At 66.2% G+C, this 56,651-nt stretch carries 51 protein-coding genes and 1 tRNA gene (1 of these 52 running past the window's edge); 26 read left to right on the top strand and 26 right to left on the bottom strand.

What is annotated here, in order from left to right:
- On the bottom strand, positions 1–74 hold the 5' portion of the coding sequence (locus AB7O82_RS05055; protein WP_428540166.1) for an ABC transporter substrate-binding protein. It extends 1,039 nt beyond the left edge of the window; 74 of the gene's 1,113 nt are visible here — the first part of the coding sequence; its start codon is at positions 72–74; its stop codon lies off the left edge, out of view.
- A 226-nt stretch (positions 75–300) separates the two neighbouring features.
- Entirely contained in the window at positions 301–1,857 is a 1,557-nt protein-coding gene (locus AB7O82_RS05050; RefSeq protein WP_428540163.1) for a gamma-glutamyltransferase family protein, read from the bottom strand.
- 97 nt (positions 1,858–1,954) lie between these two features.
- On the opposite strand from AB7O82_RS05050, the gene AB7O82_RS05045 reads away from it, so the two are divergent.
- Genes AB7O82_RS05045 through AB7O82_RS05025 form a run of 5 tightly spaced genes read left to right on the top strand, consistent with a single transcriptional unit; the run spans position 1,955 to position 6,267 of the window.
- A complete protein-coding gene (locus tag AB7O82_RS05045; protein ID WP_428540160.1) occupies positions 1,955–2,500 on the top strand; it encodes an RNA polymerase sigma factor in 546 nt (181 codons plus the stop codon).
- Between the two features lie 50 nt (positions 2,501–2,550).
- On the top strand, positions 2,551–3,069 hold the full coding sequence (locus AB7O82_RS05040) for a hypothetical protein (protein WP_428540157.1): 519 nt from the start codon (positions 2,551–2,553) through the stop codon (positions 3,067–3,069).
- 1 nt (position 3,070) lies between these two features.
- Positions 3,071–3,619 carry a Spy/CpxP family protein refolding chaperone gene (locus AB7O82_RS05035; protein WP_428540154.1) on the top strand — a complete coding sequence of 183 codons (549 nt, stop codon included), beginning with the start codon at positions 3,071–3,073 and terminating at the stop codon, positions 3,617–3,619.
- A 10-nt stretch (positions 3,620–3,629) separates the two neighbouring features.
- Positions 3,630–5,177, top strand: a complete 1,548-nt coding sequence (locus AB7O82_RS05030) for a DUF1800 domain-containing protein (protein WP_428540151.1) — start codon at positions 3,630–3,632, stop codon at positions 5,175–5,177.
- Positions 5,178–5,187: 10 nt separating this feature from the next.
- Positions 5,188–6,267, top strand: a complete 1,080-nt coding sequence (locus AB7O82_RS05025; protein WP_428540148.1) for a DUF1501 domain-containing protein — start codon at positions 5,188–5,190, stop codon at positions 6,265–6,267.
- A gap of 27 nt (positions 6,268–6,294) precedes the next feature.
- On the opposite strand, the gene AB7O82_RS05020 is transcribed toward AB7O82_RS05025, so the two are convergent.
- From AB7O82_RS05020 to AB7O82_RS05000, 5 genes are all read right to left on the bottom strand, one after another.
- Positions 6,295–7,659, bottom strand: coding sequence for an MFS transporter (locus AB7O82_RS05020; RefSeq protein WP_428540145.1), 1,365 nt, complete (start codon positions 7,657–7,659; stop codon positions 6,295–6,297).
- A gap of 51 nt (positions 7,660–7,710) precedes the next feature.
- Positions 7,711–8,883 carry a class I SAM-dependent methyltransferase gene (locus tag AB7O82_RS05015; RefSeq protein ID WP_428540142.1) on the bottom strand — a complete coding sequence of 391 codons (1,173 nt, stop codon included), beginning with the start codon at positions 8,881–8,883 and terminating at the stop codon, positions 7,711–7,713.
- Positions 8,884–8,896: 13 nt separating this feature from the next.
- A complete protein-coding gene (locus AB7O82_RS05010) occupies positions 8,897–9,667 on the bottom strand; it encodes a DUF1365 domain-containing protein (RefSeq protein ID WP_428540139.1) in 771 nt (256 codons plus the stop codon).
- On the bottom strand, positions 9,664–11,031 hold the full coding sequence (locus tag AB7O82_RS05005; RefSeq protein WP_428540136.1) for an NAD(P)/FAD-dependent oxidoreductase: 1,368 nt from the start codon (positions 11,029–11,031) through the stop codon (positions 9,664–9,666). Before AB7O82_RS05005 ends, AB7O82_RS05010 begins: the two co-directional genes overlap by 4 nt.
- Positions 11,032–11,275: 244 nt before the next feature.
- Positions 11,276–12,076 carry an EipB family protein gene (locus tag AB7O82_RS05000; RefSeq protein ID WP_428540133.1) on the bottom strand — a complete coding sequence of 267 codons (801 nt, stop codon included), beginning with the start codon at positions 12,074–12,076 and terminating at the stop codon, positions 11,276–11,278.
- Between the two features lie 290 nt (positions 12,077–12,366).
- Here AB7O82_RS05000 and pdeM point away from each other — a divergent pair, with 290 nt between their 5' ends.
- Complete coding sequence (pdeM, locus tag AB7O82_RS04995; protein WP_428540130.1) at positions 12,367–13,062, top strand: ligase-associated DNA damage response endonuclease PdeM; 696 nt, start codon at positions 12,367–12,369, stop codon at positions 13,060–13,062.
- Between the two features lie 115 nt (positions 13,063–13,177).
- Here the strand turns inward: pdeM and AB7O82_RS04990 are convergent, their stop codons facing one another.
- Positions 13,178–13,978 (bottom strand): 2-keto-4-pentenoate hydratase, encoded by an 801-nt coding sequence (locus AB7O82_RS04990; RefSeq protein ID WP_428540127.1) that lies wholly within the window; start codon positions 13,976–13,978, stop codon positions 13,178–13,180.
- Positions 13,979–14,026: 48 nt separating this feature from the next.
- On the opposite strand from AB7O82_RS04990, the gene mobA reads away from it, so the two are divergent.
- From mobA to dksA, 5 genes are all read left to right on the top strand, one after another.
- Positions 14,027–14,722 carry a molybdenum cofactor guanylyltransferase gene (gene mobA / locus AB7O82_RS04985; RefSeq protein ID WP_428540124.1) on the top strand — a complete coding sequence of 232 codons (696 nt, stop codon included), beginning with the start codon at positions 14,027–14,029 and terminating at the stop codon, positions 14,720–14,722.
- Between the two features lie 96 nt (positions 14,723–14,818).
- Complete coding sequence (locus AB7O82_RS04980) at positions 14,819–15,064, top strand: DUF2282 domain-containing protein (protein WP_428540121.1); 246 nt, start codon at positions 14,819–14,821, stop codon at positions 15,062–15,064.
- Between the two features lie 150 nt (positions 15,065–15,214).
- Positions 15,215–16,066, top strand: coding sequence for a DUF692 domain-containing protein (locus AB7O82_RS04975; protein ID WP_428540118.1), 852 nt, complete (start codon positions 15,215–15,217; stop codon positions 16,064–16,066).
- Entirely contained in the window at positions 16,047–16,814 is a 768-nt protein-coding gene (locus AB7O82_RS04970) for a putative DNA-binding domain-containing protein (protein WP_428540115.1), read from the top strand. The genes AB7O82_RS04975 and AB7O82_RS04970 overlap by 20 nt, the downstream gene beginning before the upstream one ends.
- Before the next feature lie 199 nt (positions 16,815–17,013).
- On the top strand, positions 17,014–17,439 hold the full coding sequence (gene dksA / locus AB7O82_RS04965; protein ID WP_395713187.1) for an RNA polymerase-binding protein DksA: 426 nt from the start codon (positions 17,014–17,016) through the stop codon (positions 17,437–17,439).
- A gap of 193 nt (positions 17,440–17,632) precedes the next feature.
- Here the strand turns inward: dksA and AB7O82_RS04960 are convergent, their stop codons facing one another.
- The 3 genes from AB7O82_RS04960 to AB7O82_RS04950 all read right to left on the bottom strand — a co-directional run bounded on the left by AB7O82_RS04960 (position 17,633) and on the right by AB7O82_RS04950 (position 21,878).
- Positions 17,633–19,096, bottom strand: coding sequence for an N-acyl-D-amino-acid deacylase family protein (locus AB7O82_RS04960; protein WP_428540112.1), 1,464 nt, complete (start codon positions 19,094–19,096; stop codon positions 17,633–17,635).
- A gap of 10 nt (positions 19,097–19,106) precedes the next feature.
- Positions 19,107–20,606, bottom strand: a complete 1,500-nt coding sequence (locus AB7O82_RS04955) for a M81 family metallopeptidase (RefSeq protein ID WP_428540109.1) — start codon at positions 20,604–20,606, stop codon at positions 19,107–19,109.
- A gap of 372 nt (positions 20,607–20,978) precedes the next feature.
- Entirely contained in the window at positions 20,979–21,878 is a 900-nt protein-coding gene (locus AB7O82_RS04950) for an N-formylglutamate amidohydrolase (protein ID WP_428618753.1), read from the bottom strand.
- A 196-nt stretch (positions 21,879–22,074) separates the two neighbouring features.
- Here AB7O82_RS04950 and AB7O82_RS04945 point away from each other — a divergent pair.
- Positions 22,075–22,149 (top strand) — tRNA-Val (locus AB7O82_RS04945).
- Positions 22,150–22,425: 276 nt separating this feature from the next.
- Here the strand turns inward: AB7O82_RS04945 and AB7O82_RS04940 are convergent.
- A complete protein-coding gene (locus AB7O82_RS04940; protein WP_428540103.1) occupies positions 22,426–22,683 on the bottom strand; it encodes a type II toxin-antitoxin system HicB family antitoxin in 258 nt (85 codons plus the stop codon).
- Positions 22,684–22,871: 188 nt separating this feature from the next.
- On the opposite strand from AB7O82_RS04940, the gene AB7O82_RS04935 reads away from it, so the two are divergent.
- From AB7O82_RS04935 to AB7O82_RS04920, 4 genes are all read left to right on the top strand, one after another.
- Positions 22,872–24,917, top strand: a complete 2,046-nt coding sequence (locus tag AB7O82_RS04935; RefSeq protein ID WP_428540100.1) for an NAD(+) synthase — start codon at positions 22,872–22,874, stop codon at positions 24,915–24,917.
- 222 nt (positions 24,918–25,139) lie between these two features.
- Positions 25,140–25,547: a rhodanese-like domain-containing protein gene (locus tag AB7O82_RS04930; protein ID WP_428540097.1), complete on the top strand. Its 408-nt coding sequence runs from the start codon at positions 25,140–25,142 to the stop codon at positions 25,545–25,547.
- Between the two features lie 10 nt (positions 25,548–25,557).
- Positions 25,558–27,159: a class I adenylate-forming enzyme family protein gene (locus AB7O82_RS04925; RefSeq protein ID WP_428540094.1), complete on the top strand. Its 1,602-nt coding sequence runs from the start codon at positions 25,558–25,560 to the stop codon at positions 27,157–27,159.
- Between the two features lie 7 nt (positions 27,160–27,166).
- Positions 27,167–27,637 carry a DUF3237 domain-containing protein gene (locus AB7O82_RS04920; RefSeq protein ID WP_428540091.1) on the top strand — a complete coding sequence of 157 codons (471 nt, stop codon included), beginning with the start codon at positions 27,167–27,169 and terminating at the stop codon, positions 27,635–27,637.
- 96 nt (positions 27,638–27,733) lie between these two features.
- Here AB7O82_RS04920 and AB7O82_RS04915 read toward each other — a convergent pair whose 3' ends face one another.
- From AB7O82_RS04915 to AB7O82_RS04870, 10 genes are all read right to left on the bottom strand, one after another.
- Complete coding sequence (locus tag AB7O82_RS04915; RefSeq protein WP_428540088.1) at positions 27,734–28,585, bottom strand: alpha/beta fold hydrolase; 852 nt, start codon at positions 28,583–28,585, stop codon at positions 27,734–27,736.
- Positions 28,586–28,588: 3 nt separating this feature from the next.
- Entirely contained in the window at positions 28,589–28,972 is a 384-nt protein-coding gene (locus AB7O82_RS04910; protein ID WP_428543717.1) for a hypothetical protein, read from the bottom strand.
- Entirely contained in the window at positions 28,969–29,679 is a 711-nt protein-coding gene (locus tag AB7O82_RS04905) for a DUF6134 family protein (protein ID WP_428543715.1), read from the bottom strand. The genes AB7O82_RS04910 and AB7O82_RS04905 overlap by 4 nt, the downstream gene beginning before the upstream one ends.
- Before the next feature lie 67 nt (positions 29,680–29,746).
- Positions 29,747–30,931 (bottom strand): CaiB/BaiF CoA transferase family protein, encoded by a 1,185-nt coding sequence (locus AB7O82_RS04900; RefSeq protein WP_428543713.1) that lies wholly within the window; start codon positions 30,929–30,931, stop codon positions 29,747–29,749.
- A 196-nt stretch (positions 30,932–31,127) separates the two neighbouring features.
- A complete protein-coding gene (locus AB7O82_RS04895) occupies positions 31,128–32,288 on the bottom strand; it encodes a TAXI family TRAP transporter solute-binding subunit (RefSeq protein ID WP_428543719.1) in 1,161 nt (386 codons plus the stop codon).
- 262 nt (positions 32,289–32,550) lie between these two features.
- On the bottom strand, positions 32,551–34,794 hold the full coding sequence (locus AB7O82_RS04890) for a TRAP transporter permease (RefSeq protein ID WP_428543711.1): 2,244 nt from the start codon (positions 34,792–34,794) through the stop codon (positions 32,551–32,553).
- Positions 34,795–34,830: 36 nt separating this feature from the next.
- Complete coding sequence (locus AB7O82_RS04885; protein ID WP_428543709.1) at positions 34,831–35,976, bottom strand: TAXI family TRAP transporter solute-binding subunit; 1,146 nt, start codon at positions 35,974–35,976, stop codon at positions 34,831–34,833.
- A 137-nt stretch (positions 35,977–36,113) separates the two neighbouring features.
- Complete coding sequence (locus AB7O82_RS04880; protein WP_428543707.1) at positions 36,114–37,070, bottom strand: hydroxymethylglutaryl-CoA lyase; 957 nt, start codon at positions 37,068–37,070, stop codon at positions 36,114–36,116.
- A gap of 14 nt (positions 37,071–37,084) precedes the next feature.
- A complete protein-coding gene (locus AB7O82_RS04875; protein ID WP_428543705.1) occupies positions 37,085–38,590 on the bottom strand; it encodes a tripartite tricarboxylate transporter permease in 1,506 nt (501 codons plus the stop codon).
- A 1-nt stretch (position 38,591) separates the two neighbouring features.
- Positions 38,592–39,041, bottom strand: a complete 450-nt coding sequence (locus AB7O82_RS04870) for a tripartite tricarboxylate transporter TctB family protein (protein ID WP_428543703.1) — start codon at positions 39,039–39,041, stop codon at positions 38,592–38,594.
- A gap of 315 nt (positions 39,042–39,356) precedes the next feature.
- On the opposite strand from AB7O82_RS04870, the gene AB7O82_RS04865 reads away from it, so the two are divergent.
- The 5 genes from AB7O82_RS04865 (at position 39,357) to AB7O82_RS04845 (ending at position 44,175) form a co-directional block, all read left to right on the top strand.
- Positions 39,357–40,472: a phosphotransferase gene (locus AB7O82_RS04865; RefSeq protein WP_428543701.1), complete on the top strand. Its 1,116-nt coding sequence runs from the start codon at positions 39,357–39,359 to the stop codon at positions 40,470–40,472.
- A complete protein-coding gene (locus AB7O82_RS04860; protein WP_428543699.1) occupies positions 40,469–41,128 on the top strand; it encodes a TetR/AcrR family transcriptional regulator in 660 nt (219 codons plus the stop codon). Before AB7O82_RS04865 ends, AB7O82_RS04860 begins: the two co-directional genes overlap by 4 nt.
- 34 nt (positions 41,129–41,162) lie before the next feature.
- Positions 41,163–41,936, top strand: coding sequence for a C13 family peptidase (locus tag AB7O82_RS04855; RefSeq protein ID WP_428543697.1), 774 nt, complete (start codon positions 41,163–41,165; stop codon positions 41,934–41,936).
- A gap of 239 nt (positions 41,937–42,175) precedes the next feature.
- A complete protein-coding gene (locus AB7O82_RS04850) occupies positions 42,176–42,961 on the top strand; it encodes an enoyl-CoA hydratase/isomerase family protein (protein WP_428543695.1) in 786 nt (261 codons plus the stop codon).
- A 2-nt stretch (positions 42,962–42,963) separates the two neighbouring features.
- A complete protein-coding gene (locus AB7O82_RS04845) occupies positions 42,964–44,175 on the top strand; it encodes a cobalamin-independent methionine synthase II family protein (RefSeq protein WP_428543693.1) in 1,212 nt (403 codons plus the stop codon).
- A 114-nt stretch (positions 44,176–44,289) separates the two neighbouring features.
- On the opposite strand, the gene AB7O82_RS04840 is transcribed toward AB7O82_RS04845, so the two are convergent.
- Genes AB7O82_RS04840 through AB7O82_RS04825 form a run of 4 tightly spaced genes read right to left on the bottom strand, consistent with a single transcriptional unit; the run spans position 44,290 to position 48,762 of the window.
- Positions 44,290–45,909 carry an AMP-binding protein gene (locus AB7O82_RS04840; protein WP_428618750.1) on the bottom strand — a complete coding sequence of 540 codons (1,620 nt, stop codon included), beginning with the start codon at positions 45,907–45,909 and terminating at the stop codon, positions 44,290–44,292.
- 46 nt (positions 45,910–45,955) lie between these two features.
- The gene (locus tag AB7O82_RS04835; protein ID WP_428543689.1) at positions 45,956–47,242 is read right to left on the bottom strand and encodes a TRAP transporter large permease; all 1,287 of its coding nucleotides are present in this window, start codon (positions 47,240–47,242) and stop codon (positions 45,956–45,958) included.
- Positions 47,224–47,745, bottom strand: coding sequence for a TRAP transporter small permease (locus tag AB7O82_RS04830; RefSeq protein WP_428543687.1), 522 nt, complete (start codon positions 47,743–47,745; stop codon positions 47,224–47,226). Before AB7O82_RS04830 ends, AB7O82_RS04835 begins: the two co-directional genes overlap by 19 nt.
- Before the next feature lie 15 nt (positions 47,746–47,760).
- Positions 47,761–48,762 carry a TRAP transporter substrate-binding protein gene (locus AB7O82_RS04825; RefSeq protein ID WP_428543685.1) on the bottom strand — a complete coding sequence of 334 codons (1,002 nt, stop codon included), beginning with the start codon at positions 48,760–48,762 and terminating at the stop codon, positions 47,761–47,763.
- Between the two features lie 215 nt (positions 48,763–48,977).
- On the opposite strand from AB7O82_RS04825, the gene AB7O82_RS04820 reads away from it, so the two are divergent.
- The 5 genes from AB7O82_RS04820 to AB7O82_RS04800 all read left to right on the top strand — a co-directional run bounded on the left by AB7O82_RS04820 (position 48,978) and on the right by AB7O82_RS04800 (position 56,644).
- Positions 48,978–49,943: a Bug family tripartite tricarboxylate transporter substrate binding protein gene (locus AB7O82_RS04820; RefSeq protein WP_428618747.1), complete on the top strand. Its 966-nt coding sequence runs from the start codon at positions 48,978–48,980 to the stop codon at positions 49,941–49,943.
- A complete protein-coding gene (locus AB7O82_RS04815; protein ID WP_428618745.1) occupies positions 49,940–52,012 on the top strand; it encodes a hydantoinase/oxoprolinase family protein in 2,073 nt (690 codons plus the stop codon). The genes AB7O82_RS04820 and AB7O82_RS04815 overlap by 4 nt, the downstream gene beginning before the upstream one ends.
- Positions 52,012–53,652, top strand: coding sequence for a hydantoinase B/oxoprolinase family protein (locus AB7O82_RS04810; RefSeq protein WP_428618743.1), 1,641 nt, complete (start codon positions 52,012–52,014; stop codon positions 53,650–53,652). The genes AB7O82_RS04815 and AB7O82_RS04810 overlap by 1 nt, the downstream gene beginning before the upstream one ends.
- 69 nt (positions 53,653–53,721) lie before the next feature.
- Entirely contained in the window at positions 53,722–55,641 is a 1,920-nt protein-coding gene (locus AB7O82_RS04805) for a potassium transporter Kup (RefSeq protein WP_428618741.1), read from the top strand.
- A 214-nt stretch (positions 55,642–55,855) separates the two neighbouring features.
- Positions 55,856–56,644, top strand: coding sequence for an FkbM family methyltransferase (locus AB7O82_RS04800; protein ID WP_428543675.1), 789 nt, complete (start codon positions 55,856–55,858; stop codon positions 56,642–56,644).
- Positions 56,645–56,651 lie beyond the last annotated feature (7 nt).

Genomic DNA, 56,651 nt, shown 5'->3' with positions numbered 1-56,651 from the left:
GGCACCAGCACCGGCAGCCGCACATCCTGTGCCGCCGCCGGAACGGCGATCGCGGTGGCGAGGAGCGCTGCCACAAAGCTCCTTCCCGGCGTCCTCGCTGGGGAGGTGTCCGCGTCTTCGCGGACGGAGGGGGCATGATTCATGAGGACCGCGGGCGTCTCGCCCGCTCATGATTCATGAACTTGAGCGGGCGAGACGCCCGCGGTCCAAGTGCATGACCCCTCCGTCGCCGCAAAACGGCGACACCTCCCCAGCACAGCTGGGGAGGAGAAACAGGCGCGCTCCCACCCACGAGCACCCTCACTGCGCTGCGCCGCCGGCCCATGGCGACATCACCTCGTTCATGCCGGTCAACTCTCCTGTCGTCGGATCGCGCACGATACAGGATGGGTTGGCAAAGCCCAGAGGCGACACCTGGTTGGTGACCTCGACGATCGGCAGCTTGCCGGCGATCGCCTTCTTGACCCTGTCGGAAAGCTCGCGATTGACGCGGATCGGGCCGACGCCAGAGACGTCGATACGAGGTTGGTGGAAGGCCGCTTTGACGTCGAGGCCGCGGTCGATCAGCATCAGCGACAATTGCGTCACCGCCGGCACGATACGCCGGCCGCCCGACGCGCCGATGCAAAACCAAGGCTTGCCGTCTTTGCTGACGACGACCGGGCAGATGTTGCACAGCGGCCGCTTGCTGGGCGCGTACGAGTTGGGCCGGTTGGGCTCCGGATCGAACCACAGCATGCCGTTGTTCATGGTGATGCCGGTCTTCGGCAGCATCACGCAGGACCCGAACAGAGACATCAGGGTCTGGGTCAGCGCCACCATGTTGCCCTCGGAATCGGCGGCACAGAAATGAGTGGTGCAGGTGTTGGTCGGCTTGTCCCCCATGCTCTCGAGCCGCTCTTCGTAGGCCCGGTGCATGGCCTGGGCGATGGCGACGAAGAAGGGGGCGCCGGGCGCGCCCTTGCCGCGGGCGGCCTTGCCGACCAGCTCGATCGTGCGATGGAGCGTCGGGCCCGCGGTGAGCCCGCCGGCGACGTTGATGGTGGCCCCTCCATGTTCGAACGACAGCGGTTCGACAACGCGCGCTTCGTAGGAGCGCAAATCGTCGTCGTCGATTGCCGAGCCGCCGGCCTTGAGGTCGGCGGCGATATCGCGTGCCAGCGCCCCTTCGTAGAATTCGCGTGGACCGCCGTCGGACAGCCGCTGGTAGGTCTCGCCGAGATTGCCGAGCTTGAGATGGCGCACCGTGCCCTGCCAGTCGTTGGTCGGCACGCGGCCATCGTCCGGCAGATAGCTGGCCCTGGAGGCGGGAAATCGCGACAGGCGTTCGGCGCCGTTGGCAATCATCACCTGCATGTACCAGTCGAGCTCCATGCCGCGGCGGGCGAGCGCCAGGCCGGGGGCCATCACATCCTGCCATGTCAGGGTGCCGAAGCGTTCCAGCGCCTTGGCCATGCCGGCGACCTGGCCGGGTACGGCGATCGAATGATAGCCGACCTCGTTGCGCTGCTCGAGGATGTCGGGCCACGCGAAGGGGTTTGCCGGGCCGGGGCCGACGATCCTGTAGTTCGACGGGTCGAGCCGACGGGCCGAGATGGGTCCGTAGTCGATCGTCCAGGCGCGGCCCTCTTTTGCGCTCCAGAGCGTCATGAAGCCGACGCCGCCGATGCCGCTCATCCACGGCTCGAGGGTGCCGATCGCCATGCCCGTGGCGACAGCGGCGTCGATCGAGTTACCGCCTTTGCGCAGGATCTCTGCGCCGACTTCCGCGGCACGACAGTTCTGCGCAACCACCACGCCCTTGCCGCGTACTGCTTGCTTGGCCACTTTCCATTGGCGTGTCAGCGACTCGCTCATCGATACTCCGGGTTATGCTGACCGACTGTAGCGGGGCCTGATTTCGCCACAAACCCCGTTAGACTGCAGGGCGGATTGGCCGAGAAAGATCGCGGGCGTGACGGAGCTGAACCAGATCGACCTGCGTGCGCTACAGGCAGGCGACAAGCGGACCTGGGACGCATTCGTGGGCGCGTCGGCACCCTTGATCAACGCGGTCGTTCGGCGGTCACTCGTTTCATACCGGCTGAGCGAGGAAGACGTCCTCGACGCTGCACAGGATGTGTATGTCCGCCTGTGCGCCAACGGCTTTCGCCTGTTGAAGACGTACGATGCCGAGCGCGCCAGCCTGTCGACCTGGCTCGCCGTCGTGTCGCGCTCGGCCGCCATCGACCACGCCCGCCGACGCCGTCAGGCCACCCAGCCGCTCGACGAGGTTCCGGAAGCCCGGCTGGCGGTCGAGGACCGGTACGTCGAGAAGCTCAAGATCCCCGCCGGCCTGCTGACCGAACGCCAAATTCTTATCCTAAAGTGCCTGTATGACGAGGAGCGGGACGTCGCCGAAATCGCCAAGCTTCTCAATATTGACGCGCAAACCGTTCGCAGCACCCACCATAAGGCCCTGGTGCGGCTGCGGGCTCACTTCCAGGTGGACGACACATGAAACGGGGATGCCGGGCGGATTTTTGACGTAGTCTGCAGCAGGAGAGTGGGATGAGAAGTGAAGATATCCCCGAGGCCGACAAGGAGCTGTGGCGCCGTCTCGCCGCAGCCGGGGAGGGTGCGCCCCAGCAGGTCTCGGAGCTCGATTTTGCCGCCTGGCTAGACGGGCGCCTGCCCGAGGCCCGGGCCGCTGCTGTCGAGGCTGCCGTGGCGGCCGACCCCGGGTTGCGGCGCGCCGCCTTGGAACTGTCCGAACTGCTCGGCCAGCCGCTCCCGGCCGCGCCGCCGAGGCTCGGGGTACGGGCGCGCGCCCTGGTCGGTTTCGAGGCCGAACGCCGGCAGGTCCGGTTGGGGCTATTCGACTGGCTGCTGGCTCGTGGCCGTCGCTTCATGGTCCAAAGGGTCGCGACGCTGGCCGCCGCCGTGGTCGTGGCGATCTCGGGATTCTTCTTGGGTGGCGGCCTGGGGGCATCGTTGGCGGAGGAGCGCCACGGTGCATTCTCGGATACATCGACCCTTCCCTCGAGCACCAACGATCCGGCGGAATTCCTGGGCAGCGACGGCATCTGACATGTCCTCGCGGATGATGCAGATCCTGCTGGCGCTGTCGCTGCTGCTGAATACGTTCGTGCTGGCGGGCTTCGTCTATCGCAGCTGGATCGCTCCGCCCGAGTTCGAGCATCGGCCACCCTCGCCGCCGCCCGGGCCGCGCCCCAGCCCGCTCGAGATGGTGGCGCGCGACCTCGATCTCGACGAGGCGCAGCGGGTCAAGCTGCGCGGCATCATTGACCAGTACGCCACGAGGCGACGCGACCGGCAGGGCGAGATCCAGAAGCTGCGCGACCAGGTGGCGGCCGAGTATCGCCGGCCCACCATAGACCTGGCGCGGGTCGATCCGATCATCGAGCAACTCGCCCGACTGCGCGCCGAGCAGCAGAGGGAAACCCTGCGCTCGTTCGCCCAGCTCGAGCCGCAATTGACGTCACAGCAGCGCGAGCGCATGCACGAGATTCTCGCCGAACGACTCGCCGGACCGTCGTGGTCGCGTTCGCGTTCGCGAGGGCAGGGCCCAGGTCCCGGACCAGGACCGGGCGGCCCGGGCCGCCCGCCGCAGCACTAGGAGGATCGCCATGGTCGCACGGATCGGTCGTCGCGGGCTGCTCGGCGGTGCAGCGGCGGCCCTGTCCGCAGGATTGTGGCTTCCGATCGAGGCACGCGCCGCGACGGCGATGGATTTCGACGAGGCGCGCCATCTGCTGTCGCGCACCACGTTCGGTGCCACGCCGGCCGAGATTCGCGCGCTCGAAGCGCAGGACTACGCGGCCGCCGTCGACCGGTTGCTGGCGTCGGTGCGGCGCACGGCGCTGACCGAACCGCCGGGCTGGCTGAACGAGGGACCGGCGCAATTGCGGCGGCGCCAGCAGGCGGCACAGGCGCAGAGCAAGACCGGCGTCGACGGCAAGAAGCTCGAGGTCGTGCGGCCGGTCCAGGAGCAGGGCCGCGAGCTGCGCAACTGGTGGGTCGAGGAGATGCTGGCGACGGACCAGCCCTTCACCGAGCGCATGGTGCTGTTCTGGCACAACCATTTCACATCCTCGTTCCTCAAGGTGCGCTACGCGCCGGCACTGTTTCGTCAGAACGCGCTGTTCCGGCGCGAGGCGGTCGGCAACTTCGCGACCTTGCTGCGCGAGGTGGCGCGCGATCCGGCGATGCTGATCTATCTCGACGGCACGCGGAACGTCGCCCGCCAGCCCAACGAGAATTTCGCCCGCGAGCTGCTAGAGCTGTTCACCCTGGGTGAAGGCCATTACAGCGAGGCCGACATCAAGGCAGCGGCGCGCGCCTTCACGGGATGGTCGATCGATCGCGAGACCGGACATTTCGTCAACCGCGAGCAGGCGCACGACGGCGGTGAGAAGACTTTCCTGGGCCAGACCGGCCGCTTCAACGGTGACGAGATCATCAGCATCCTGCTGAAGCATCCACGCACCGCCGAGACCATCGTCGAGAAGTTGTGGCGCGAGTTCGTGTCGCTGGCGCCCGATCGGGCGACGATCGGCAGGCTCGCAGCGTCGTTCCGCAAGGATTACGAGATCAAGCCGCTGATGCGGGCGATCCTGCTGTCGGCTCCGTTCCGCGACCCGGCGAGCCGCGGCGCGTTGATCAAGTCGCCGATCGACCTGATCGTCGGCTCGGTCCGGCTGCTCGGCCTGCCGGTGCCCGAGAAGACCCAGCTGGTGCGCATGCTGCAAGGGCTGGGCCAGATGCCGTTCGATCCACCCAACGTCAAGGGCTGGGCGGGCGGCGAGAGCTGGATCAGCACCTACACCCTGCTGCTGCGCCAGCAGTTCTTGCGTCGCATGGTCGAGGCGACGACCGTGGCGCCGATGGAAGGCGGCATGACGATGGCCGACCGGCCCAATCGGCGCGCCGACCGCAAGCAGCAAATGGCGGCGGGCGAGGACATGCAGATGGCCGAGCAGCGGCCGGTCGAGGGACGCAGCCTGCGCAACGCCGGCAGCGTGGCACGGCTCGGCCCGACGCTCAGCGGCCTCGACTCGGCGGTGTTGCTGCGGACGCTGCTGCCACGCGCACCGATCAATCCCATCGATCCGTCGCGGCGCCCGGGCGGCGTCGTCGCCCTGGCGATGCTCGACACCGCCTACCAGCTCAAGTGAGGAGGCCCGCATGAGCCGGATCCTTCTCCTGGTCGAGCTCAAGGGCGGCAACGATGGGCTGAACACCGTCGTGCCCTACGCCGATGCCAGGTACCGCGAGCTGCGGCCAGGACTCGGCGTAGCCCGCGACCACGTCCTGCAGCTCGACGAGCGAGTCGGGCTCAACCACAAGCTCGAGCCGCTGATGGAAGCGTGGAAGGCGGGCGACCTCGCGATCGTGCAGGGCGTCGGCTACCCCTATCCCAATCGTTCACATTTCCGCTCGATCGAGATCTGGGACACCGCGTCGGCCTCCAATCAGACCCTGAGCGAAGGCTGGATCGCCCAGGCCTTCCGCGGCACGACGCTCGCCAAGGGCGCCGGCGTCGACAGCATCGTAATCGACACCAACGCGCTGCCCAGCACCGGGCCCGAACTGCGCACCATCGTGATGCAGGACGCCGAGGCCTTCCTGCGCCAGGCCCAGGGCATCAAGAACCCGGCCGGCATGTCCGACAACGGCAATCCGGCGCTGCGTCACCTGCTGATGGTGCGCCAGGAAATCAATGCGGCGGCCCAAGGGCTGAGCGACAAGCTGCGCAGCGCGCCGGCGCCGGCCGAAGGCTACGGGCAGGATCTGTTCTTCGGTCGCCAGCTCGACCTCGCGACCCGTGTGCTGACGGCGAGGGTGCCGGTCGTGGTGGTCAAGACCGCGCTCGGCGGCTTCGACACGCATGCCAACCAAGCGTCGGTGCACGAGCGGTTGCTCGCGTTCCTGGCGACCAACCTCGCGACACTGCGGCGGAACTTGATCGCGGCGAACCTGTGGAACGACGTGGTCGTGATGACCTATTCGGAGTTCGGCCGGCGGGCCAGGCAGAACGCCAGCGGCGGCACCGACCATGGCGCGGCGGCGCCGCTGTTCGTCATGGGCGGCGGCGTCAAGGGCGGCCTGCACGGCGCCTATCCGTCGCTCTCCGACCTGCAGGACGGCGACCTGCGCCACGCCGTCGACTTCCGCAGCGTGTTCGCGACGGTGGCCCATGGCTGCTGGGGCCTGTCGCGCGATTTCGGCCTGCGCCAGCCGCAGCGGCTGGGGTTTCTGGGGTGATCTTTCTCCTCCCCAGCTTCGCTGGGGTCAGGCTCTCATCAACTCATCTCGCACGGAGCCGCGTTCGGCTTCGATGCGGATGAACCAGATCAGCACGCCGGCTCCCACTTTGATCAGCACCGGAAGGACGATGTAGACGATGACCAGCGCCGTCGTGCCGTAGTGGCCGGTCGCCGGATTGAAGCCCAGCATGGCGGCGACCGGCAGCGACCCGGCGGCTCCGATCGCCGTGGCGAGCTTGGTCGCGAGCGCCCAAAGGCCGAAGTAGGTGCCGGTCTTGCCCTTGGTGTCGCCGCCTTCGCTGGAGTTGATGACGTCCGCCAGGATCGAGGGCGGCAGCCCGTAATCGGCGCCGATGCCGAGGCCGGTTACCACCGAGATGGCGAGGAACCAGTAGAAATCGCCGGGCCCGATCATGAGGGCAAGTGACATGGCGATCGCCGTCAGGACGATGCCGACGAACCAGGCGACGGCCTTGCTGAGGCGCCGCGACAGCAGCAGCCAGAACGGCACGCTGGCGGCGCCGGCGACGAAGTAGGTGAGCAGGATGATGCCGGCCTGCAGCTTGCCGCCCTTCAGGACGTGCTCGACGTAGAACAGCATCACCGTCACGGCGACGCCGAGCGCCGCGCCGTTGACGACGAAGATCAGCAGCAGGCGGCGGAACAGCCGGTTCTTGAGCGGCGCGAAGAAGGCAACGAAGGCGGTGCCCTTGGGATGCAAGACCGGCGGATGGACCGACTGGCCCGCCCAGCCGAACGTTGGCAGGCCGAACAGCAAGACGATCGGCAGGAAGACCAGACCGAGCGCGCTGTAGCCCTCCGCGTCGCCAAAATTGGCGGTGAGCCAGGTCGGCAGGACGACGGCGGCGGTCATGCCGAGCAGGCCGAACACCTCGCGGCCCACTGTCACCTTGGTGCGCTCATTGTAGTCGTCGGTGAGCTCGGCACCATGGGCGTGGTAGCTGATGGACACGCCCGAATAGCCGAGATGGACCAACAGCAGCGCCAGGGTCAGCCAGACCGCCATCAGCGTCTGGTTGCCGAACCAGGCGTCCGGCGGATCGAACAGCATGTAGAAGCCGCCGCCCAGCAAGGGCGTCATCAGCGCCACGAAGGCGAGCCTTCCGCGCTTGCCGTAGCGTGTGAATCGGTCGCTGATCAGGCCGATCACCGGATCCTGGATGGCGTCGACGACCCGGGCGAAGATAAAGATCGGCCCCATGATCTGGAGCGACAGCTTCAGGATCTCGCCGTAGAAATGGCTGACGTTCAGCACGACTGGCAGCGCCGCCATGGCGAGCGGAAGCTGCAGGGTGGAGTAGGCGACCAGGCGGTCGAACTTGATTTTGACAGGTGCCGCTGTCGCGTACCCGGTCGATCCTGCATTCACCCGAAGGCCTTCCCTGTCCGCACCCGTTTCGGTGCCTATGATTGCTGCCAGTTATATATGTCGGAAGTGTGCCTGCAAGACGTCCGTACGGCCGGTCGAGAAGCCGGCTGCGCAATAGGCGAGGTAATAGCGCCACATGCGGCGGAAACGGTCGTCGAAGCCCAGCCGGGCGACCTGGTCGGCCACCCGGTCGAAGCGACCCAGCCAGGTATCGAGGGTGCGAGCATAGTCCAGTCCAAAACTGTAGAGTTCCGCAACCTTCAACCCCGCCAACCTGCACTGCTCGCGCAATGCCGCCGGCGACAGCAGCATGCCGCCGGGAAATACGTAGGTCTGGATGAAATCAGGCCGCCGCCGGTAGCTGTCGAAGAGCTCGTCGGCGATGACGATGGCCTGGACCAGCGCCGAGCCGCCGGGAACAACGTGTCGCTTCAGGACCGCGAAATAATCCGGCCAGTAGCGCTCACCCACCGCCTCGATCATCTCGATCGACACGATATGGTCGTAGCGGCCGGTCATGTCGCGATAGTCACGGAACTGCAAGTCGACGCGATCGGCGAGGCCGGTCCGCTGCAGTCGCTCGCGCGCGTACTCGAGCTGCTTCTGCGAGATGGTGACGCCGGTGACCCGCATACCGCGCCGCGCCGCCGTCTCTGCGAAGCCACCCCAACCGCAGCCGATTTCGAGGATGCTGTCACCCTGCCTTGCCCCGATCTGGTCGAGGATGCGCTCGTACTTGGCACTCTGCGCCGCCTCGAGCGGCTTGCCGCGCTCGCCTGCATAAAGCGCCGACGAATAGGTCATCGAGGGATCGAGCCACAGGCCATAGAAATCGTTGCCGAGATCGTAATGGGCGTGGATGTTCCGCCGGGCACCGGAGCGGGAATTGTCGCGCCGACGATGCAGCACCTTCAGCAGCAGGCCGTGCACCAGATTGGGCCGCGCCATGCGCCCGAGCGCCTTCTCGTTCTCCGCAAGGAGGGCGATCAGACCGGCGAGGTCGGTCGAATCGCAGAGCCCCTCCATGTAGGCTTCGGCAAAGCCGATATCGCCGTCGAGCAGAACGCGGCGAAAGAAGCGCCAGTCGTTGACCTGCAGATCGCCGGCGGGTTCGGCTGTCGGATCGCCCAAGATGCGCACCGAACCATCGGGCAATCGCAGGGTCAGGTGGCCGACGGCAAATCGTTCGAGGGCCTTGAGGACGAAGCGGGCGGCGAGCGTCATGTCGTCGTCTGAATCAGCGGGTTACCAGCTCCGCGGGCGGCGGCGGCTTGCGATAGAATCTCGCCCGCTTGCGCCATAGATGCAAGGCCTGCCAATGGATCTTGACGATGACGGCGAGCGTCATGGTGGGGTTGGCGAGAAAGTGCCGCAGCACCGTCCGATCGTCGAGTGCGAGGCGCCGGCCGCCGACCGAGGTCGCCAGCATCAAGCCGCCCGAATCGTAATAGTTGACGTCGACATGGGCGCGTTCGGCGTCGAGCCGGAAGCGGAAACGATAATTCCCATCGACCGGCAGAAAGGGCGACACGTGAAACGCCTTGCGGCCCTCCAGCCAGCAAGCGGCCTCGATCGGTCGCCGGTCGTCGTGATGGACCAGATAGCAATGGCTCTCACCGAAGGTGTTGTTGACCTCGCACAGCACGGCGCGCAGTGCGCCGCCACGATCACGGCAGAACCAGAAGCTCACCGGGTTGAAGACGTAGCCCAGCAGGCGCGGCATGGTCATCAGGGTAACCTCGCCGTCGCGGAGCTCGGCCAGACCATGGGTATCGAAAATCCGCTCCAGCCAGGCGCGGAGATCGGAACCGTCATGCGCGCCATGGTCGGCGCGATGGAAGGCGACCAGACCGCCACGATCGACCTTGAGCCAGCGGCCGGCCAGCCGATCGAGGGCGCCGAGGTCGAGACAGAGATACCCCGTGCGGTAGCGGAAGGCATTTACGCTGGGTCGCAGACGCCGATGTACGATTGCGGCGTCGATGATGCTGTGCGGATTGGGGTTCATGACGTGCCTGGCGCGATGCGCGCCGTCACCGGCAGGGGAATCGGGTTGAGCGTGGGCCGGCCGGCGACAACGCACGGCGGATCGCCGACGCGGCGATGTTCGCCGGGCAGCGGCCAGGGACGGCGTACGCCGAGCTGCTCGGCGACGTCGAGGCCGGCCGACAAGGCGTCCTCGTGAAAACCGTAGCCGCAGTAGCTGCCGCAGAAAAAGACGTCGCGCACGCCCTGGATGGCGTGCAGCTCGCGCTGGGCGCGGATCGCCGGAGCATCGTACATGGGATGCTCGAAGCTGAAGCGGGCGTGCGTCGCGGCCGGCTGCGGCGGGCGTCCCGGGTTGACCGAGACGAACAGCGGTGCTGTGGCGGGCAGGTTCTGCAAACGATTCATCCAGTACGTGACGCTGACCGGGCTTGCGCGGTCGGCCCGTTCGGCGACGTAGTTCCAGCTCGACCACACCGACGGCCGGCGCGGCATCAGGGACGGGTCGCCGTGCAGCCAGACCGCGTTGGTCGAATAGGCGAACCGGCCGAGCAGGTCGCGTTCGCGCCGGTCGGAATCGCCGAGAAGGGCGAGCGCCTGGTCGGCATGGCAGGCGAGCACGACCTTGTCGAAGCGGTCCCAGTGTCCCGACAGGTCGCGCACGTGGACACCGTCCGAAGCGCGACGGATGGTGGCGACGGCCTTGCCGAGCCGGGCGGCGCGACGCAGCGGGGTCGCCAGGCGTTCGACATAGGAGCGGCTGCCGCCGCTCACCGTGCGCCATTGCAGCTGCGGCCCGATCGTCAGCAGTCCGTGATTCGAGAAGAAGCGCACGAAGGTCTGCGCCGGATAGTCGAGCATGCGCCCGAGCGGGGTCGACCAGATGCACGAGGCCATCGGCATCAGATAGCGATCGCGGAAGGCCTCGCCCAGGCCCGCTTCGGCGACGAAGTCGCCGATGGTGAAGCCGAGATCCTCGCATCTCTCCAGGAGGCGGGGCGCCAGGCGATTGAAGCGCAGGATATCGTGCGTCATGCGCAGGAAGGACGGCCGCACTAGGTTGCGCCGCTGGCCGAGATAGCCGCCGAACGAGCTGCCGTACTCGAAGCGGCCGTCGTCGAGACTGACGGCGAACGACATGTCGGAAGGCTCCGTGGCGACGCCGAGATGGTCGAACAGTGCCACCAGGTTGGGATAATTGCGCTCGTTGAACACGATGAAGCCGACATCGACCGGCAGACGCCCGGCGGCCGTGTCGACCTCGACGGTGCAGGAATGGCCGCCGAAGCGATTGTCCTTCTCGTAGACGACGATCTCGTGGCGACGGCTGAGCAGCCAGGCGGCACCCAGTCCGCCGACGCCTCCGCCGATGACGGCGATTCTCATTGCTTAAGCCCCGCTGGCGATTGTTCCGGTTTTCATACGTCGGGCGGGCGACGACGGATGATTCGGATTTCCCTTGCCCCCCGTCATCGGGGGAGGTGCCCCGAAGGGCCGGAGGGGGAAGGCCGCAGTCGCGTTCCATGACTTTCCGACGTCGAAATCAGAGTCATCCCGTGTGCGGCTTTCCCCCCTCCGCCCCGTATGACGGGGCACCTCCCCGATGACGGGGGAGGCAAACAAAGGGCGCCTACGACCTCGGGCAGACCGGAGCGGGGCGCATCTCAAGCGACTGGAGGTCGGCGGTGACGCTCACCAGGCCGGTCTCGACGGTGAGGCGATCGACGACGCCGTTTTCGTAGACCAGGGCCTGCACGGTGAAGAGCGGTCGCTGGTCCTGCCGACGGCCACGGGTGAAGGACAGGAACGCAGGCCACGATTGGCCGGCCGGGACCGAGACCGCCCGGTCGGCCGGGCGGGCGCCGCGCAGGCTCGCGCGATCCTGCTCGGTCACGTCGACCAGGAAGGCGTCGCTGATCACCTCGCCGTCGAACATCAGCGCGGGGAAGGAGGTGGCCTTGGCGCGCAGCCGGTCGATCAGATAGTCGAGCGCGGCAACCGGCAACATGGTGGGCGGAGGCAGGACAAGCTGCTGCGGCGGACCCTCGCCCAGGACGATTTCGGCACGGGTCTCGCCGGAACGCCTTTGGACGCGGCCCTTCATCTCGCGCTGGCTGCCGTTCTGGATCTGCACGGTGCTGTAGCGCAGTGCAGCCCGCGACTCCTCAGCGTCGAACTTCGAGGACAGGCTGATGCGCCACGACGTGGTGAGGGCGATGTCGCTTCTGATGTCGCGCTTCAGCCGCCATCCGGCGCAGTCCTGGCTGAGATCGTTGATCGCGGTGCCGATACGGGCGGCATTGGCGGCGACCCCCAGGCGCAGCACGTACTCGGCGCGATGCGGCTGGACCTGCGCGCCGGCGGCGATCGGGCAGGCCGCCGCGAGGAGCGCAAGTCCGGCAGCGGCAAGAGTGTTCACAATGCAAGGCATCGCGGCACCTTGCGCAGCGTGCCGCATCGGGTCAATCGTGGACGCATGCCCCTTCACCACATCCTTGCCGCAGTTCGAGGGACACGGCGCCCGCTGCCGGACATGGGGCCGCCGAGCGAGCTAGCCGATCTGGTGGAGGTCTACGCCCACGGTCAGCCCAACGGACTGCGCAAATGGTGGACCGGCCAGCCCGCCAGGGATTGGACCTCCGGCCGCGTTGCGCTCACCAACCGGGAGATGCGCGGGGTCTGGCCGCTCGTGCCGACCGGCGCTCGTGTGCTTATCCATCCATGACGCCGTTCGACTTCGAATGCGCCGGCGAGCGCCTGCAGGCCCTGCCGGCCGGCGCCCTGTACTGGCCCGCGCGGCGCCTTCTGGCGGTCGCCGACCTGCATCTGGAGAAGGGCTCGTCCTACGCCGTTGCGGCACGCAAGCTGCTGCCGCGCCACGACACGCGGCAGACGCTGGGCCTGCTCGCCCGCCTGATCGAGGCATGGCGCCCGGCGACCGTGATGTGCCTCGGCGATTCCCTGCACGATCGCGGCGCGGCGGCACGTCTGCCCGAACCCGAGCGACACGAGATCGTGCGTCTCGCCTCTCTCTCGCGCTTCATCTGGATCGCCGGCAACCACGATCCGGCGCCGCCGCCGGCAGGGTGGGGTGAGACTGCCGAGGAGTTCGGTGAGGGCCCGCTGACCTTCCGCCACGAAGCGCGATTCGGTCCGGCCGACGGCGAGATCTCAGGTCACTACCATCCGGTGGCCGCGCTCACCGTGCGCGGGCGCGGCCTGCGCCGGCGCTGTTTCCTGACCGACGGGCGGCGCCTCATCCTGCCGGCCTTCGGTGCCTATGCCGGCGGGCTGAACGCCCTCGACCCCGCCATCGCCCAGCTCTTCCCCGACGACTACGATGCGCTGGTCGTAGGGCGCGACACCGTGCACCGCCTGTCGTGGCGACGATTACGGCGGGATGCGGTGCTGGCCTGAGAGGCACGTCTCCTACCCTCCCCCGTAACCGGAGGAGGTGCCCCCGAAGGGGCGTCCCGTATGACGGGGCACCTCCCCCGACTACGGGGAGGTCTGAAGATGGAGGCGATGAAGGCTACTTCGGCAGCTCGTACTTAAGGGTCACCTCGCCGAGTCCCTCGACGCGGCCGACGGCGGTGCTGCCGGGCGGCACGAACTGGCAGGCGACCATGCTGCCGGTCGAAACGATCATGCCCTTCCTGAGCCGTTTGCCGTGCTCGCCGAGCTTGTTGGCGAGCCAGGCTAGCGAGTTGTAGCAATGGCCCAGCACGTCGCCCGAGTGGCCCGTGCGCACCACCGTACCGTCGAAGGCAATTGAGCCGTTCAGGTTCCCGAGATCGAGCTTGCTCCAGTCCTTGTTCGGCCTGGCGAGCAGGGAGCCGCCGTTCCAGCCGACGTCCATCACCAGCCAGTTGACGCTGAGGCGGCTGTAGTCGGCGCCGCGGTCGTCGATCAGCTCGAAGCCGGCGCGCGCATCGCCGACGTAGGGCGCGATCGAGCCCTTGTCGTAGTCCTTGCCCCTGGGGGCGGGGACGTCGGCGTTGACCGTCAGGATGATCTCGAGCTCGACGCCGAGCCGCGCCCAGCGATCGGCGCGCACCGAGGCCTTGTGCTCGAACACGCGCCTGCGACGGATCGGGCCGTAGGCGGGGCCGCGCAACCCCGTCTGCTCCCAGATTTGCGGTGATGTGAGGGCGATCTTGTAGCCGACCAGCGGGCCCTCCTTGGGCACCAGCTTCTTCAGCACCGCGTCCTGGACCTTGTAGGCGGTCCGCTCGTCGTCGATCGTGTACTGGGCCGGCCACCAGCCGACGACAGCGCGTGCCTTGTGAACCGAATGAATCCAGCTGGCCGCCTTGGCAACGCTGAACGCCATGTTTTCCTCCCCCTTGTCTGGGCGCTTGCGGGCCGCATAGTGCAGCGCATGACGACGAAGGCGAAGCAGGTTTTTGGTCCGGTGCGCGCCGGGGCGGTGGTTGGCGTGGTGCTGGCCGGCGGCGAGGGGCGGCGCATGGGGCCGGGCGTGCTGAAGCCGCTGCGCCGGCTCGGCGGCCGGCCGATGGTCGCCCATGTCGTCGAGCGGCTGCGCCCGCAGGTCATGGACCTGGTGCTGGTGGCCAACGATCCCTTGCCGGGAACACGCGCCCTCAAGGTCCCGATCATTCCAGATCCGCCCGACCTGCAGCGTGCCGCGCGCCGCGATGGTCGACGGCTCGGACCCCTGGCCGGCATCCTGGCCGGCATGGAATGGACGCTCCGGCATCATCCCCATGCCGGCTGGATCCTGACGGCGCCGGCCGACGTGCCGTTCCTGCCGCTCGATCTCACGGTGAGGCTGTGCGGCCTGATGCATGTTCCAGAGCCGGACGTGCTGATGGTCCGTCATGGTCGGCGGCGCGAGCACACGCTGGCGATCTGGTCGGTGAAGCTCGCCGCCGATCTTCGCCGTGCCGTGCTGGACGAGGGGGTGCGGCGGGTCGAGGAGTTCGCCGGCCGACACCGGCTGGCAGAGCTCGTCTGGACCGGCGCGCCGGAGGCCTTCCTGAACGTCAACACGCCGGAATCGCTGACTGCCGCCGAGCGGCAGCTCGCACGGATGGCCGCCAACAAGTTTTCGTGACTCCCGGCTATCGATACGATAGCCGCCGTGTGAGGAATGGTGAGCCGGAACTGGCGTATAAGGCTTGCCGCGTCATCCCATACCAGGAGGACATCGATGAAACCGACTCGCATCGCAATCGCCTCGGCGCTCGCAGCCGCCCTCGTCCTGCCGGCTGCCGCCCAGGCGCAGGGCAACATGGAGAAGTGCTACGGTGTCGCGAAGGCCGGCAAGAACGACTGTCAGACCGCCTCGTCGTCGTGCGCCGGCACGTCCAAAAAGGATGCCCAGGCCGACGCCTGGATCTCGGTTCCCAAGGGCACCTGCGACAAGCTGATCGGCGGTAAGCTCAGCGCCGGGTGAGAAACTGCGCCTCCCCAGGGGAGGCGTCGCCGTCTTACGGCGACGGAGGGGTCATGGACCTCACAAACCATGACCCCTCCGTCCGCGAAGACGCGGACACCTCCCCAGCGGAGCTCGGGAGGAGAGCATGAGTGAAGACGGCCTGACCCCATGACCCCCACCGTCGGAATCGGACTGCGTTCGCCGCATCTTGTCGAGATCGCGCAAGAACTGCCTGCGACCGGGTTCCTGGAGATCCACGCCGAGAACTACCTTGCGGCGTCGCCGGCGCTGCAGCGCGTCGAGCGGCTGCGCGCCGACTACGAATTCTCCGTTCACGCGGTGGGACTGTCGCTGGGGTCGGCCGAGGGCCTCGACGAAGGTCATCTCGCCAGGGTCGTGGCGCTGGTCGACCGCCTGCAACCGGCCCTGGTCTCCGATCACCTGTCGTGGAGCGTGCTCGATGGGCGCTACTTCAACGACCTTCTGCCGCTCCCCTGCACAGAGGAGGCACTCGACGTCGTCGTGCGCAACGTCGGGCGCCTGCAGGACGCGCTCGGCCGTCCCGTCTCGATCGAGAATCCGTCGTGTTATCTCGCCTTCGCCCATTCGACCCTGACCGAGCCGGAGTTCCTCGGCGAGCTGGTGCGGCGCACCGGCTGCGGCCTGTTGCTCGACGTCAACAACATTGTCGTGACAGCGCATAACCTGCGGCTGGATCCACATGCTTGGTTGGCGGACCTGCCGGGCGATGCGATCACCGAGTACCACTTGGCCGGCCATGCCGTGAACGACGCCGACGGCGAGACCATCCTGATCGACGATCACGGGTCGCGCGCCAGCGAGGGCGTGTGGCACCTGTTCGACGCGACCATCGAGCGCTTCGGCGCCCGCCCAACCCTGATCGAATGGGACACGGATCTCCCGCCGCTCGCCGTCCTGCTCGACGAAGCCGCACGGGCTACGGCGGCGATGTCGCGCGCCGGGACCCCAGGGGCTCGTCATGCCGCTCACGCTGCCTGAATTGCAGCGGGCTTTTGCGGGCCACTTGGTCGGCGCCGATCGGGCCGAGCTCCTCGCCCACGTGGTCGGTGATAGGATTCCGGCCGAAGCGCGCCTCGCCGTCTACCGGCATCACGTTCAGCACAGCCTTGCCGCCGCGCTGGCGACGACGTTCTCGACCGTGCAGGCGGTGGTCGGCGAGGAGTTCTTCCGGCAGCTCGCACGGGCCTTTGTCCGGCAATGCCTGCCGACGCAGCCTGTTCTGGCCGAGTATGGCGCGGGCTTGGCGGATTTCATCGCCAGCTATGGACCGGCAAGCGACCTGCCTTACTTGGCCGATGTCGCACGCCTCGACTGGGCCCTCAATGTGGCGTACCAGGCGTCCCGCGTTGAAGGCCTTGGCCCCTCCGATCTTGCGGTGATCGAGGCCGATCGGCTGCCCTCGATGTCGTTGTCGCTGGCGCCTGGGACGACGCTCGTCACCTCGCGCTATCCGCTTGGACGCATCTGGCTGGCCAGCCAGCCGGGGGCGGAAGGCGGTTCGATCGACCTGCACTCGGGCGACGCGCGCCTGCTCGTCATCCGCCGCACGGACGACGCGGCCTTTGTCGAGCTGGCGGCCGGCGAGGCCGCCTTTGTTGCGGAATTGCTGGCAGGACGGTCGATTGAGCGGGCCGCCGAAGCGGCCTTTCAGGTCGATGGCGCGTTCGATCTTTCTGTCGCCTTCGCCCGCCTGCTCGGCCTGCGGGTAGCTGATGCGGTGCAATAGGGTCGGTCACCGTAGCGTCACAATCCTGCACATTCCGGGCCAAATCCCTGCCGACTGTTTTGCTGCAGTGCACGACAAGTAATGGTTGGCAACCGTGAACGATGTTGCAGGGCGGCTCGCCATCCCTATACTCCGCGCGCCTTGACGGACCCGTCTTTCCCCCTGAGGCGGGAAGTAGCTGCGAGTGGAGTTGCCGACGATGTCGATTACGTTGCCGCAGAATTATCGGCCGACGGACCGCGAATCCTTTATGAATCCGATGCAGCAGGAATACTTCCGACAAAAGCTGCTCAAGTGGAAAGCCGAGCTTGTCGAGGAATCAAATCAGACATTGCAGAATATGCAGGAAGAGAGCTTGGCGCAGCCCGACCTCGCCGACCGTGCCACCGCCGAGACAGACCGATCCCTCGAGCTTCGTACACGTGACCGCTTTCGCAAGCTGATCTCCAAGATCGACCAGGCGTTGAAGTCGATCGAGGAAGGCACCTATGGCTACTGCGAGGAGACCGGCGAGCCGATCTCGCTGAAGCGCCTGGAAGCCCGCCCAATCGCCACCTTGTCGGTCGAAGCGCAGGAGCGCCACGAACGCATGGAGCGGACGCGCCGCGACGAAGGCGCGGACTGATTGGCGGTTGTAGGATGATCTCTTACTTCTCCTCCCCCGTAATCGGGGGAGGTGGCCTGGCAGTGCCGGAGGGGGAAGGCCGCAGTCGCGATACTTCCGATTCTGACGTCGGAATCTTCTACATCCTGAGTGGGGCTTTCCCCCTCCGCCCCGTATGACGGGGCACCTCCCCCGTATGACGGGGAGGCGGAACCTAGGTCGCCTTCGCTTCGGCCTGCAGGTCCTGTCGCCGGAGCGTGCGGCCGGCGCGGCCTTCGCCGGGCTTGCCGTCGCGCCAGACGATGGCGCCGTTGCACAGGACCGTGTCGATGCCCTTTGCCGGCGAGATCGGCTTGTCGAAGGTCGCGGTGTCGATCACGGTCGCCGGATCGAATACGCAGACGTCGGCATAGAAACCTGGCTTTATCTCGCCGCGCTTCGTGAGCCGGAAGCGCTCCGCCGAATACGACGTCATGCGGCGCACGGCGTCCTCGAGCGGGAACAGCTTGAGCTCGCGCGAATAATGGCCGAGCACGCGCGGGAAGGTGCCCCACAGACGCGGATGCGGATGGGTGTCGAACGGGATGCCGTCCGAGCCGATCATGGCGCCAGGATGGGCCATCGCCTTCTGTACATCCTTCTCGTCCATCATGAAGTAGATGGCGCCGGCGGGTTGCAGCCGGTCGGCGGCCTCGTAGATCGAGCAGCCCATTTCGCGCGCGATGTCGGCGAGGTCGCGGCCGCTCACGTCCTTCACCGTGTCCGACCAGGTGATCAGGACCTTGTCGGCGCGGTCGAGCATCTCGCTGCGCAGGATCGTCGAGCCGGCGATGTAGGGGTAGACGTCGAAGGCGATTTCCTGCTGCTTCATCGCCTCGCTGAACTTGGGCAGCGTCTCGGCCATGCGGCCGAAGTTGGCGCGGCCCGAGCATTTGTGATGTGAGACGATGATCGGCGCACCGGCACGGCGGCCGATCTCGAAGGTCTCGTCCATCGACTTCAGGATGTTATCGCCTTCGTCGCGCATGTGGGCGGTATAGACGCCACCCCACTTGCCGAGCGGTTTGGCGACCTCGGCAACCTCGTCGGTTGAGGCTGCCATCGCGGGCGGATAGAACAGGCCGCTCGACATGCCGATGGCGCCCTGCTTGAGGCTCTGGTCGAGCAACTCGCGCATGGTCGCGATCTCCGACGCGCTCGCCTGGCGCGCCAGGTCGTTGCCGAGCGCGTTGAAGCGCAGGGTCGAATGACCGATCAGGAAGGCCCCGTTGATGGCGGGCCTGGCGGCATCGACCTTGGCCACGAACTCGGCGAAGCTCCGCGACACGTTGGCCTTGTTCTTGACGATCAGCGACAGGAAATGGCCGATGTCGTCACGCACGAACGGCGCGGCGGAGGCGCCGCAATTGCCGCAGACGACGGTGGTGACACCCTGGCTTGCCTTCATCGCCATGGTCGGATTGTCGATCAGGGCGGTGTCGTCGTGGGTATGGACGTCGATGAAGCCGGGCGCCACGACCTTGCCCGCGGCGTCGATTTCGTTGTCACCGCGCAAGCTGCCCGGCGCCTCGACCGCGGCGATGCGGTCGCCCTTCAGCGCCACGTCCGCCACGAAGAGAGACTTGCCGGTGCCGTCGGCCACCTGGCCGTTTCGAATGACGATGTCATAGGTTGCCATCGTGTCTCTCCTAGGCTTCGTTGCGGCCGAGCCGCATGTCGAGGTCGAACGGATAGAGCGGCCGCTTGACCTTGGTGTACTTGAACAGGGCGAGGTCGGAGGCGGTGCAGCCGTCGCCGTCGCACATGACGATGTGCTTGGCGATCGGCTCGAAGCCGGCCCGGAAATGCTGGCGCGACTTGATCAGCACGTACCTCTTACGCCGCGGGTCGATGCCGCAATGGGTGAATACGCCGAGGTCGAACGGCTCCGACCTCCTCTCCGACACGACGATCAGCATCTTGCCGGTATCGAGCACCGCGGTGCGGCCCATGCGCACGGTGGTGCCGGTGGCCATCGGGCCGGTGACGACGAATTGCCCGTCGGTGATCGCCTTGACCTTGCCGGTCACTTTGAGCGGCTTGCCCTTGAGGCCCATGGCCGGCATGTCGATCTTGCCGCCGAGTTGCAGGGTCACCTCGGCACCGACGCCAGCCTTGATCATCTGATCGACGCAGGCAGGGTCGCAGATCGGGCCGGCGCAGGCATCCTCGAGGCCTTGATTGATGGCCTCCTCGACGACGCTCATGACGTCCTGCGTGCCGCCCGAGGCGGTGTTGTCGCCGTGGTCGGCCATGACGATCGGCCCGCCCTCGAGCCCCTTGGCGCGCGCGACCTGGACCGAGAGCTTCTCGGGATGGAACAGGAAGCCCTCGCGCTTCTCCCAGGCGGTGTCGAGGATCTTGTTCAGCAGCACTTCACCTTCGGCCGTCCGCTTGTCGCAGACGATCACCGAGGACAAGGCTAGGTGAGGGATGTCGGCCTGGGGGAAGCCGCCGAACACCGATGCGTTGAGAATCTGGCCGCTGTCCTCGGCCTGGTTGGCCATGTCCATGAGGGTCTTCATCGGCTCGCGCGACGGTGTGTGGACCAGCGAGCTGCTCATGATTGGCCGGTTGCCCCACACCATGCGCGGCTCGACCTCGCCCGCCAGCATCCGCAACAGGGTGCGCCCGGCGCGCCGGGCCGTGTCGGCCATGTCGATGTGGGGATAGGTGCGGTAGCCGGTGATGATGGTGGCGCCCCGGATCATGGCGTCGGTCATCTGGGTGTGGAAATCGAGCGCCACCGCGATTGGCACGTCGGGTGCGATCCTGCGGATGCGGTTCAACAGCTCCCCCTCGCCGTCGTCGTGGTGCTCGGCCACCATGGCGCCGTGCAGGGCGAGCAGGACGGCGTCGCAGCCCTTCGTGACCTCGTCGACGATCGCCGTCGTCATTTGCTCGTATGCCGGCTTGGTGACCAGGCCGGAGGGATGGGCCGAGGCCGCCATCGGCACGGTGAACTCGGCGCCGGCCTTGCGCGCCACCTCGATGAAGCCGCCGAGCGAGGTATTGGTACCTTCGGCCTCCTTGATCGCCGGCGCCCCGGACAGGGCGCCGGATCGGGCGAACGACTCTATTGGGGTGGGCAGGGGCGAAAATGTGTTGGTTTCATGCATCATCATCGCCACTACGAATTTCCGCGCCACGTCGTCCTCCCGTTGGGTTGGTCAAGCCATTGAGCAATCTATCGAATCGCCGCCTGTCGCGTGGTCCCCGCAGGCTTGCGCTATTTGCAGACCAGCCTTCCGCATTGTGCGTTGCAAAAAAGACACACCCAAATCACAGGATGAAAAGGCGGTAAATGTGTGAATTCAGACGCTTTTTTTTCTCTTGAAATCTCTTCGCAGATGCACCATTTTCAGCGGGCAGCAAACGCCGCCTCGGCGGCCTCTGTGTTTGCTGTATGCCCGTCTTGGGCGTTTCCTCCCTAAACTCGGGCCGTGCTTGTCACGGCCCTTTTTTTCTGCGCATCGCCGGGAGCGCGCCACAGGAGTGGCGCGCTCCCGGCGTGGACGCACCTACTCCGCCGCCAGGGGACGGGGCGACAGCTGGGAGAGGGCTTCGCTGGCCAGCTCCTCCAGCAGTCGGCTCATCAGGCGTTCGACGATGCCCGCCGTGGGCAGCTTCTCGTGGCGCAGCTCGTCCATGTAGAGCGCGCGATTGATCTCAATTTGCAAAGTGTGCCGACCGACATCAGGGCGGCCGTAACGCTGTGTCGTGAAGCCGCCGGCGTAAGGCTGGTTGCGTTGCACCCGAAGCCCGCGGCCAGCCAGCCAGCGCTCGACCCAATCGACCAGGTATGAGGCGCAGGCCTCGCCATGATTGTCGCCGAGCACGATATCGACGCGATGATCGCGATCGCGCGGCCCCAGGCCGGAGGCCGAGGACGGCATCGAATGGGCGTCGATCAGCAAAGTGCTTCCGAAGGTGCGGTGGGTCTGCTCGACCAGCGACGACAAGGCGGCGTGATAGGGTCGCCAGCACGACGACAGGCGCAGCTCGATCTCGTCCGAGGAAACACGCGTGCGGTAGATCGGCTCGCCGCTCGCCGCCACGCGCGGGATCATGCCGAGACCCGCCGCAACCCGGCTGCTGCGATGATTGAGCGGCCGCGGCAGGGGGCCCTCGAACATCGCCGGGTCGAGCTCGTAGGGCTCCCGGTTCGCGTCGACGTAGGAGCGGGGAAACCGCGCGGCCAACAGGGGAATGCCGATCGCGGGGGCGATGGCGAACAGCTCGTCGACGAAGGCGTCCTCGGCCCGCCGCAGCGCCGCCAGCGGCACCGCTGCTTCGGCCAGGAAAGAGGCGGGATAGTGGGACCCGCTGTGGGGCGAGGCGACGACCACGGGGGCGGTCTGGCGATGTGGCAGTCGGCAATCCAACGCCAAGGACTCGGGCTCGACGGGCGAAAACTCCATTGAATTCTCATAGCGCGCGGCGCGGGTCGCGTCACGCACCGTGCGGCTGCGCGTCCAGCATACGTGCGGCTGCGCGTCCCGCATACGTGCGGCGGCATGCCTGGCATGCGTGCCCACGCTCCGTAACGCACACCGCCATGCTTCGCATACTTGCCAACCGGAGGGCAGCGATGTAGACGACCGCACGCCCGGCGATGGGCGCGTAGCTCAGCGGTAGAGCACTGTCTTGACATGGCAGGGGTCACAGGTTCAAACCCTGTCGCGCCCACCATCGCCGAAATCCAACAAAATCAAGGATATGAGGCACCGACCCGCCGGTGCGATTGGTGTTCTCCACACTGGCAAAGCTACCAGAGAGTGGACACATTTCGAATCCCCCGACATTCGGAATCCATCCAATTCCGATGTCAGAATCTCAAAGATCTCGTTTGAAGCCTTTCCCCTCCGCCCCCCGTTCGGGGGCACCTCCCCCGTAAGACGGGGAGGACTGGATATGTGTCTACTTCCTATCGGTGAAGCCGGCGAGGAGATTAATGGGCATGCTCGGTCACCCGAGCACAAGCAGCAGTCTTCGATAGGGGCCGTGGTGATCGCCAAAGGGAAGAGCATCGGCAGCACTGGGTCGCGGTTTCGGCAGTCCTTTGCTGGCGATCTTTCGAAGGAGCTCGCGAGCGCAACGAGACAGCTCGCGGACGACGTCCTCCTCGACGAAGCTGGAGGCCGTCGCGCCGGGCAGATCCGGCACCCAACCGACCAGCAAACCTTCCTTCGTCCGGCGAATAAGCGCGTAGTAGCGGAAATCCATCGCTCCTCGTCCAGCCCGTTCTCGCCCGCCCGACCATGCAAGCGACGGTCCAACTGCCCGCAGGGCGACATGCAGTGGCACGGGTGACATTGATCCAGATCAAGGCGGCGAACGCCCGTGGCGCGACTTGACAGGAATGCGGAGGCAGGCTCAATCGCGGACACCCCATCACCGACGGCGACCATCCCTTGTCCGACTTCTACTCCCTCTACTCGCACGAGTTCGTGCGCGTCGCCTGTTGCGTGCCGCGTACCCGCGTCGCCGATGCTGCCTACAATCTCGCCGAGACCATCCGCCTGGCGCGCCTCGGCGATCGCGAAGGCGCCGCCATCATGGTGTTTCCGGAGCTCGGCCTCTCGTCCTACGCCATCGAGGATTTGCTGCTGCAGGATGCCTTGCTCGACCAGGTCGAGGCCTCGATCGCGGAGGTGGTCGCGGCGTCGCGCGATCTGTTTCCGGTCCTGATCGTCGGCGCGCCGTTGCGTTTGGCCGGCCGGCTCTACAATTCGGCGATCGTGATCCAGGGCGGTGCCATCTTGGGCGTCGTGCCCAAGACCTACCTCCCGAACTATCGCGAGTTCTACGAGAAGCGCCACTTCGTGTCGGGCGCCAATCTGATCGAGCACACGATCAGTCTGGCCGGTCGCGACGTGCCGTTCGGCACCGACATGCTGTTCCGCTCGACCGGCGCGGTGAAGCTCACCTTCCACGTCGAGATCTGCGAGGACATCTGGGTGCCTGTGCCGCCGTCGAGCCATGCCGCCTTGGCCGGCGCCGAGGTCCTGGTCAACCTCTCCGCGAGCAACATCACCATCGGGAAGGCCGATGCGCGCCGCCTGCTGTGCGGCAGCCAGTCGGCGCGCGGCATCGCCGCCTACGCCTACTCGGCCTCGGGACCGGGCGAGTCGACGACCGATCTCGCCTGGGACGGACACGCCGCGATCTACGAGTGCGGCGACCAGCTCGCCGAGTCGGCGCGCTTCGAGAAGGAATCGACCATCGTGCGCGCCGATGTAGATCTCGGCCGCATCCGCCAGGAGCGGCTGCGCAACAACGGCTTCGCCGATTGCGCGATGCTGGAAGGCGAGAAGGTCAGGCGCTTCCGCAAGGTCGATTTCGTGCTCGATGCGCCGGCAGCCGGCGTCGGGCTGGAACGGCCCATCGAGCGCTTTCCCTATGTGCCCTCGGACCCGGCCAAGCTGCGCGACAATTGCTACGAGGCCTATAACATCCAGATCCAGGGCTTGGCCCAGCGTCTGCATTCGAGCCGCACCGAGCGGGCGATCATCGGCGTGTCAGGCGGCCTCGATTCGACGCAGGCGCTGATCGTCGTCTGCCGGGCGATGGATCAGCTCGGCCTGCCGCGCAGGAACATATTCGCCTACACCCTGCCGGGTTTCGGCACGACCGACAAGACCTATCGCAACGCCTGGCGCCTCATGAAGGCGCTCGGCGTGACGGCGGGCGAGATCGACATCAAGCCGGCGGCGCGCCAGATGCTGGGCGACATTGGTCATGCCTTTGCCAAGGGCGAGCCGGTCTACGACATCACCTTTGAGAACGTGCAGGCAGGGCTGCGCACCGACTACCTGTTCCGCCTCGCCAACCAGCAGCGCGGCATGGTGGTGGGGACGGGCGACCTCTCCGAACTGGGGCTTGGCTGGTGCACCTACGGCGTCGGCGATCACATGTCGCACTACAATCCCAACGGCTCGGTCTCCAAGACGCTGATCCAGCACCTGATCCGCTTCGTCGCCGCGTCGGGCGACGTCGATAAGGAGACGGCGGCTGTCCTGCACGACATTCTGGACACCGAGATCTCGCCCGAGCTGATTCCCGTAGGCGCCTCAGGCACCATTCAGTCGACCGAGCAGTCCGTGGGTCCGTACTCGCTGCAGGATTTCAATCTCTTCTACCTGACGCGGCTCGGCTACCGGCCGTCTAAGATCGCGTTCCTTGCCTGGCATGCCTGGCACGACGTCGAGAAGGGCGTTTGGCCGGCCAACCTGCCGGCCGGCACGCGGCGCGCCTACACGCTCGAGGAGATTCGTCATTGGCTCGGGCACTTCCTGCGCCGCTTCTTTACCAACCAGTTCAAGCGCTCGGCGTTGCCCAATGGGCCGAAGATTTCGTCGGGCGGATCGCTGTCGCCGCGTGGCGACTGGCGCGCGCCGTCGGACGGCAGTCCCGACGTCTGGCTGCGCGAGCTCGCCGACCATGTGCCCGAGCGGTGAGATTCATCCTCCGCCCCAGCTTTGCTGGTGCTTTGCTGGGGAGGTGTCGCCGTCATACGAGGACGAAGGGGAATGGTCTTCAGGACCGCGGGCGTCCCGCCCGCTCATGATTTGAGCCGAGCGGGCGGGACGCGCGGTCCGGAAGATCATGAGTTTCTGTGGCACCCATTCAGCTCGAAGCCCTAAATTACCCTGAACGAATCAGCCCACCGGAGAAGGACCATGCCCCTCGAGATCAAGAAGACCGTGAAGCAGATGGTCGACGAGGCCAATGCAGCGATCGAGACCCTGCCGCTCGCCGAGGCGATCAAGATTCATGGCCAGCCCGGCGTCACCTTCATCGACATCCGCGATCCGCGCGAGCTGTGGCGCGACGGCACGATTCCCGGCGCCATCAATGTCACGCGCGGCATGCTCGAGATGTGGATCGATCCGCAGAGTCCCTACGCCAAGGAATACTTCCAGAGCGGCAACAAGTTCGTGTTCTTCTGCGCCGGCGCCTGGCGCTCGGCGCTCGCCACCAAGACGGCACAGGACATGGGGCTGACGCCCGTGGCTCACTTCGAAGGCGGGTTCGGGGCCTGGAAGAAGGCCGGCGGCCCGGTCGAGAAGGTCGAGCCGAAGAAGTAGGATTGTCGGCATGAGTCCCGACAGCGTGCTCGTGCCGCAGCCGACCCTGGACGACTTCCCGGAGTTCGCGTCGATCCCCGTGCGCGTGGCGCAGAACGCGCGCGCCTGGCCCGACAAGCGGGCGGTCGTCTGTGAGGACAGGGCCCTGAATTGGCGCGACTTCGATCGCCGGGTCGACAAGGTGGCGCATGCGCTGGCCGGCATGGGCGTTGGCCGCGGCGACAAGATCGCCATCCTGGCGGCCAACTCGGTCGAGTATCTCGAGACGTTCATGGGTGGCCTTCGGGCCGGCGCTTGCGTGGTGCCGCTGTCGACCATGGCGGCGGCCGATGCGCTGGAGAAGATGCTCGATGATTGCGATGCCAAGGTCCTTTTCCTGTCGGACCAGTATCGCAGCCTGGTCGAGCCCATTGAGGCGTGCCTCGCCAAGCTGATCGAGGGCGGCCGTATCGCCTTCGATTTCGCGCGTGGCGGGTGGCAAGGATATGAAGCGTGGCTGGCGCCGGCGTGCGACGCGCCGTTCGCGCAGCCGATCGGCGCGCTCGACGACTTCAACATCATCTACAGCTCGGGCACGACCGGGCTGCCCAAAGGCATCCTGCACAGTCACGTCATGCGCGACATGACGGCGGCGCGCTTCGCGGCGTTCGACTACGGGCCGGACACGATCTCGCTCGCCTCGACGCCGCTCTATTCCAACACTACCCTGGTCGCCGTTCTCGCAACCATTGGTCTCGGCGGCACGACTATCCTGATGCCGCGGTCAGACGTGGTGAAGTTCCTCGAGATCGCCCAGCGCGAGCGGGTCACCCACGCCATGCTGGTGCCGGTACAATACCAGCGCATCCTGGCGCATCCCGACTTCGGCAAGTACGACCTCGGCTCCTTCAAAGCCAAGCTGTCGACCAGCGCGCCGCTGCGCGCCCAGATCAAGGCCGACTGCGTGGCGCGCTGGCCGGGCCGCCTGATCGAGATCTATGGGCTAACCGAAGGCGGCGCGGCGTGCACGCTGGAGGCCAATCTTTTCCCGGACAAGCTCCACACTGTCGGCAAGCCGGGCCTGGGCAGCGAGATCGTCGTGCTCGACGAACAGGGCAAGGTGCTGCCGCAGGGCGAGGTCGGCGAACTAGCCGGCCGCGCCGAGCTGATGATGAAGGGCTACTACAAGCAGGCTGAGAAGACGCGCGACCTGTTCTGGCACGACGCCGCGGGTCGACTGTTCCTCAAATCGGGCGACATGGGACGCATCGACGAGGACGGCTTCGTCGTGCTGCTCGATCGCAAGAAAGACATGATCATTTCCGGCGGCTTCAACGTCTACGCTGCCGATATCGAGGTGCTGCTGCTCAGGCATCCCGACGTGATCGATGTCGCCGTGATCGGCATCCCGAGCGAGCAGTGGGGTGAATCGCCGATTGCGCTCTGCGTGCGCCGAGCCGGTGCATCGGTGAGCGAGGCTGAGATCCGCGACTGGGCCAACGGCCAGCTCGGCAAGACGCAGCGCCTGGTGGGAGTCGAGTTGCGCGATTCGCTGCCTCGCAGCACCATCGGCAAAGTCATGAAGCGCGACTTGCGTGAGCCCTACTGGGCGGGCCGCAACGCCAGGATTTGAGGCGAGAATGACCGAACCGACGCTTCGTACGTCCCACCTGTTCACGCTCCGCCTCACAGTCGATCCGAATTTCATCGACGTCGGCGAGACGCCATACGGCCGGCGGCGCATCGCCAGCGTCACCGGCGGCACGTTCGAAGGCGAGGAACTGCGGGGCACGGTGCTGCCGGCGCCCGGCGGCGACTGGCTGCTGCTGCGGCGGGACGGCATCCTGATGCTCGACGTGCGCATCACGCTCAAGACCGACGACGACCATCTGGTCTACATGAGCTATCGCGGCATGCGGCACGGTCCAGCCTTCGTGATGGAGCAGCTCAACCGCGGCGAGCCGGTCGACCCGGCGCAGTACTACTTCCGCACCACACCCTGCTTCGAGACCTCGTCGGAGAAGTACCGTTTTCTCAATCGCATCGTCGCCGTCGCCACCGGCCGCCGCGATCCCACCGGCCCGGTCTACGAGGTGTTCCAGGTGCTGTAAGGCTCATGGTCTTCCGGACCGCGAGCGTCTCGCTCGCTCATCCATCCCATGAGCGAGCGAGACGCTCGCGGTCCGGAAGAGGAAGACCATGAAGACCTATGACGTCGTGGCAATCCTCTCCAGCACCGGCAGGATGTACTCGCGGAACTTCGCCGGGTACTCGCTCATCGGGAAGTGGCCGAGCTCCTTCATGATCTGGACCTCGGCGCCCGGGATGTGGCGGGCCGTGCGCAGCGTGTCCTCCGGAGTGCAGGAGAAATCGTACTCGCCGGTCAGCAGGTAGAGCGGGCACACGTTGGTGTCGATCGCCTTGACCTTGTCGCGCAGGTCGCCGTCGACGCGATAGAAGTAGAGGTCGCCTTTGAACACGCCCGGACCGCTCTGCATGTACATCCACAGCGTTTCATGCCGGCTCGCCGGCGGGCTCTGCGGCGCCACCAGGCCGGAAACCAGGGCGGCGCACACCTCGCCGCCATGCACGTCGGGACGATGCAGCCAGGCGGTGTCGTACCAAGGCTGCTGGAAGTCGGCTGCCTCCAGGGCAATCAGCGCCCGGAACTCGGAAGCGTGGGCAATCGCGAGATTGAGCACGACGCGGCCGCCGATCGAGCAACCCATCACCACCGGCCGGTCGAGTTTCATGGTCTCGCAGAAGGCACGGATCGTCGACGTGTAGGTGGCCGTGGTCAGCCGATACTCGTCCTTTTGCCATCCATCGGGCGGCGTCGACTTGCCGTGCCACGGCATGTCGAACGCCAGCACGCGGAAGCGGCGGGTGACCTCGGGGTCGGCCATCAGATGGCGATACTGGCGGCCGTCGGCGCCGGCGGTATGCAGGCACACGAGCGGGATGCCTTGTCCCGCCTCCTCGAAGTAGATCCGGTGCGGGACACCGTCGATCATCGTCCGCAGGTAGCGGCCGACCATCGGTTCGAAGGCAGGCGCCATGGCTCAGTTGCCCTCCGACAGCCGGCGGGGGAGAGCCAGCAAATCCTTGAAGTACTGCAGGTTCTGCAGCAGCGGCCGCAGATCGCCGTCGAGTGCTGCGACGCCACGCTTGGTGAGCGCGAAGAGGTCGTGCCACCCGGGCTCGGGGACGCGCTGCCAATGGCGCTGCCACGCCTCTTCGCTGCCTCGGACCGAGAAGGCGACCGAGCGCATCAGGCGTGGACCGTGCGCGAATTCTTCGAGCTCGCCACCGCGGATCACGAGATGGAAAGGTTCGGCGCCGATCTCGACCCGGCACTCGGTGTCGACCCAGCGGCCGCGCCGGCGCAGATCGAGGTCGGCGGCGAGGAGGTCGGCCAGACGTTCGAAGCGCTGGACGGGGGTCATTCGCGCAGGACGTATTCGATTGACGAGCCGTCGTGCGCCGGGAACGCTGATTTCACCCATCGGCCGCGCTCGTCGAACCACTGGTCCATGCGGATGTCACCGGCATATCGGTAGCGCGTAGCCTGCACGACGCTGCCGTTCGCAAACTTGACGGGCTCGCGACCGACCGTCCTGATCTGCGTCTTCGACTTGGTGCCGTACTGGGTGTTGAGCAACGTCGACTGGCCGACCTGACTCACGTTCCAATGGGTCGTCGGCAGCAGGCTGGCCGGCAGAACCTCGCGCGCAAAGGTCGAAGGCTGCAATCCTTGATCGCTGGTCGCCGCCGCACCGCCAGTGGCCGCAGTCGACTGCCGCTCTACCGTAAGGCCATCGCCGCCGCGCTTTACGTTTACGACGTATTTCTGGCCGTTGTCGTCGGTGCGCGCTTCGAGCGCCTGGAGCGCATTGTTGCTCCAGACTTCCCTGCTGTTGTGCTGGTAGCGATAGGCGACGATGCCCAGCGCCCTGACGGTGAGGTCGACGGCAATGGTCACCGTCCGCTTGCTTCCATCGTGCTGGAACACGAGCGTGTGCTGGCCGATCGGCTGGCCGTTGCGATAAACGTCGAAGGTCAGGTTCTGGCCGTACGGGAACTCCTGGGTCGCGGCAGGAGTGGCGGCGGTACCTGATACGATCAGTGCGAAGGTTGCTGTGAGACTGCGCATATGTCTCCTCTGACCCTCACCCACTATAGACTGAGACGGCCCTCGGGATCACGCCGGAACTGAATGTTCAGACGACCCGGTCTGCCCGAAGCTTCTTGATGGCGGCCGCGTCGTAACCCAGCTCCTCCAGAATCTGATTCGTGTGCTCGCCAAGCTGCGGCGCACGGCGGCGGATGCTCAACGGTGTCCGCGAGAGCCGCACCGGCTCCTGCAGGATCGGCACCGGCTTGGCAGCCCCGGGGTAGTCCATGCCGTGCATGAAATTGGCCTGCTGGATGTGCGGGTCGTCGAGCGCCTGCTGGGGCGTGTAGACCGGGCCGGCTGGAATGCGGTTGGCCTCGAGCTCGGCCAGGGCCTGCTTGACCGTGCGCGCATCGCACCATTTCTGCATGATGGCCGACAGCGCCTCGCCGTTGTCGCCGCGCGCCAGATCGTCCTTGAAGCGCGGGTCTTTCAGCAGGCTCTCGTCGCCCATCAGCTTGCACCAGCGCACGAACAGCGGCTGTCCGATGGTCATGGCGTAGATCCAGCCATCCTGGCACTTGTAGGAATCGGACGGGCCGGCGGTGAAGCCGCGGTTAAGGGTGGCGATTCGATTGAGGTTGAGCATCGCCTGCTCGATCAGGTGGCCGTTGGTGATGTTGACCGCGGTACGCAGCAGTGCAGTCTCGACCTTCTGGCCCTTGCCTGATTTGGCACGATCCATCAGCGCGGCGAGCACGCCCACCGTGTTGAGCAGCGCGGTGCCGAAATCGACGTAGGGCGCGTTCATGCGCGTCGGCACCTTGCCGTCGCCCGACAGGAACATGGCGCCTGACATGGCCTGGCCGATCGTGTCGAAGCCGACGCGGGTGGCGTAGGGGCCTTCCGAGCCGAAGCACGAGGTGGTGGCGAGAATGATGCGCGAATTGATGGCGGAGATCGACTCGTAGTCGATGCCCATCTCCTGCAGCGTCTCGTACGGCAGGTTGGCGATGACGACGTCCGACACCGCGATCAGCTTCTTCACGATCTCGCGGCCCGCAGGCTTCATCGGGTTAAGCGTCAGCCCCAGCTTGTTGCGCCCCATCTGGAGGAACATGGCGCCTTCGCCGCCTTCGACCACCGGCGTCACCCAGCGGTCCTCGCTGCCATCCAGCTTCTCGATGCGGATCACCTCGGCGCCGAGATCGCCCAGCATGGTGCCGCAGAACGGACCGGCGATGTAGCGGCCGAAATCGAGAACGCGAACACCCTCCAGGACACCTGCCATGGACCCGTTTCCTCCGCTGTTTGTCGCTCACCGACGTGATTGGCGCAGCAATAGCGCGTCCGCATCGTCAGGGACAAGAATGCCTGAGCGACCGCCGCTATGCCGGATTGCCAAGCGGCACGACCATGGGATCGTGCCGCTCTGCAGACGTCAACCGATCGCGCCGCCCCGGCGGGCGACCGCTACTCGATCACAGCTACTCGAAGACTGCCGGCATGCCGGCCTTCTCGAGCGCCGTCTTGCGAGCCGCCATCCAGGCTTTGGCATAGGCGTCCTTGTCGGCGGGTGGATTGGCTTTGTTGAACTCGGCCCATGCCTTGCCGAGCGTGTCTTGGCGTTTCACCAGCATGTCGTTGTGCTTCTGCGCTTCGGCCGTCCACACACCGGCCTCCTTGAGCGCTTTCACCGCCCCTTCGTGATAGGGCAGCACCCAGTTCAGGATCTGGCGCTTGACCTCGAGGCCGTCGGCGCCCGGTGCGCTGTCCTTGTACAGGTTGTAGTCGACGATCATCGACTTGGTCATCGAATAGACCAGATCCGGCTTCTGCGAGGCGTAGGCCATGAAGATCGGATAGGGATAGGTCGGCAGCTCGAGAGAATTCGTCGGGCTGAGCCCGCCCGCGCCGCATGTCACCTTGTGGGGATAGAAGTAGGGGCCGATTTTTTGCATGCGCTCCCAACCGGCCTTGTCCGAGGCGGGAGTAGGCGGCATGACGACCCCGCGCGGCGATGTCTCGAGCTCGCGAACCTGGCCGGTGATGGTCGAGGCGATGGCGGCGTCGACCTCGTTGTTGATCATGCCCTTCCACATGGCGCCGAAGCTGGAGAATTCGACGAACTTCACGTCGCTCTTGGTCAGGTTGCCGAAAGCCAGAATGGCATAGGCGTTCTGGTTGAGCGCCGGCGAGCCGACGACACTGCCGATGCGCTTGCCCTTGAGGTCCTTGACCTCCTTGACGCCAGTATCCTTGGCGACATTGAGGGTGATGCCATTGCACGACGCCGCCGACAGCAGCAGGCGCAGCGGCTGCGGGCCCCATTCCTTGATGGCGAACTCAAAGACGCCCTCCGAGGCGAAGTAGCCGCCGATCCCCATCGCGGAAGCCTGCGCGCGACCACCCTTGACCGGCGCCAGCCGGGCAATATCGTTGCCCGCCGGCAGAACCCGCAAGTCGCTCTTGTATTTTTCCTTGAAGACCTTGCCGACCGCGACGGCGATGTTGAAGCCCGACGTACCGGTGTCGTAAGCGGTCAAGGTGAGTGTCTCAGGCAGCTTGACGTCCTGCGCCCCGGCCGAGCCGGCGCCGAGGACGGCTGCCGCCAGCACGCTTGTCGTGACGATCATTCTACAAAGCATCGGCGTTCCTCCGTTGATCTTCCCTGCGTTCGAACTCGCGAGGCCAAACAAGGGACGCACGCTTCCACGCTTACCGTCGCTCCTGCCTGGAGACGACAGCGGGTTGCGATCAATTGCGGTGGAACGCGCCCCACGCGTGCCCTGACGTCCGCTCCCTGGCCTCGGCGACGGTTGGCCCGTCACGAGATTTGCAGCGATGATGTACTGAGCCGTGCGGCGAGTCCAGCGGCTCGCCCGGGCGATACACCAACGGTTCGGCGGATCAGGCGGTCCGCGCGCGCCGCACGAACAACAGCGCGATCAGTGCCGTGGGCACCAGGATGGCGAGGCCGACAATCTCCATCATCGCGTTGCCGAGAGGCATGATGCCGCCCCCCGGAGTCGCCAGCACCAGGCCGCCGATCACCAGCAGCACGCGCAGTGGCCATTCGAGCGGGCCGGCGGCGCGGAGATCGCCGATGCCCGCCTGGTAGCCCTGGATGCCGCCACAGATGAATACGGTGCCGACCAAGGCCGTGACCACGAGATAGAGCGCCTCGAAGTACGGGACGGGATCACCTGGGACGGCGGCCTGCAGCACCAGCGCCGGATTGGCCACGAAGAAGAACGGGATGAAATAGATGATGCTGCCGACCCACATCGATTCCCAGCCGGTCTTCATGGCCGGTGCGCCGGCGATGCCTGCCGCGGCGAAGGAGGCGATGGCCACGGGCGGTGTGATCGACGACAGCATCCCCCAATAGAATATGAACATGTGCACGGCCATCTTGTTCAGGCCGAGCTTCTCCAGGGCCGGGCCGACCAGGATGGCGAGGAAGATGTAGCAGGCTGTCGTCGTCAGCCCGAGGCCGAGGATCAGGCTGGTGACGGCGCACATCGCGAGCAGCAGCAGGGCATTGCTGCCGGCCAGAGAGAGCAGATCGTTGGCGAGCGAGGAGATGACACCGGTCAGCGAGAACGCTCCGATCAGCAGGCCGCAGCCGGCGAGGATGCCGACCAGCTCGACGAAGGTGCGGCCGTTGGCCTCGAGGAAGCTGATGTACTTGGCCAGGCCCCATCGCTTCTCGCCGCCGAGCTCGTTCAGCACGACCAGAAGCAGCATGCCGCCGAGCATCGGCAGCAGGATCGCATTCATCCAGGCGTCGAAGGCGCCGGACGCGCCTGCCGGCAGCGCCAAGGCCTTTGCATAGGCCTCGCCGCGAACTGTCATGAGGATCGTGGCAGCGACGGCGACCACGAGCGCGACGGTGTTGATGAGCTTCCAGCGACCCGGCTGCTCCCACTGGTTCAGCACCAGCAGCAGGGCCGTGGCATAGAACGGCGCGTGGCTCTCGCGCTTGAAGTAGAGCAGCATGACGATCAGCACGACGACGACGAAGGCGTAGTACCAGCCCTCGCGGAAAGTCTGCCCGAGGCTCGGCAGCTCGCGCCTCTCCAGCCCCTTGAGGCCGTGCCGCGCTGCGTAGGAGTCGACCTGCATGAACAGGCCGACATAGTAGAGAACTGCCGGAATGACGGCAGCCAAGGCGACCTCGGCGTAGGTCGAGCCGATGAACTGGGCCATCACGAAGGCGGTGGCGCCCATGACGGGCGGCGCGAGCACCGCGCCGGTCGAGGCGCAGGCCTCGATGGCACCGGCATAGGATGCGGCGAAGCCGGTGCGCTTCATCGTCGGGATGGTCATGGTGCCGGCGGTCAGCACGTTGCTGACGATGCTGCCCGACATCATACCGAGGAGGCCCGAGGCGAAGATGCCGACCTTGGCGGCGCCGCCGCGGAACGTGCCGCACAGCGCGAAGGCGAGGTTGATGAAGAACTTGCCGGCGCCGGTCATCATTAGCGCCGTTCCGAACACCAGGAAGCCGATCACAACGTCGGCGAAGGCCTGGATCGGGATGCCGAGCAGGCTCTCGGTCGACAGCACGTGATAGGCAGTCGTCTGCTCGAGCGTCGACTGGTTTCCCTTGAGCGGTCCCAGCCAGCTCGCGCCCGCGAAAAGGGGATAGACCGTGAAGGGGAAGACGCAAAGCATCAGGCTCCAGCCGCCGGTGCGGCGCAGCGCCTCGAGCAGCACGAGCCACATCACGTAGCCCGCCCAGATGATCGATTGCGGCGGGTCGCCGAACTCCCAGCCCAGCTCGGCTGCCCTCCTGATGTTGATCATCAGGTAGAACGACGCACCCGCGGTGCCGGCGAACAGCACGACGTCGTACCAGGGGATCCTGGTCAGCGGCGCCTTCTCGCTTCCCGGGAAGATCAGGAAGGTGAAAGGCAGCATGCACAGGATCAGCAGGTAGAAATACTCGGTGTTGAGTGGCGTGAAGCCGATGAAGAACCGCAGTGCGAACTGCTGGTTGATGCAGAGGAAGATTGTCGCCCCGGTAAGGGTAATGAGCGCCCACCGCCAGCCGCGCCACAAGGTGCGCACGCGCATCGTCTCGGCTTCGGCCGGGCCGCTGGTGTGCGGGTCGTCGAACACCACCTTGGAGGTCACCGCATCGACCATGTCATCTCCCACCAAGCCGATCGGCTTTCGTCGTTGCTATTCGAAGACGGCGTCCATTCCGGCCTTGGTCAGCGCCGCCGCGCGAGCCTTCATCCAGCCGTCGGTGAAGGCCTTGTCGTCTCCCGGAGCGCCGCCGGCATAGGCTTTCCACGCCTCGACCATGACCTGCTGACGCTTGACCAAGCCGTCATTGTGCTTCTGCGCCGCATCGTTCCACGCGCCCTTCTCCTTGAAGGCGCGGATGGCGCCCTCGTGATAGGGCACGACCCATTCGAGGTTCTGCTTGGACAGCGCCATGCCGTGGGCGCCAGGCGCGCCGTCCTTGTAGCCGTCGTAGGTGTCGATCATGCCCTTGACGACGGCATAGACGTCGTCGGCGGAGCGGTCGGCGAAGGTCATGAAGATCGGATAGGCGTAGCTCGACATTGCCACGGGGCTCTGCGGCGAAAGCCCACCGGACCCGCAGGTCGCCTTGTGAGGCACGAAGTACGGCGCCAGCTTGTGGACGCGGGCCCATCCCGCCTTGTCGTCGGCCGGCATCGGCGGCCATAATATTCCGCGCGGCGAGCTGTCGACCTCCTTCGACTGGCCCGAGATGGTCGAGGTCAGCGCGACGTCGATCTCGTTGTTGATGAAGCCCTTCCACATCGCGTTGTTCGACGAGAACTGGACCAGCGTCACGTCCTTCTGGGTCAGGCCGCCAAAGGCGATCAATGCCAGGGCGCCCTGGGTCAGCGCCGGCGAGCCGACCACGATGCCCACGCGCTTGCCCTTGATTTGCTCGATCTGCTTGACACCGGTGTCCTTGGCGACCGCGAGGCCAAGCCCGTTGCAGGCTGTGGCCGACATGAGGAGACGGGCCGGCTGCGGACCCCAGCTCTTCGTGCCGAACTCGAAGACGCCTTCCTGGGCAAAGTAGGTCCCGATGCCCATCTGCGAAATGATGGCGCGGCCGGCCTTGACCGGTGCGAGCCTGCCGGTGTCGTTGCCCGATGGCAGAATGCGCACGTCGGAACCGTAGGCCTGCTTGAATTGCTGGCCGATCGCCACGGCAATGTTGAAGCCGGACGAGCCGGTGTCATAGGCGGTCCACGCCATTTCCTTGGGGATGGCCTGGCCGAACGCCGAACCACACGCAAACAACGCCACCACGGCGCTCGCAAAAATCGAGCGTCTCAACATTCGATCCTCCCTGAGCGCGACGCCCTGTACCCGGCGCTGAACGCCGGTTCATGTTGCCAACTCGGAAGGCCCGGTTCAATCGAAGAAGGTGTTCGGCTGCAGGAACAAGCCGATCATCGGGCAGCCTTCGGCGACGTTCAGGCGTTGGCTTTCTGCCTGGCGGAGGTGAGCGTGCCGCCACGCATGACGTGGCCGGGCAGGGGACGGCCGACGACGTCCTCGGCGATACGGGCGACCTCGATCAGATGGTCGACATCGAGCCCGGTCTCGACGCCCATCTCCTCGCACAGGAAGGCGAAGTCCTCGGTGCAAATGTTGCCGGCCGCGCCGTCGGTGGCGGCGAACGGGCAGCCGCCGAGCCCGGCGATCGACGCGTCGAACCTGGTGACGCCGAGGCGCAACCCGGCATAGGCGCTCGCCAGACCGGTTCCCCGCGTGTCGTGCAGGTGCAGGGCGATCTCAAGCTCGGGCCATTTCGAGCGGATGGCGCCGATCAGGCGCTCGACCGAGTGCGGGGTCGCCCAACCCATGGCGTCGGTGAGCTTGATGCCCGTGAGCTTGAAACCGGCCAGCTCGGCCTCGTCGAGGGCAAGCTGCACGCGCTGCAGGATCAGCTCGGTCGACAGCACGCCTTCGTAGTTGCAGCCGAAGGCGCCAAGGATGATGCCCCATTCGACCGGCATGCCGCGGTCCTTGAATGTCTTGAGCGACAGGCGTTGCTCGATCATGGCGTCGGGCACCGACTTGCCGATGTTCTTGCGCGAGAAGGTGTCCGAGGCGGTGACCCGTACGCCGCCATCGACGTGCAACGGCCCGCGCAGCGCCCGCTCGAGGCCCTGCTGGTTCAGCCACAGGGCGCTGTACTGGACGTTCGGCTTGCGCCGGATGGCCGCCGCCACTTCCTCGGCGTCGGCCATGGTCGGCACGCGCCTCGGGTTGACGTAGGACACGCAGGCGATGCGGCCGAGCCCGGTCTCCGCCAGCGCCTCGATGAGACGCACCTTGTCGGCGACCGGGATCATCTTCTTCTCCGACTGGAAGCCCTCGCGCGGGCCTTCCTCGTCGATGGTCACACGCTTGGGCAGATCGGACATCGGTCCTTTCCTCGTCAGCCTTCTTCCTGGAACGCCTGGTCGCGAGCTCTCTTGATGCTGGGCAGGGCCATGATGATCAGCAGTACTGCGGTGGTGATCAGCAGCCCGAGGCTTATTGGCCGCTGGATGAAAACCATGGCATCGCCGCGCGACAGGAGCATGGCGCGCCGGAAGTATTCCTCCATCTGCGGACCGAGCACCAGACCGAGCAGGAACGGCGCGCCCTCGCAGCCCAGCCGCACGAAGACGTAGCCGAGCACGCCGAACACGGCGACCTGCATGACATGGAACGTGCTGTTCTGCAGGCTGTAGGCGCCGATGCAGCAGAACAGCAGGATGGCCGGCGCAAGGAAGCGGTAGGGCACCGTGAGCAGCTTCACCCACATGCCGATCATCGGCAGGTTGATGACGACCAGCATCAGGTTGCCGATCCACATCGAGACGATCATGCCCCAGAACAGATCCGGCTTCTTGGTCATCACCTCGGGTCCGGGCTGAATGCCCTGGATGATCATCGCACCCACCATCAGAGCCATCACGGCGTTCGAGGGGATGCCGAGCGTGAGCATCGGAATGAACGACGTCTGGGCGGCTGCGTTGTTGGCCGATTCCGGAGCGGCGACGCCTTCGACCGCGCCCTTGCCGAATTGCTCGGGATGCTTCGATATTTTCTTCTCGAGAGTGTAGGACGAGAAGGCACCGAGTGTCGGGCCGCCACCCGGCAGAACGCCGAGGGCAGCGCCCAGGGCCGTGCCGCGCAGCGCGGCAGGAATAGCGCGCCGCACCTCCTCGCGGGTCGGCCACAGCGAACCGACCTTGATGGTACCGCCACTGCGCGACAATCGTCGCTCGAGATTGACGACGATCTCGGCGATGCCGAACAGGCCCATGGCGATCGGCGCGAAGTCGATGCCGTCGCTGAGTTCGGGAAGGTCGAAGGTGAAGCGTTGGGCGCCGGTATTGACGTCGGTTCCGACGAGGCCGAACAGCAGGCCGAGGAAGACCATGGCGATGGCCTTGATCACCGACCCGCTCGCCAGCACGACGGCGGCGACGAGGCCGAGCGCCATAAGCGAGCAGTAGTCGGCCGGGCCGAACTTCTGCGCCATGCGGGTCAGCGGCTCGGCGAACATGACGATGATGATGGTGCCCACCGTCCCGGCGAAGAAGGAGCCTACGGCCGAAATGGAAAGCGCGGCGCCGGCGCGTCCGTTGCGCGCCATCTGGTAGCCGTCGAGGCAGGTTACGACCGACGCCGATTCACCGGGCAGGTTGACCAGGATCGAGGTTGTCGAGCCGCCATACGAAGCGCCGTAGTAAATGCCCGCCAGCATGATCAGCGACGCGGTCGGCGGGAGGTGGAAGGTGATCGGCAGCAGCATGGCGATTGTCGCCACTGGGCCGATGCCGGGCAGAACCCCGATCAGGGTGCCGAGCAGACACCCGATCAACGCGTACATGAGGTTCTGAAGGGAGACGGCGACGGACAGGCCGAGCAGCAGGTTGTTCAGCAGATCCATCTCACCAGACTCCCCGCACGATCGAAATATTCATCCCGAGTCCGACCTTGAAGACGAGCGTGCACAGGATGGCGAGCACGACCATGTTGCCGATCACCTCGGTGATCTTGAACTCCTCGCCGCCCAGCGAGGCAATGAAGACCAGGACGATCAGTGCCGGCAGCAAGCCTGCCCGCTCGAACAGGAGGGCGAAGCAGATGATGCCGATCGTGACCATGGTGATCGGCTTCCACTTGGGCCGTTCGACGGCCTCGCTGCCGGTGACCAGCGCGACCACGCAAATCACCCCGCCCAGGCCGAGAAGGATGAACGACAGCATGCGCGGGACATAGCCGGGACCCATTCGGACTGTGGTTCCCAGGGCCAACTTCTGGCCAACATAAAGGGCGACGAGTCCGAAGGCGATGAACATCAGCCCGGACAGGAAGTCCTTGCTCAGGAATCGACTCAACGAAGCCTCCCCGGCGCGCTTAGCGTCAAAAAGTGTGTTGTTGGGCCCGAACCCCCGAGCCGTCGCAAAGTCTACATAAACACAATTATGCCATTTTGCCCAAGTGCGAATTGGCAGCCGCGACAAAGCGCAATTTGTGACGTGCCGGAGTGCGGACTTGCCAGTCGATGGTGTCGCATCGGGTTGCAGAGCCTGTGATTCTCGAGCGAAGCGGCCGCCCGTCGACGGAACATCTTCTCTCGTCAAGGCGACGTTAGGCGAAGGCGGTTCATATTGCGTGGTCGCGACCGAGCGAGCACACTCCGGCCAATGTGAATGACCATTCAGGGGGTGCGGGTGGCGCGACGCGGGGCAGAGTATATCGGCACGATGGCGGTGCAGGAGAAGCATCGTTTCGACGAGCGATCTCTCGACCGGTTCATGGGCGAGCACGTGCCGGGCTTCGTTGCGCCGGTTCAGGTCGAGCAGTTCAAGGGCGGGCAATCGAACCCGACCTATCGCCTGACCGACGCGGCCGGCCGGCGCTACGTGCTGCGGCGCAAGCCGCCTGGCAAGCTGCTGCCGTCGGCCCATGCCGTCGACCGCGAGTTCCGGGTCATTGCCGCGCTCAACCGCACCAACGTGCCGACGCCGCGCGCCTATGCCCTGTGCGAGGACGACAGCGTCGTCGGTACCGCCTTCTACATAATGGAATTCTGCGACGGCCGCGTGCTGTGGGACCCGTTGCTGCCGGAAGTGCCGCGCGAGGGACGTCTCGCCATCTATCGCGCCAAGTTCGAGACCCTGGCCCGCCTGCACGCTGTCGACTACGCAGCCTTGGGCCTTGCCGATTTCGGCCGGCCGGGTAGCTATGTGGCACGCCAGATCTCGCGTTGGGGCAAGCAGTACAAGGCCTCCGAGACCGAGACGATCGAGGCCATGGACCAGCTGCTTGAGTGGCTTCCGGCCCACTTGCCGGCCAACGACGAGACGGTGCTGGTGCACGGCGACTACCGGCTCGACAACATGGTCTACCATGCCACCGAGCCGCGCGTGCTGGGCATCATCGACTGGGAGATCTCGACCCTCGGCGATCCACTGGCCGAGCTTTCCTATCTCTGCATGTTGTGGCGCACGCCGAGGGATTGGGGCGGCCTCGAGGGTCACGACCTCGGCGAGCTCGGCCTGCCGAGCGAGCGGGAGATGGTCGACTACTACTGCACGCTGTCCAGGCGCGCGGTTCCCGATCCCGCGCTGTGGGAATTCTACATGGCCTACAATCTGTTCCGGGTGTCTTGCATTCGCCAGGGCGTCTATGGCCGCGCGCTCGACGGCACCGCCTCCAACCTGCGCGCCGCCGAGTCGGGCAAGCTGGTTCGCCCGGCGGCCGAGCTCGCCTGGAGCATCGTCGCGGGCATCACGCGAGAAGGAATTGCAGGAGGTGGGCGATGACGCCGAAGCGCACCGCCCAGCGCGCCCCGGCGGTCGCGGTCGCTCCCGAGCGCGAGCCGCAGCGGCCGCCGGTCGAGGCCATCCGCGCGGCCGCCTTCGCCCAGTTCGCCGAACGCGGTTATCCGGTGGTAACCGTGCGCGACATCATGAAGGCGTGCGGCCTCACTCAGGGTGCGCTGTACAACCACTTCCGCTCCAAGGACGAGTTGCTGCACGACATCATCGCTTCGACCCAGGGCGAGCTCGAGCGGCTCTGCCAGCAGGCGGTTGCTGGCGCGGGCGACGATCCGGCGGCGCAGCTCGCTGCGTTCGTCCGCGTCTATGTGGTGCGCCATTGCCGCCTCAGGGTGGAGGCATTGGTGGCCAACCGCGAGATCGGCTGGCTGAGCGGCGAGCGGGTCGCCGATATCCGGCGCAGCCGCCGCGCTATCCGCGACATCCTTGTGGGGGTCCTGACACGCGGCACCGAGCACGGCGCGTTCGACCCGCCGCGTGTCGATGGCCGCAGCGACCTCAAGGCGATCGCCATGGCGCTGCTCGACCAGTGCACTCACGTGTCGATGTGGTACGGTCCTGGCGGCATGCTGAGCGAGGAGCAGATGGCCAAGCTTTATGCCGACATGGCCTTGCGCGCGGTCGGCGCAAGGGCGAAGTAGAGGACGTCGTCCAACCACGGGAGCACGGTCTGGCATGCCGGCTCGTCTCGAGGCGCTTCTTATCGCCGTTCTTCTCGTCGTCGCCTGTACGCCGGACACGGTGGGCGCTCCGCCGGCCAGTGCGCGCGCACCCGACACATCGGCAGCCGCCGCGGGAGTTGCGGTGCCGGCCGGCCGCTGGCATGTCGTGCTGATCGCCGGCGACAATGACAGCCCGGCCTTCGACAATGGCGTGCGAGCGATGCGCGACAAGCTCGCGAGTCGGGGCGTGCGCGACATCCAGGCCTTCACCTCCAATCCGGGGGCCAGCCCGTCACTGCCGGTCGCCACGGCGGCCAACGTGTCGAGTGCATTGCGACGCGGCGGCGGCGAGGCCTGCCTCGCCTTCATCACCAGCCACGGCGACCAAAGCGGCTTCGTCCTCAAGCAGGCCCGCGGCACGGTTAGCCCGTCGACGCTCGACAATGCTCTCGATGCCGGTTGCGGCACGCGGCCGACCGTCGTGGTGGTGTCGGCTTGCCACAGTGGTGTGTTCCTCACGTCGGCGATGCGCCAGCCCAACCGTATCGTGTTGACCGCGGCGGCGCCCGAGCGCGCGAGCTTCGGTTGCGGCACCAGCGACCGCTACACTTACTACGACCAATGCCTGCTGCAGCAGTTCGATGCGGTATCGACCTGGCAGCAGCTCGCGCAGGCGACGCAAGCCTGCGTCGAGAATCTCGAGCGCCGCATGAGCGTCTCGCCGCCATCGCGGCCGCAGACCTTCATCGGCTCTGCCGTCGGCGGGCTGCGGTTGCCGGGAAGGTGATTGTAGAAGGGCGATCAACCGCTGGGAGCGCGCCACCCCGATGGCGCTCTTCTCGTTGATTCCAATCCCTCCCGACTACACTGACAATGAGTGCTATCAAAGTGGCGCGCTCCCGGGAATGAGTTTTCTGAAAAGAGGGCCCCGCCATGACGTTGCCACCACGCGGCTGGTTGTCATGGTTTCTCCCTGATCTTCTCGGTTAGCATGGCAATCCGACAACGAGACAGCAAAAGGGGGAAATGATGGCGCTCGTCACCTATGAGCGGGATGGCCAGGTGGTCACGATCACGCTGAACCGCCCGGAGAAGCTCAATGCGTTCAGCGACGAGCTGGTGGGCGTGCTGGGCGATGCCCTGCATCGCTTCGACACCGACGACGAGGCGCACATCGCCATCCTGTGCGGCAATGGTCGCGCCTTCTCGAGTGGCGCCGACGTGCACCAGCGTCAGTTGCGTAGTCGCGAGGAGTTCCTGAAGCTCGGCGGCCCGCAGGGCCGCGGCACGCATTCGGCCGACCTGCTTACGAAAGCGGTCAACTGGAAGCCGGTGATCGCCGCACCGCACGGCTACGTGCTTGGCCTGTCCGTCGGCATCGTACTGGAATGCGACCTGATCGTCGCCGAGGCGGGCACCCAGTTCCAGATTACCGAGACTTCGCGCGGCCTGGGGGCGGGCAAGTACTGGGCGCTGATGCACTATCGCGGCGGCGGCGCGTTCACCATGGAGGCCGCGCTGACCGGCCGCTTCTTCACCGCCGAGGAGGCCTTCAAGGCCAACCTGATCAACCGTGTCGCGCCCAAGGGCAAGTACCTCGAGGTGGCGCGCGGGCTGGCCGCGGAGGTGCTGAAGAACCCGCCGCTCAGCGTGCGCTCGACGGTGCGCATGCGGCGCCACTACATGGATCGGCTGAGTCGCGAGGTGATGTTCATGGGCGCGCCGGAAAAGCTTTATCTATCGGAGGATTTCCAGGAAGCTGCGCGCGCCTTCGCCGAGAAGCGCAAGCCGGCCAAGTTCAAGGGACGCTAGTCATGAGAGCCAGCAGCGATCGCATCCTGACCAGCCACGCCGGCAGCCTGCCGCGGCCCGACGACCTGATCGAAGCCAACGCCAGGCGCGAGGCGGGCACGGTCGACGAGGCGGCGTTCCAGAAAAAGCTCACAAAATCGGTGGCCGACGTCGTGCGCCGGCAGGTCGCGGCCGGTGTCACCGTGCCAGGCGATGGCGAGTACGGTAAATCGATGGGGCACAAGATCAACTACCGCGCCTGGTGGAGCTACTCGTTTTCCCGGCTGGCCAACCTGCAGGTCAAGGGTCTCGGTCTCTACGATCTGCCGGCCAGGCGCTCGGCGCCGGGCAACACCGTGCTGTCGAGCTTTGCCGACCGGCGCGACCGCCAGCGCTTCGCCACTGCCTACAGCGACCCAGAATCCGGCGTTTCGACCGGGCCGCGCGCCCACGATTGGCCGTTCTGCGTGGGGCCGATCAGCTATATCGGCCACAAGGCGATTGCCGCTGACATCGCCAACTTCAAGGCGGCACTCGCAGCCAGCGACGTCGGCGAAGGCTTCATGACCTCGATCGGGCCGGCGAGTTGTGCGCGTATCGGCAACGAGCACTACAAGAGCGACGACGAGTTCGTCTTCGCCTGCGCCGACGCCATGCGAGAGGAATACAAGGCGATCATCGATGCCGGCCTTGTGCTGCAGATCGACGACCCGGCGATTGCCGAGAACTTCGACCAGATCAATCCCGAGCCGACAGCCGAGGAATACCGCAAATTCACCATGCCGAAGATCGAGGCATTGAACCACGCGCTGCGCGGCCTGCCGCAGGATCGCATCCGCTTCCATCTCTGCTGGGGCAGCTGGCACGGTCCGCATACGACCGACATCCCGATGCGCGAGATCGTCGGGCTGATGCTCAAGATCGACGCCGGGGCCTATTCCTTCGAGGCGGGCAACGTGCGGCACGAGCATGAATGGGCAGTGTGGAAGGATACCAGGCTTCCAGACGACAAGTTGATCCTGCCCGGCGTGGTGAGCCATGCCACCAACGTGGTCGAGCATCCCGAGCTGGTCGCCGAACGCATCGCGCGTTTCACGAGCCTGGTCGGCCGCGAGCGCGTCATCGCCTCGACCGATTGCGGCCTCGGCGGCCGCGTCCATCGCGACATTGCCTGGGCCAAGCTCGAGACCCTGGCCCAAGGCGCGGCAATCGCCAGCAGGCAGCTCTGGGGGTGATCACGCGGATCGCGGGCGTCCCGCCCGCTCATGATCTTAAGTCTGAAGCAGACACCTATCGCAGGCTCCCGGGACTCCAACGTGATGCATCTGGCGCCGAGACAAAGCCCACTTTCATGAGCGGGCGAAACGCCCGCGGTCCAGCTCGGCCTCCGCGAGCTCGCGCAGCTTGTTGCGCTGGATCTTGAAGCCGTTGGGCGAGGGGGTCTTGGGGAAGTCGTCGACGGCAAGCACGCGCAACGGCACCTTGTAGTTGGCGAGGTCACGGCGGCAGTGGGCAATGATCGCTGCCTCGTCGAGCGGCGTGCCGGGCTCGAGGATCACGAACGACACGGCGCGGACGCCTTCGGGGCGGGCGACGGCGATGGTCTGGCAGTTGGCGATGCCGGCGAGCTTCTGGATGTGGGTCTCGATCTCCTGCGGATTGACCAGGAAGCCCGACAGTCGCAGCACGTCGCCCATGCGGCTCAGGAAGGTGAAGCCGCCGTACGGATCGAGCTCGGCGAGATCGCCGGTACGAACATAACCGTCCGCCGTTATCGCGGCGGCGGTCGCCTTGTCGTTGCCGTAGTAGCCCACCATCAGCGACGGCCCGGCGCATTCGAGCTCGCCGGGCTCGCCGATACCAAGCAGCCTGCCGCTTTCCGGGTCGCGCACGCGGACATGGGCGAGCGGCGAGACCACAATGCCTCCGCCGACCTTGCGCCGGCCGACGGCCGAGTCGACCGGCTGGCGCGCGTAGAGCGCCTGGACCTCGCTCATGCCGTAGAGCCCGCACAGCAGCAGCCCGCGCTTTTCCGCTCGCTCGGGCAGGTCGCCGAGGGCGGCGTTGAACGAGGCATAGCCCGCCCATTTCACCGACGGCATCGGGCATTCGCCGGGCATTTCGTCGAGCAGGCGGGCATACAGATCGTCGCTGCCGAACAGCGTGGTCGGCCGGTGGCGGGAGATCAGCCTCGCCAGCTCGTCGATCTCGTAGGATTCGACGAGGACGCTCGGCTTGCCGGCGGCGAGCGTCGCCATTGTCTGGTCGAAGCCGAACACGCCACACAGGGGCAGGATCGAAAGCGTCACCGTCTCTGGCGCGGCGAAACCGAAGACACGCGCCACCTGCTGGGCGTGGCCCGCGATCGCGCCTTGGCGATGGAGCACGAACTTCGGCGCGCTAGTGGTGCCGGAGGTCGTGAAGATGTTGCACGGCGCCTTTGACATCGCGTGGTTGGTGGCAAGCGCTGGGCGCGACAGCAGGCGGTCGAAGGATACGCGCCGCAGGGTCTCGATAGCCGGCGGAATGGTCGGTGGTTCCTCGCCGACCGTCACCAGTGCGCTGAGGCCGGCGAGGGCGGCCGGATCGATGTCGGCCAGGATCGACAGGAAATCGATGCGCCGAAAGGCCGGTGCGCAGGCCAGCACCTTGGCGCCCGAGCGCCCGACGATGTCGGCCACCTCGACGGCGCGGTAGCGCGTGTTGACCGCGACCGCGATGGCGCCGAGGCGGGCGCAGGCGAAGTAGACGATCGGGTAGGCGAGAATGTTGGGCAGCCACAGTGCCACCCGGTCGCCAGGGCCGACCCCGAGATCGGCGAGTCCCTGGGCCACGCGAGCTGCACCGTCGAGCAGCTCGGCGAAACTCAATCGTCGCTCGCCGTGGATAAAGGCGGTCGCCGAAGGCGACTCGGCGGCGATGTCGGCGATCAGGCTCCAGACGTCGGGAGCGGGGTAGGCAAGCGGCATGCGGCGCGGAGACTAGCGCAAGCCGCCGCAGGCTCAAGGCGGTGCGTCACTGTGCGAAGCCCAGCACGCGTGGCAGGAAGAGAACCAGCCCGGGCATGAAGGCGATCAGTAACAGGGTGACGATAATGGCTGCCAGGAAAGGCAGGAGCGGCTTGACCAGCTTGTCCATCGGCAGGCCGCTGATTGCCATGCCGACGAACAGGCACAGTCCGACCGGTGGCGTGATATGCCCGACTGCCGATGCGATCACGCAGACCATGCCGAAGTGGATTGGGTGCACGCCCACTGCATTGGCCACCGGCAGCAGCACCGGCACGGTGACGAGAATGATCTCCGACGGCGTCAGGAATGTGCCGAGGACAAGATAGAGCAGGATGACCAGAATGATGAAGACCCACCAGGCAGGCGACATCGCGGCGATCGAGGTCGCGACCATGAACGGGAACTTCGAGTAGGTGAGAACCCAGCCGAAGGCGCCGACCAAGCCGATTATCAGGCCGATCACGCCCGACAGCCGCGCGCTGTCGGCAAAGATCCGGGGAAGTTCGCGAAGCGCCGGCTCGCGATAGAAGATCGGGGGCACCACGAGCGCGTAAACCACGGCGACGGCCGCCGCTTCGGTCGGGGTGAACAGGCCGACCAGGATGCCGCCCATGATGATGGCCGGGATCATCAGCGCCGGCAGGGCGTTGCGCAGGGCGACCCAGAACTCCGGCAGGGTCGGCGGCGGCTCTTTGGGGTAGTTGCGCTTGCGGGCGATGAAGAACACCGGTACGGCCATGCCAACGCCGATCAGGAAGCCCGGGATCACACCAGCGGCGAACATCGCCGCCACCGACTCGTCGGCCATCCAGGCATAGACGACGGCGATGATCGAGGGCGGGATGATGGGCGCCACCACCGCGGTCGAGACGGTGAGGGCGGTCGCGAAGTCCTTGTCGTAGCCCTTGCGCACCATCTGCGGCACCAGGAACGTTCCGAGCGCCGACACGTCGGCCACTGCCGAGCCGGAGATGCCGCCGAAGAACATGCTGTCGAGCACGTTGACGTAGGCCAGCCCGCCGCGGAAGCGGCCGACCAGTGCGGTCGCGAGGTCGATCAGGACGCGGGCGACGCCGCCTCGCGCGGCTATGTTGCCCGCGAGGATGAACAGCGGCGCCGACAGCAGCAGGTAGGAATCGGTCAGCAGACCGACGAAGCGGGTCGGGATGATGATCGGGTTGAGGGCAGGAAAGAACATTGCCGCCGTCAGCGCGCCGACGCCCATGGCTATGCTGATCGGCATACCCACCAGGATGCAGATAACGAAGGCGATCAGGAGAGTTTCCGCCATAACCGCATCGCGTCGAAATAAATGTTGCGCAGCATCGGCGCGATGATCAGCGCCGAGCCGACGGGGACCGAGAGGAACACCCAGTCGAGCGTCAGGCCGAGGCCGGCGCTGGTCTGCAGGCCGGCATTCGGCACCAGGGTGAAGCTCAGGTAGATCAGGTAGGCGAACAGCCAGATTCCAAGCCCGTTGGTGACGATCGAGATCAGGGAACGTCCGATGGGCCCGAAACGGTTCAGGAAGTAGTCGAGCACGGTGTGCTCGTGCCGCCACATCGCCGCCGCCGCACCGACCATGACGAGCCACACGAAGAGGAACCGCGGCACCTCCTCGAGCCCGTCGATTCCGGTGAGGCCGAGATAGCGCAGGACGACCTGCAGGAAGACGGCACCCGTCATGACGGCGAGGATCAGCCCGCCGAGGAAGGCCAGACTGTCATAGAGCCGTGCGCCCGCCGAGGGCGCGCGGCGCGCGTCCTCGGTGGGCTCGTCGGGAGGATTGGCCACGCTGCCGGTCGCCCGCTACTTCACGCTCTGGATGTAGTCGACCATCTTCTTGGCGTCCTTGCCGGCTGGGGTGGCGTAGAAATCGTTGTAGACGCTCTCAGTCGCCTTGAGGAACGGGGCTGCGTCGGGCTTGGTGATGGTGACGCCCTTTGCCTTGACCTGGTCCTGGATGGTCTTGTCCTCATCGAGGATGAATTTGCGATTGAAGGCGCGGGCGTGCGCCCACGCGTCCATCACCGCCTTCTGTCCGGCAGGGTCGAGCTTGGCCCATGCCGCCTTCGACATGATGAGCGCCACCGCCTGGTGGGTGTGGCGGACGTCGGCGACGTACTTCACGATGTCGTAGAACTTGTTGTGGTAGAAGGTGTTGACACCGCCCTCGGCAAAATCGATCACCTTGGTCTGCAGCGCCGTCGCCACCTCGGGGAAGGCGATCGGGGTCGAGATCATGCCCAGCGCCTTGAAGGTGGCGACCAGGATCTTGTCCTCCTGCACCCGCACCTTCTTGCCCTTGATGTCGGCGATGCCGTTGATCGGATAGTGGCCGTAGATGCCGCGGTAGCCGGCGGCGATGAAGCCGATCAGCTTCAGCCCTTTCTTGTCGAGCACGGCAGTGTAGTAGTCGGTCAGGGTCGTGCTGCCGTCGAGCGCCTTGAAGACGTGGTCGTAGTCGCGGAAGATATAGGGCAGCTGGAACACCGACATCTCGGGCACCGCCGTCGACAACGGTGCGGTGGTGATCGGCCCGAACGTGACGGCGCCTAGCTGGATCTGCTGCACCACCTCGCGCTCGCCGCCGAGCGCTCCCGAATGATGGTGGGCGACCTTGATCTTGCCGCCCGACAGCTCGGCCAGCTTGTCGATAAACTGCTGGGTGGTCTGCGACGTGCCGTGCTTGGGCGGGTTGACGTTGCCCATCGTCAGGTCCTGGGCTCGCGCGGCGCGATCGGAACCGAAGGTTGCGGCAATCAACACGGTAATTGCCAGAAACAGCTTGCTCGATCTCAGTCGAAACATCGTCTTCCTCCCTCCGGTCGCCGTACCGGCGACCTTGTCGTCGTTTCTGCGATCGTGGGTAAGGCTGCGGTCATCCGTCAAGCACCATGTGCGCCTGACAGCCCTGCATGGCGACCTGCTCGATCCGGAGGCGTCCGGGATGCGCGCGCCCTCCGTCCCGGTGCTACGGTATGCGCATTGCTGATCGGTCGGTCGCCGAAGGAGTTCCAATGACCATGTTGCGCCGAAGCTTGCTCGCCGTCCCGCTCGCGCTTGGAGCCGCGCCGGCTCGCGCCCAATGGATACCCAGGCAGCCGATCAGGATCCTGGTTGGCTATGCGCCGGGCGGAACGGCCGACATCGCCGCCCGCATGGCGGCGGAGACCATACAGAAGCGGCTGGGCTACTCGGTGATCGTCGACAACAAGACCGGCGCAGGTGGCTTTATTGCCCTCAAGGCGGTCGCCCAGGCGGCGCCGGACGGCTACACGGTCGGCATCGGCATCATGGGACAGCTCGCGGTCGGCCCGGTCGTGCCAGGCTCGCAGATTCCGCTCGACCTCGATCGCGAGCTGGTGCCGATCTGCAATCTGGTCGGCGTACCGATGGTACTGATCGTGCGCACGAACGCGCCCTTCAAGACGATCCCCGAGCTGGTCCACTACGCCCGCGCCAATCCCGGCAAGGTGAGCTACGCCTCGACCGGGCTCGGCTCGACCAACCAGCTCGCCGCCGAGTTCCTGGCCGCCGAGGCGGGTGGCCTCAAGCTCATTCACGTGCCCTACCGCGGCGGTGCGCCGGCGATCGCCGACGTCGCCGCAGGCCAGGTCGACCTTTTCTTCGGCAATATCTCCGAGGTGGTCGGCCAGGTGAGGGGAGGCACGGTAAGGGCAGTGGCGCTGGCGTCGAGCCGGCCCAACCCCATGGCGCCCGATCTTCCGCTGCTTACCCGCGAGATCGCGGCACTCGACATCAACAACTGGTTCGGGCTGGTCGGGCCTGCCGGCTTGCCGGCCGACATCAGGACGGCGCTGGCCAAGCTGTTCATCGACGCGATCGCCGATCAGTCCAATGCCGAAGCGCTGGCACAGCGCGGCATGGTGGCGCTCGCCCAGGACGGCGCTGCATTCGAGGCGCTGATCAGGAGCGATCGCGAGCGCTGGGCCAAGGTGGTGAAGCAGGGCAATATCCGCGCCGAATGAGTACCGCACCGCTTTCCCTCGGCATCGACATCGGGGGCACCTTCACCGACCTGGTCATTCACGATCCGCGCAGCGGCCGCGCCGTGATCTGGAAGGAGAGCACGACGCCCGATGACCCGGCGCGTGGCGCCATCGACGGCACGCGCAAGGTGCTGGCCAAAGCCGGCGTCGGCGCGGGGGAGATCGGCCGCGTCGTCCATGCCACCACGCTGTTCACCAACGCCTTGATCGAGCGCAAGGGCGCCAGGACGGGCTTGCTGACGACGGCTGGCTTCCGCGACGTTCTCGAGATCGGGCGCGAGCGCAAGTACGAGCTCTATGACCTCTTCATCGAAATGCCCAAGCCCCTGGTGGCGCGGCCGTGGCGACGCGAGGCGCGGGAGCGGCTGGCGCCCGACGGCAGCGTTGAAATTGCGATCGACACGGCGGCGGCCCTGGCCGAGGTCGCCGAGCTGGTCGAGCAGGGCGTCGAGAGCCTCGCCGTCTGCTTCCTGCACGCCTACGCCAACCCGGCGCACGAGCGTGCCGTCGGCGCGGCCATCGCCGAGCGCTTCCAGGACCTGTCGATCTCGCTATCGTCCGACATCGCGCCGGAGATACGCGAGTACTTGCGCGCCAGCACGACTGTCGCCAACGCCTATGTCCGCCCGCTGGCCGAGGTCTATCTCGAGCGGCTGGAGCAGGCCCTGCGCGCCGAGGGCATTCCCGGCGGCCTGTTCCTCATGCTGTCGAATGGCGGCCTCACTCATGTCAGCGAGGCCAAGCGCGTGCCGGTGCAGCTGCTCGAGAGCGGTCCGGCGGCCGGCGCCCTGGCAGGGGCATGGTTCGGCCGCAATGCCGGCCTCGAGCGCGTGCTCGCCTTCGACATGGGTGGCACCACGGCCAAGCTGGCGCTGGTCGACGGCGGCGAGCCGCTGGTCGCCTACGGCTTCGAGGCTGCACGCGAGAAGCGCTTTCTGCGCGGCTCCGGCCTGCCGATCCAGATCGCCACGGTCGAGCTGATCGAGATCGGCGCCGGCGGCGGCTCTATTGCCCAAAAATCGGAGCTCGGCACGCTGAAAGTCGGGCCCGAGAGCAGCGGCGCCCAGCCCGGGCCGGCGTGTTACGGGCGCGGCGGCAGCGAGGCGACCGTCACCGATGCCGATCTCGCGTTGGGCTATCTGGATGCCGATTTCTTTCTGGGTGGCGCCATGCGGATCGATCGCGGCGCGACTAGCGCCGCCTTCGCGCAGCTGGCCAAGGCCTTGGCCGTCGAGCCGGAGCGGGCGGCGTTCGGCGTGCACGACGTCGTCAACGAGAACATGGCGGGGGCGGCCCGCGTGGCCATCGCCGAGCGAGGCCGCATCCCGTCCGAATACGCCCTGCTGGCGACCGGCGGAGCCGGGCCAGTCCACGCCTGGCACGTGGCACGCAAGCTCGGCGTCAAGCGCGTCGTCTGTCCGCCGGGCGCCGGCGCGGGCAGCACCATCGGCATGCTGATGGCGCCGGCTCGGGTCGATCGCGTGGCGAGCTTCAACGTTCCGCTGGCCGGCGCCGACTTCGTCGCTGCCCGAGGGGTATTCGACGGCCTGGAGAAGGAATCGCTCGACGTGCTCCGTCTCACCGGCGCGGAGATCGAGAGGCGCACCGTTCAGCATCTTGCCGACATGCGCTACGTCGGGCAGGGCAGCGAGATCACCATCGCCTTGCCGCGTTCGCTCGACGAGGCCGGCGTGAAGGCGGCGTTCGAGGCCGCCTACAAGGCCCTGTTCGCGCGTACACCGCCGGGCGCTGCGATCCAGTTCGTTGCGCTTCGCCTCTCGGTTGGCGCTCCGATGCCTGGCAGCGGCAGTGAGTTGATCTTGCCTCGCCATCCAGCTGGGACGGCGCTGAAAGGTACGCGAGAGGTCTTCTTTGAAGAGGCGCGTATGAGTCTGCCGACCAAGGTCTTTGATCGATATGCATTGAGTGTTGGCGACACCATCACTGGCCCAGCCGTATTCGAAGAAGACGAGAGTACGTTCATCGTCGGTCCGGGAGCAGCAATAAGGGTTCTGTCTGACGGGTCTCTCTTGGCGGAGGTCGGCTGATGGCACGCGCGTTCGATCCAATCGAGCTGGAGCTGCTCTGGCGACGACTGATCTCAATGGTCGACGAGGCGGCGGCAGCGATGGTGCGCACAAGCTTCTCTACCCTGGTGCGCGAAAGCTACGATTTCTCCTGTGTCATCACCGACGCGACGGGGCAGTCGCTGGTGCAGGCGAGCGAGAGCATCCCGAGCTTCATTGGCACGCTGCCCGAGACAGTGAAGCACTTCTTGCGCTTCTTCCCGCCCGAACAGCTGGCGCCGGGCGACGTGCTGATCACCAACGACATCTGGCTCGGCACCGGACATCTGCCCGACATCACGCTCGCCAAGCCGATCTTCCGTGACGGCCGTCTGGTCGCCTTCAGCGCCACCACGGCGCATGCGCCCGACATCGGCGGCAAGATCAGGAGCCCCGAGCCGCGCGAGGTCTTCGAGGAGGGGCTGCAGATCCCGCCGATGAAGATGATCGCCGCCGGCAAGACCGACGAGACGCTGGTCACCATCATCCGCAAGAACGTGCGCACACCGGACCAGACGATGGGCGATCTGTGGGCGCAGGTCGTGGCGCTCGACCTGATGGAAGACCGCCTGCGAGTGCTGATGGAAAGCTACGGCTTGCCCGATCTCACCGACTTGGCACGCGAGATCCAGGGCCGCTGCGAGGCGGCGATGCGCGCGGCGATCCGCGCCCTGCCCGACGGCACCTATCACAGCGAGCTCAAGACCGACGGGCTTATGGCGACGCCCATTACCCTGAAGTTGGCACTCACCATCAGGGGCGACGAGATCGAGATGGACTTCGCCGGGACCGATGGCCAAGTCGATCGCGCCATCAACTGCGCGCTCTGCTACACCAACGCCATGGCGATGTACGGGGTCAAGGTCTGCACCAGCCCCAACCTGCCCAACAACGAGGGCGCGTGGCGGCCGATCACGCTCAAGGCGCCCGAGGGTTCTATCGTCAACCCGCAGTTCCCGGCGCCGGGCGGCTCGCGCATGCTGATCGGCCACTACGTGCCGATGCTGGTGTTCGGCTGTCTCGGTCAGGTCGTGCCCGAGCGCGTAATGGCTGCCTGTGGCTCGCCGATGTGGGGCATGAACCAGTCGGGCGTGCGCGACGATGGCCGGGGAAGGGGCAAGCCCTATGCCAACATGTTTTTCTACAACGGTGGCATGGGCGGCAATACGCGGGGCGATGGCATCACCTGCCTGTCGTGGCCGTCGAACGTCTCGTCGACCTCAATCGAGATCAGCGAGCACATTGCGCCGCTGCGTTTTCATCACAAGCGGCTGCGGCCCGATTCGGGAGGAGCCGGACGCCATCGCGGCGGGCTCGGCCAGGAAATCCTGATCGAGAGCCGCAGCGACACGCCGATCGCCGTCTCCTTTCTCGCCGAGCGCACGATCTTCCCTGCCTTCGGCATCGAGGGCGGCAAGGATGGCGCTCCGGGCGAACTGCGCATAAACGGCGAGAAGACCGATCCCAAGAAGCAGTATGTGCTGCGCAAAGGCGACACGGTCTCGCTCGGCACCCCAGGCGGCGGCGGCCATGGCGATCCGAAGCTGCGCGATCCGGCGGCGCTTGCGACGGACATGGCGCATGGGTACGTGACGCAGGCGGCGCGGTACGCAGCCGACTAGCTGCGATCATCCTGATGTTCTTGCCGCCGGCCATCCGCCTGACTTAGGTAGTATCCGCAGCCAGGGGGAGTGCGGACCATTCGACAACAGCGCGGCGCTGCCGGTACCTCAGGCAAGAGTGCGCAGCCGCGCAGCGCCAATGATGCCACCCTGCCGGCGTTGAGCCTGGCGGCACTCGGCGTGGTGTTCGGCGATATCGGGACCAGTCCGCTCTACACCTTCAAGACCGTGCTCGACCTGACCAGCGATCATCCGGCGCCGGCCGTCACGCTGGGGGCGCTTTCGCTTATCGTATGGACGCTGATCCTCGTTACCTCGGTCAAGTATGTCGTCCTGGCCATGAGCATCGACAACCAGGGGGAGGGCGGGATTCTGGCCCTGATGTCGCTTCTCGGGGTCCGCCGTCGAAACCGATCGGCGATCATTCTCGTCGGCCTGTTCGGCGCCGCCCTGGTCTACGGCGACGGGGCCATAACGCCGGCGATCTCCGTCCTGTCGGCGCTCGAGGGCACCAACTTCATCGTACCCGAATTGCAGCACTACGTGCTGCCTGCGGCCGTGGTGATCCTGCTCGGCCTGTTCGCCGTGCAGCGCCAGGGCACGGCGCGCATCGGCGGCCTTTTCGGCCCGATCATGGTGGTGTGGTTTGCGGCCATCGCCCTGCTTGGCTTGTCCGGCATAGTTCGGCACCCTTCGGTTCTGCTGGCACTCAATCCAGCGTACGGCGTCGATTTCCTGATGTCGGGTGGCAGCCGGGCCTTCCTGCTGCTTGGCGGCGTGTTCCTGTGCGTCACCGGCGCGGAGGCGCTCTATGCCGACATGGGTCACTTTGGCCGTCGGCCGATCCGGCTGGCCTGGACCTTCGTGGTCTTTCCGGCCCTGGTCCTGAACTATGCCGGCCAGGCGGCGATCGTGCTGGCCGGCGCACCGACCGACGGTAACATCTTCTTCCACCTTTGCCCGAAACCGCTGCTGCCGCCGCTCGTCGTGCTGGCGACGATTGCAACCATCATCGCCAGCCAGTCGATCATCACCGGCGCTTTCTCCATGACCCGCCAGGCCGTCCAGCTCGGCTGGCTGCCGCGCCTGCGCATCGTGCAGACGTCGGCGTCGGGCTACGGTCAGATCTATGTCCCCTCGGTCAACTGGCTGCTGATGCTGGCGACGCTCGGCCTCACCATCGGCTTTGGGAGCTCGAGCCGTCTCGCGGCGGCCTATGGCATTGCCGTGTCGGGTACCATGCTGATCACCACCCTTCTCCTGCTGCTGGCCATGCGGGAGGTCCGCGGCTGGAGCTGGCTCGCGGCCGGCGCCGTTGCCAGCGCGATGGCCATCGTCGACATGGCGTTTCTCGGTGCCAATCTCGTCAAGGTGCTCGACGGCGGATGGGTGCCGCTGGCGCTGGGGACCCTGGTCTACTGCCTGATGGTGATCTGGCGCGCCGGCGCGTCGGCGGTGCAGCGCCAGAGGCGGGCCCAGGAGGTGCGAGACAGCGACGTCCTCGCTCTTCTCACCGCCGTCCATATCCCGCGCGTGCCGGGCACTGCCGCCTTCCTCGCCCGATCCGACGTCGCCGCGCCGCCGATCCTGCTGTGGCACCTGAAGAACAATCGCGCACTGCGCGAGGCCGTCTTCATCATCGACGTCAACACGGCCGCGGTGCCCTACGTGGCGCTGGGCAGCCATGTCGAGATCCACGAGGTCGCGCCCCGCGTCTGGCGTGCCCGCGTCCAGTTCGGCTTCATGGAGCGCCCGGATATCCCCGCCCTGCTGTGGCGCGTCCACGCGCTGGGCTATCAGTTCGATCCGGCCGACGTCACCTACTATATCGCGCATGAGCAGATCGTCGCGCGCGAGGACGGACGGGGGCTTCCGAGAGTTGTGGAGACAATCTTTGCTTTCCTGCAGCGCAACTGCGCCCCTTTGACGGACTACTTCCACGTGCCGCGGGATAAGGTCGTGGAGATCGGCCGCGAGATGGCGATTTGATCGGCATACGGCGACGAGGACTCATGGTTTCTCCCGATTGCGTCTCCGACAGCTCAAGTCGATGAGCGGGCGGGGCGCCCGCGGTCCAAAGGAGCACGGGCGCCGCGACACTTTTTGATCACAGGCACCAGAGGCATGGTCACAAAGCCTGAAGCCGGTCTTTCGCTAGCATGCGGGCATCCCGTTCAACGGCACCGACAGCGTAGGAGAGCGAATGGCGACTCTCGAACCGAAAAACTGTGCCCCCGATCCTGCGGGCGGAGAAGCTGGGGCCGTCCAGCTGCTCAAGGATTTTCTGCGGCCCTATGTCTCCCGCATTCGCTCGAGCATCCCCGGCCGCAACGCGGGACCGTCGTGGGCGCGGTCGCTGGCTGTCCTGGACCACTATGGCCTTCGTCCCGCTACCGTGTTCGACATCGGCGTGGCTTACGGCACCTACGAACTCTATCGCGCGTTTCCCGACGCTCACTATCATCTGATCGATCCGACACGCGAGTCGTTGTACCACATGCGCCTACTGGCACGGCGGCTGCGCTGCGACATTCATGCCGTGGCGTTGGGCGACCATGACGGCGACGCGATGATCGAAATTCGGCCGGACATCCAGGGGGCAACTTTGCTGGAAGATGTCACGCCGCGCGAGATTGTGCGTCGCGACCGTGTACCGCTTCGCCGCTTCGACTCGCTGTTCGGCGAGGTCGCCCGTCCCACCCTGGCCAAGATTGATGTGCAGGGCGCCGAGTTGATGGTTCTCGAAGGCATGACCGGCCGGATGGCCAGCATCGACGTCTTCATCGTTGAGACCAGCACCATCTCCAGCGTAAAGGGCGGCGCCGAAGTCCACGACGTCATGCACTTCATGCGTAGCCATGGTTTCGTCGTCGCCGATGTCCTCGGCATGACGCGGCGTACACTCGACGGTGCTACTGCCCAGCTCGACCTAATGTTCCTGCCGGAAGAGGGCTCTCCGGCGCGCCGCGATCGGCGCTGGGCAGCAGCGTAATCCGAGC

It is taken from the genome of Reyranella sp. (assembly GCF_050185545.1).
GTDB lineage: Bacteria > Pseudomonadota > Alphaproteobacteria > Reyranellales > Reyranellaceae > Reyranella.
This window is presented reverse-complemented; position numbering and strand designations above follow the sequence as displayed.

Coding starts and splice junctions, on each gene's coding strand:
- AB7O82_RS05050 (WP_428540163.1), bottom strand. CDS start 1,857: ATGAGCGAGTCGCTGACACGCCAATGGAAAGTGGCCAAGCAAGCAGTA.
- AB7O82_RS05040 (WP_428540157.1), top strand. CDS start 2,551: ATGAGAAGTGAAGATATCCCCGAGGCCGACAAGGAGCTGTGGCGCCGT.
- AB7O82_RS05035 (WP_428540154.1), top strand. CDS start 3,071: ATGTCCTCGCGGATGATGCAGATCCTGCTGGCGCTGTCGCTGCTGCTG.
- AB7O82_RS05030 (WP_428540151.1), top strand. CDS start 3,630: ATGGTCGCACGGATCGGTCGTCGCGGGCTGCTCGGCGGTGCAGCGGCG.
- AB7O82_RS05025 (WP_428540148.1), top strand. CDS start 5,188: ATGAGCCGGATCCTTCTCCTGGTCGAGCTCAAGGGCGGCAACGATGGG.
- AB7O82_RS05015 (WP_428540142.1), bottom strand. CDS start 8,883: ATGACGCTCGCCGCCCGCTTCGTCCTCAAGGCCCTCGAACGATTTGCC.
- AB7O82_RS05010 (WP_428540139.1), bottom strand. CDS start 9,667: ATGAACCCCAATCCGCACAGCATCATCGACGCCGCAATCGTACATCGG.
- AB7O82_RS05005 (WP_428540136.1), bottom strand. CDS start 11,031: ATGAGAATCGCCGTCATCGGCGGAGGCGTCGGCGGACTGGGTGCCGCC.
- AB7O82_RS05000 (WP_428540133.1), bottom strand. CDS start 12,076: ATGCCTTGCATTGTGAACACTCTTGCCGCTGCCGGACTTGCGCTCCTC.
- pdeM (WP_428540130.1), top strand. CDS start 12,367: ATGACGCCGTTCGACTTCGAATGCGCCGGCGAGCGCCTGCAGGCCCTG.
- AB7O82_RS04990 (WP_428540127.1), bottom strand. CDS start 13,978: ATGGCGTTCAGCGTTGCCAAGGCGGCCAGCTGGATTCATTCGGTTCAC.
- mobA (WP_428540124.1), top strand. CDS start 14,027: ATGACGACGAAGGCGAAGCAGGTTTTTGGTCCGGTGCGCGCCGGGGCG.
- AB7O82_RS04980 (WP_428540121.1), top strand. CDS start 14,819: ATGAAACCGACTCGCATCGCAATCGCCTCGGCGCTCGCAGCCGCCCTC.
- AB7O82_RS04975 (WP_428540118.1), top strand. CDS start 15,215: ATGACCCCCACCGTCGGAATCGGACTGCGTTCGCCGCATCTTGTCGAG.
- AB7O82_RS04970 (WP_428540115.1), top strand. CDS start 16,047: ATGCCGCTCACGCTGCCTGAATTGCAGCGGGCTTTTGCGGGCCACTTG.
- dksA (WP_395713187.1), top strand. CDS start 17,014: ATGTCGATTACGTTGCCGCAGAATTATCGGCCGACGGACCGCGAATCC.
- AB7O82_RS04960 (WP_428540112.1), bottom strand. CDS start 19,096: ATGGCAACCTATGACATCGTCATTCGAAACGGCCAGGTGGCCGACGGC.
- AB7O82_RS04950 (WP_428618753.1), bottom strand. CDS start 21,878: ATGGAGTTTTCGCCCGTCGAGCCCGAGTCCTTGGCGTTGGATTGCCGA.
- AB7O82_RS04940 (WP_428540103.1), bottom strand. CDS start 22,683: ATGGATTTCCGCTACTACGCGCTTATTCGCCGGACGAAGGAAGGTTTG.
- AB7O82_RS04930 (WP_428540097.1), top strand. CDS start 25,140: ATGCCCCTCGAGATCAAGAAGACCGTGAAGCAGATGGTCGACGAGGCC.
- AB7O82_RS04925 (WP_428540094.1), top strand. CDS start 25,558: ATGAGTCCCGACAGCGTGCTCGTGCCGCAGCCGACCCTGGACGACTTC.
- AB7O82_RS04920 (WP_428540091.1), top strand. CDS start 27,167: ATGACCGAACCGACGCTTCGTACGTCCCACCTGTTCACGCTCCGCCTC.
- AB7O82_RS04915 (WP_428540088.1), bottom strand. CDS start 28,585: ATGGCGCCTGCCTTCGAACCGATGGTCGGCCGCTACCTGCGGACGATG.
- AB7O82_RS04910 (WP_428543717.1), bottom strand. CDS start 28,972: ATGACCCCCGTCCAGCGCTTCGAACGTCTGGCCGACCTCCTCGCCGCC.
- AB7O82_RS04905 (WP_428543715.1), bottom strand. CDS start 29,679: ATGCGCAGTCTCACAGCAACCTTCGCACTGATCGTATCAGGTACCGCC.
- AB7O82_RS04900 (WP_428543713.1), bottom strand. CDS start 30,931: ATGGCAGGTGTCCTGGAGGGTGTTCGCGTTCTCGATTTCGGCCGCTAC.
- AB7O82_RS04895 (WP_428543719.1), bottom strand. CDS start 32,288: ATGCTTTGTAGAATGATCGTCACGACAAGCGTGCTGGCGGCAGCCGTC.
- AB7O82_RS04890 (WP_428543711.1), bottom strand. CDS start 34,794: ATGGTCGATGCGGTGACCTCCAAGGTGGTGTTCGACGACCCGCACACC.
- AB7O82_RS04885 (WP_428543709.1), bottom strand. CDS start 35,976: ATGTTGAGACGCTCGATTTTTGCGAGCGCCGTGGTGGCGTTGTTTGCG.
- AB7O82_RS04880 (WP_428543707.1), bottom strand. CDS start 37,070: ATGTCCGATCTGCCCAAGCGTGTGACCATCGACGAGGAAGGCCCGCGC.
- AB7O82_RS04875 (WP_428543705.1), bottom strand. CDS start 38,590: ATGGATCTGCTGAACAACCTGCTGCTCGGCCTGTCCGTCGCCGTCTCC.
- AB7O82_RS04865 (WP_428543701.1), top strand. CDS start 39,357: ATGACCATTCAGGGGGTGCGGGTGGCGCGACGCGGGGCAGAGTATATC.
- AB7O82_RS04860 (WP_428543699.1), top strand. CDS start 40,469: ATGACGCCGAAGCGCACCGCCCAGCGCGCCCCGGCGGTCGCGGTCGCT.
- AB7O82_RS04855 (WP_428543697.1), top strand. CDS start 41,163: ATGCCGGCTCGTCTCGAGGCGCTTCTTATCGCCGTTCTTCTCGTCGTC.
- AB7O82_RS04850 (WP_428543695.1), top strand. CDS start 42,176: ATGATGGCGCTCGTCACCTATGAGCGGGATGGCCAGGTGGTCACGATC.
- AB7O82_RS04845 (WP_428543693.1), top strand. CDS start 42,964: ATGAGAGCCAGCAGCGATCGCATCCTGACCAGCCACGCCGGCAGCCTG.
- AB7O82_RS04840 (WP_428618750.1), bottom strand. CDS start 45,909: ATGCCGCTTGCCTACCCCGCTCCCGACGTCTGGAGCCTGATCGCCGAC.
- AB7O82_RS04835 (WP_428543689.1), bottom strand. CDS start 47,242: ATGGCGGAAACTCTCCTGATCGCCTTCGTTATCTGCATCCTGGTGGGT.
- AB7O82_RS04825 (WP_428543685.1), bottom strand. CDS start 48,762: ATGTTTCGACTGAGATCGAGCAAGCTGTTTCTGGCAATTACCGTGTTG.
- AB7O82_RS04820 (WP_428618747.1), top strand. CDS start 48,978: ATGTTGCGCCGAAGCTTGCTCGCCGTCCCGCTCGCGCTTGGAGCCGCG.
- AB7O82_RS04815 (WP_428618745.1), top strand. CDS start 49,940: ATGAGTACCGCACCGCTTTCCCTCGGCATCGACATCGGGGGCACCTTC.
- AB7O82_RS04810 (WP_428618743.1), top strand. CDS start 52,012: ATGGCACGCGCGTTCGATCCAATCGAGCTGGAGCTGCTCTGGCGACGA.
- AB7O82_RS04800 (WP_428543675.1), top strand. CDS start 55,856: ATGGCGACTCTCGAACCGAAAAACTGTGCCCCCGATCCTGCGGGCGGA.